Here is a 55,433-nt window from a genome sequence, read left to right as displayed (position 1 = left end):
AATAGCGCGTGCAATGTTCGAGACGTAGTCGCGGCTGACCGCGCTTGGCAGGTACAAGGCGAAACTGTCGGCCTGCATCGCGGCCAGCATGGAGTTGTTCAGCCCCGCGCGAACCGGACCCTCGAGCGAGTCGAGTGCATTCGTCATACGCTGTCCACACGCCTTCAGGACGGCTTCGCTCGCAAGCGCACCAAGTCGCTCGGAAGCCCGCGTGAAATTATCGAGATCAAGGACGATGAGCGCGGCGGGCGTTTCGTATTTTGCGCGGGGCAGGGTCTTGGTTATGTGTTCTTCCAGCGCAATCAGGTTTGGCATACTCGTGCGCGGATCTTCGTAGGCCGTGCGTCGAAGCGCATCATTGTCGCGCCGCAACTTGCCGACCGATCGGATGACAACCGACCGCAACCGGCGGAGCTCGACAAACGAAACATTGGACAAGCGCGCCGACGGATCAACCTGCGCCACTTCAAGATATCGTGTGAAATCAACCAGGACGTTCTGGAATTCCCGTGCAAAAAACCAGGCTGTAATGGCGGCCACGACCGATGAAGACAGCAGCAACAGCATGATCGCCCAGATCGGCAAAGACATGTCTGTCCATGCTTTACCTTCGATGAGCGCACCATAGGCCTGCTCAATCGTCCATACGCCGACAAAAATGATAATCGTTGCGACCGCTGCGCACCACGCGGCAAACCGGGGAATGGTCATCCGGCCCAGAAGTCTCGAGATGAAACTCTGTTTGTCCACGCTTAGATATTCCTCACCACTCGCCACCTATGTGTGCGGTAACTATGTTTTCCGGAATATGTTTAGGAATCAGTGAACAAAACGCGCTAGCTGTAAGACATTCAAACCACTATATGGGCCTAGATGACCAATAATCGTACCGCCACCGTTACCCGTACCACCAAGGAAACCGATATCTCGGTAACCGTTGATCTGGATGGCACTGGAAAGTCCGCCATCGAAACCGGGATCGGCTTTTTCGATCATATGCTGGAGAGCTTCTCCAAGCATTCGGCTATCGACCTGACTGTGCGGTGCAAGGGCGATCTTCATATCGACATGCACCACAGCGTTGAAGATACAGGGATTGTTATCGGACAGGCGATCATGAAGGCGCTTGGCGACTTTGCAGGAATCACGCGATTTGGCCACGCCTATGTGCCGATGGATGAGACGCTGTCCCGCGCCGCGCTGGACCTATGCAAGCGGCCTTACCTGATCTGGAAAGTGGATTTCAGTCGCGACAAGATCGGTGAAATGGACACCGAACTCTTCAAGGAGTTCTTTCATGCCCTGGCCGGAAATGGTGGCATGTGCCTGCACATAGAGAACCTCTATGGCGAGAACTGCCACCACATCGCCGAGTCCTGCTTCAAGGCCACCGCCCGGGCGCTTCGCGCGGCAATTGCGGTCGACCCGAAACTGGGCGGCAAGCCGGCGAGCACCAAGGGTAGCCTCTAAGGGGTCTTATTTCCGATAATCAAGCGGCGGCTCACGGTCACCGAGCAGCGACTTGTACTCGTAATCCGGACCCCGGGCCGCGTCGAATTCCTCGCGGGCTTCAACACGCAGGCCTTTATTGGTGAACAGCTCCACTGCCGCCAGCGTCAGCGTCTCCGCGGCGACCTGTGTGCCCTTATGACCAATCGACGTGCCACTGGCCGCAACTGCCTGCCAGGAATGCGCCGATGTGCCCGGCACCCAAGTCGCTGTGCGCAGGCCGACCGTCGGGACCGCGTAGGAGACATCGCCCACATCGGTGGAGCCGTACCCCATGGAGACTTCGAAATCCTGCACTTCAGCGGCTGAGGCGATATCGCGTGCCGGGTTGTCAAAGGTCGAGGCGATGGTCTCGGCAAATTCGCGCTCAGCTGGCGTGTAGTCCACCCCGCCAACCAGCCGGAGTTTCTCGTCCATCATGCGGGCCAGTTTCTCATTCACGAGCAGCGGATTGTTGCCGTGAATGATTTCCCATTCCACGTCGGTGCCCGTGCCCAGCGCGGCGCCCCGGGCCGCGTCTTCGAGGCGGGTCCAGATGGCTTCAACGCCCTTCGGTGAAGGGTGGCGGACATAGTAGAAGACTTCGGCAAAGTCCGGCACGACATTGGGGGCAGAGCCACCGGACGTGATGACATAGTGCATGCGCGCATCCTGGGGGATGTGCTCGTGCATCATGTTGGCCATCATGTTCATCGCCTCGACCCCATCAAGCGCGGAACGCCCCCGCTCCGGCGCGCCAGCGGCGTGAGCGGAAATCCCGGAGAAGCGGAATTTCGCCGACCGGTTGGCAAGCGACGTGTTGGCTGCCGCTGAGTTCCGGTCGCCAGGATGCCAGTGCATGGCAATGTCGACATCGTTGAAGAGGCCCGCGCGGACCATGTAGACCTTGCCAGAGCCCCCCTCTTCTGCGGGCGTCCCATAAACGCGGATGCGACCCGGCGTGCCGGTGTCTTCCAGCCAGTGGCGGATCGCGACCGCCGCAGAGACAGAGCCCGCGCCGAACAGGTTGTGGCCACAGGCGTGGCCTGCGCCCTTGCCGTCGACTTCTTCGCGATCCGGTGAGGCCGCCTGGTTGATACCCGGCAGGGCGTCCATTTCCGCGAGCAGGGCGATGACCGGGCCATCAGAGCCGTACTCGGCCATGAAGGCGGTGGGGATGCCAGCGACGCCGGGCGTGACCGTGAAGCCTTCATCCGCGAGCGTCTGCTGGAGCAGGGCGGAGGATTTCTCTTCCTGATACCCGACCTCGGCCCATTCCCAGAGCTTGCTCGACAATTCGCTGGTCAGCTCCGCCTGATTGCGCGCCTCTTCCAGCGCAGCAGACTCGGCTGCATCGGGCCAGGCGGGGGTGGCGGCGCAGGCCATGAGCAGGCAGGCGGACAGGGCGGGCAGGATGGATCGCATGGGCAGGCTCCGTGTGAGGTCGTTTCCTGTCGAGATTGCGGCACCTTGCCCCTGGGCGCAAGGGAGGCTTGCCCCTTCCCTCACGGGCGCGGCGAGGCTAAGAGCGCGGCCATGAGCCTTGTTGCCCTTATCGACTACGGATCCGGAAACCTGCACTCGGCCGGCCGCGCCCTGCGCGAAGCCGCGCGCCTGTCCGGCAGCGGGCATGAGATCCGCATCACGAACCGCGCCGAAGACATCCTCGCCGCCGAGCGGGTTGTGTTGCCGGGCGTGGGGCACTTTGCCGATTGCGCAGCGGGCCTGCGGGCGCAGGCGGGCGTGGTCAAGGCGCTGGAAGCCGCCTGCCTGAATGGCAACACCCCCTTCCTCGGCATCTGTGTGGGCATGCAGCTGCTGGCCGAGACCGGCCGTGAAGACGGCGCGACGCCGGGGCTCGAATGGATCGGCGGCGAGGTTTCCCGCATCCAGCCGGGCGAGGGCCTTCGTGTGCCGCATATGGGCTGGAACGGGCTCAGCTTTTCCGGCGCGCCGCACGCCGTCCTGGCGGGGCTCGGGGCTGAGCCGCATGTCTATTTCACCCATTCCTACGCGTTTACCGTGACAGACCCCGCCGATATTGCCGCCACGGCGAGCTATGGCGCGCAGGCGATCACCGCAGCAGTGGCGCGGGACAATCTGTTCGGCACGCAGTTCCACCCCGAGAAATCGCAAGGCGTGGGCCTGCGCGTTCTTTCCAATTTCCTGACATGGACCCCATGACCCGGCTCACCCTGAGCAAAGTCGAAGGGCGAGCCGCTCCCAGCCCGCGCGCTCCTTCGACTTCGCTCAGGATGAGCGCTAAGGAGACAATATGAGCTTTACCCTCTATCCCGCCATCGACCTGAAAGACGGCCAGTGCGTGCGCCTGCTGCGCGGTGAGATGGACCAGGCGACCGTGTTTTCCGACAGTCCGGCGGACCAGGCACGCGCCTTCCGCGAGGCGGGGTTCACGCATCTTCACGTCGTGGACCTGAACGGCGCCTTTGAGGGCAAGGCGGTCAACCGCGACGCGGTCGAGGCGATCCTGAAAGCCACCGATGCGCCGGTCCAGCTCGGCGGCGGCATCCGCACCCGCGCGCAGATTGATGCCTGGCTGGAAGCCGGCATTTCGCGCGTCATTCTCGGCACGGCCGCGCTGCGCGACCCGGAACTGGTCAAGGAAGCCGCCCGCGCCCTGCCGGGGCAGGTCGTGGTCGGCATCGATGCGAAGCACGGCATGGTCGCGGTCGAGGGCTGGGCCGAGACCAGCGACATGAAGGCAACCGAACTTGCGAAAGCCTTTGAAGGCTGCGGCGTCGCCGCCATCGTCGCGACCGATATTGGCCGCGACGGCCTGAAGACCGGCGTCAATGTTCCGTTCACGGCAGAACTTGCCAATACGGTCAGCATTCCGATCATCGCCTCCGGCGGCGTCGCCAGCGTGGAAGACATCCGCGCCCTGATCGTGGCAGATGCGCCGATTGCGGGGAGCATTCTGGGCCGGGCGCTTTATGATGGGGATATTGTGGCGGGAGAGGTTTTGGCGCTTTAAATGCGATCAATGAGGCAGTCTGTCTGCTCTTATTGTCTCTGCTAGTTCATTTATTCGTACAACTTTAGTCTCTGAATTATTGTATTTGAGTGCCTTTTCCAAATTTTCCCATTCGGTCAAATTGTCTGTAAGCGAATGGGTGTTTCGAAGCCTGCTAATAAATGTTGGGTAATCTAGCCGGCTCCATCTTGAAGATTGAATCAGGCTTGCCAAGCGATTGGATGCACTCATCAGCTCGCTCGTTTCGTTCGTTTCGCCAAGTTCTTTGCCGGCTGCTGCTGCAAGCGAGGTTCGCTTCACAAGGTCAGCGTTTTTTGACACCTCGGCTGATATCGCAGGATCGTCAATGGAAGCCAAAATGTCATCTAACTCTGTGAAATCAAGGTTTCTTAAATCGTTCAATTGCCGATCATATTTCTTGAATGCCGCTGCTCTAGCTTCACGTTTTTCTATCGCTTCGACCCGCTTGGCTTCGTCAGTTAGAATTTGAAACTTGTGGAGAGCCTCTCTGCGCCGATGATTCTGATTGCTAGCAAAGAAAATGATTGCAATCCAAGTGACAGCAAACGCTGTTGCAAACTGGGAATTCAACGCATCCCAAGCTGCGGATTTGGTTCCTTCCAATCCAACATGGCCAATTTCGTTAGGAAGTAAGGCGATCCAAGTAATCGTGATCGCTCCAAATACTCCCAAAGGGTAATCAGTTAGGACGCGTCGAATCCGGAATCCGCGATCTAGTGATCCCAGCGGCATGTCCTTGATCGCTTTCTCGTTATCGGCTTCAGCGGGTTGATTTATTTTCTTTGATCTTGTGGGCCCCATTTTAAGTAGTGACTTCTTCACCTCCACCACCATCGTATTTAGGTCATTGAGGGCCTGGCTATCATTCTCACGGATCAGCTTTTGATAAGATCGCGCGCGTTCCGAGCCATCTTCTAGAATTTGCGCTCTTTCAGACTCTCTCCTTCCAATTCCAATCGCAGACCACCCAAGTGAAATTAAACCGATTAACCACCACCACTTTTCAAAGAAAACGAATGTTTTTCGAACTATCCTAGAATTCATCCAACTCGTGTTTGTTTCTTCCTCGCTCCCTTTGTCGCCTGTTGCCTGGACTTTGACTGTTACGGGGCGGTCCTCTGCTTCGTCTATGCAAGCCAAAGGATTTGGGCCTGCTTCAGCTTCAGAAACGATCACAGGAATTACGTCTATTCCACTCACTGGAAGGTGCTTTCGCGCAACTTCGCAAATGTCAGGGCCACAATCAGGTGTTTGAATACCATCACTGATTAGGAAAATGTCTGCAGGCCGATCTCCTGCATTCAAAATTGCAGACTCCAAGGCAGCCCCCAAAGGGGTGAAGTCATTCTCGTAACGACGCGGTGAAGTGTCCAATTCTTCTCTTGTAATCGGCGTTGATATCCTTACCGGATGCCAACAAAGGTCTCGGTTTTTCGCGCGAAAATATGTCTTCGAAAATAGTCCATGAGAACTGGACTCTGACCGCTCTGCGATGAGCGCCGTAATCAAATTTTCTGCTCGCGCACCTTTGCTGATGGTTGGAGCACTTCCGGGCAATTCCTCCGCCATCGACCCACTGGCATCGATCAGAAAGTAAGTCAGAACTTCGGAATCGGGGCCTTCTTCGGCCGCCATGACGGGCAGAATCATGAGAGCCAAGAAGAGCGCAGCAAATGATCTGCGCATGGGTCACCTCAATTCAAATGACGCAACAGGAAATGTTGCCAATACGTTCTATTCTAGATCTTCCGATTCGTCGAATCGTTAAAGTAGAATCTTCTGCACCCAAAGCCGGACTGGCTTTCACCATCCGGGTATCTCGTAGTCGGCTCGAAGAGCCGTCGGCGCGGCAGGCGCCGTGGCGCTCCGCCTTGGATTTGGAATGGCTACGGAATGGAGCGTTACCGCCCGCCGCGCCGGACAGGAATTTCGGCGAGCACCCTCATGGGGGCCCATGGTCCCGGGTCTTCGTTACCGGTGCCGCGCGAACGATTCCACCGTGCTTTTGACACGTATGGCCCATCCGGGGAGGTCTTACTCCCGTGCAGCCGGACGAGGCGGTTTCCCAACCTGCTTTCGCAGGCTCACCCTGGCCTGACCTGCCTAGGGCCGTGCGAGACCGTATGCCTCCCGCCCAGCCCATCCTGTCCCTGCAACCCACAACCAGAACGGTACCTGATCCGGCTCCCGTGAGAGCAGAGGCTTAGTATGCGGCGGGAAGTTCTCAGACGGATAGGGAGAGGCGCGCGCCTCACACACCGTATCCTCGGCGCATGCCGGGGTCTCCTGCCGAAGCCAGACGGACGAGACTCCGGCATGCGCCGGAGAGGCGGTGAGTGGAGGCCGAAATGTGGGAACGCTTCAGCGCTTGGAAAGGCAGCCTAGGCCGCGAACATTTCCGGGTCGCTGTCGGGGTGGTCAAAGCTCATTGCGCGATTCTTGCCGAAGCGTTTGGCGGCGTAGAGCCCCTTGTCGGCGCGCGAGAGCAGGGTCGAGATTTCGCGGCTGTCATGGTCCTTGCAATAGCCGAGGCTGATCGTGACGGTCAGCTCACCTATCGGAGTCTGGATCGGTTCGGCGGCCACATCCCGCACCAGCCGACCGAGCGCGCGATAGGCCACGACCTCGCTGGAGAACATGCCCGCAATGGAAAACTCTTCCCCGCCCAGACGGGCGACAAGGCAATCCTCTGGCACTTTTGCGTTCAGCCTGACCGCGATCTCTCGCAGGACATGGTCGCCCACATCATGGCCGTGGGAATCATTCACGCGCTTGAAATTGTCGATGTCGGCAATGGCACAGAAGAAGGGCCGCCCGACGAAATGTGCGCGGGTCTGGAGCTGGCGCGCGGCCTCGAAAAAGGCGCGGCGATTGGGCAGGCCGGTCAACTCGTCCTTGTGCGCGATCTTGTAATTCTGTTCTGCCAGGCGATAGATCCTGAGCCGGGTGCGCAGCATGATGAAGCTGAGCGTGGGGCAAATGATCAAAGGCAGGATCGTGGCAAATGCCATCGCCGCCGGACCGCTGATCGAGCCATAGGCCTGGATCCAGAGATAGACGGGCGTGACAACGCACATCAAGACCAGAAGTGTGACCAGCACGCCGAGCCGTATGGCCCAGGCAATATTTCTATAAGGCATCCGCAACAGCGCCCCTCCCACACGAGACCTTTCGCAGAACGCTGTTAAGATTGCCGCTCACTGGGCGCGTAAATTGCGCCGGTCCCGTTAAGACCCTGCTAAGCAACAGGATGGGGGCGGACAAAAAGGACCGGCCCTGTTGGGGGGCCGGTCTGTTGTCGTTATTACAGGGGGGCTCAGCGCACCGCGCGCCGTGGCTTGTTGGCCACGCTGGTGACGTGTTCGGACACCGCCGGGATGAGGCGCGGGCCATTATGGGAGCGGCGGCCCATGAAGTTCAGGGCCGCGCGTTTGGCGACTTGCCCAGCGCCAGCCGTGAGGGCGGCGGTTGCGGCGGCGATGGCGGCTTGTTTCCAAAGTTTCATGGGCGAGCTCCTTGTGCGTTATGGGATTACCCTATCAATGCGCGCGACCGCCTGCCGGTTCCGCGATGTCACCTAGCGACGGCCCAGCACGGGCGGCATCATGCGGCGTGTGCGCAGGGCATGGGCGATGTCCGAGAGCGCGGGCGCATCGGGGGCGCGATCAAACTCGCTATCGCCGAGACGCGCATGGCGCAGGCCCTGACGCAGGAAGGTTTCTTTCGGGTGCGTTGCGGCCGCGTCGGCGGCCCGGCGCATGGTTTTGGAAAGATTCATATCGTGTCTCCCTTGCTTTGTGGTGCGAGGGCGGGCGGAGGCCCGCCATGAAGGAAGTATAGCACAGGAGGCGCAGCGACTTGAGTGAAACCCTTGTCAGGATGGCATGCATGAAAAAGGGCCGCATAGGCTGCGGCCCCTGTTTCATCTGTCGGTCTGGCCTATCAGTGCGCGGTGACCGGATCGCCATGGGGGCTGGAGACGCCCTTGTGCTGGCGGAACTGGCCGGATGTGTCTGCGCCGTTCGTGGCTTGCGTGTTGCTTTCATCCTGGCGGCGCTCGCGGAGGAATTTGCGGCCGTATTTCTGGCCGGCAAAGGCGGCCCCTGCAGCGCTCAGGACTCCAGCAGCGATCATCAATTGGTTGCGGCGTTTCATAGGTGGGTCTCCTGTGGTTCGCGTTATTCATGCGCGGCAGAATTGCCATCGCATTCCCCCAATCAATGCGTGGCCCCGGCCCCCTGTTCCGTTACATACCTGCAAGGCGCTTCCCTTCCGGGCGCGTGGACGCTAAAGCCCACCTCATGAGCCTGAAGACCCGCATCATTCCCTGTCTCGACGTGAAGGACGGCCGCACCGTCAAGGGCGTCAATTTCGTTGACCTGAAAGACGCGGGCGACCCCGTGGCGCTGGCGAAAGCCTATGATGCGCAGGGGGCGGACGAGCTGTGCTTTCTCGACATTTCCGCCACGCATGAGGGCCGGGGCACGCTGATGGACATTGTTTCGGCAACAGCGGAGCAATGTTTCATGCCGCTGACCGTGGGCGGCGGGGTGCGCAGCGCGGAAGACCTGGTGGCGCTGTTGCGCGCGGGTGCCGACAAGGTGGCGATCAATTCCGCCGCCGTGGCTGACCCCGGCGTAATTGCGCGATGCGCAGCAAAAGCCGGGTCGCAAGCGGTGGTCGTGGCGATCGATGCGCGCGCCGTGGGCGACCATTGGGAAATCTTTACCCATGGCGGACGGAAAGAGACCGGCATTGACGCGGTGGCCTTTGCCAGGGAAGCCGAGGCGCGCGGGGCCGGGGAAATCCTGCTGACCAGCATGGATCGGGACGGCACCAAATCCGGATACGACCTGCCCCTGTTGAAAGCAATCACCGGCGCGGTGAACATTCCCGTCATCGCCAGTGGCGGGGCAGGCAAGGTGGAAGACCTCGCCCCCGCCGTGATCGAGGGCGGGGCGACGGCGGTGTTGGCTGCCTCGATCTTCCATTTCGGCGAAGCGACGATTGCCGAGGCCCGCGCCGCACTGGCTGCAGCCGGAGCGCCTGTCCGCCCCCTCTGACGAAATCGTCACAAAGCCTTCAATTGAGATATGGCCGCATTGGCGTAGGCTGGCCTCCTTATACAAACAGGAGGGAGCGATCATGAAAGGCCATTGTCTATGCGGCGCGGTGACGATCACGGTGCCGGACATCAACGAGGTGGCAGTTTGCCATTGCGCGACGTGCCGACGCTGGGGCGGCGGGCCGCTGTTCACGGTCGACCATGACGGCAAGCTGGAGATCGAGGGCGAGGACCATATCGCCGATTACCAGTCCTCGGACTGGGCCGAGCGGGCCTTCTGCAAGACCTGTGGCAGCCATCTCTACTACCACCTCAAATTCCACGACCATTTCGCCCTGTCGGCCGGCCTGTTTCAGGAGGCCGACCTGTCAAAGCTGTCGCAGCAGATCTTCATCGACGAGAAAGCCGCCTATTATGATCTGGCCAATGACACGCCGATGCTGACGGGCGAAGAAGCCTTTGCCGCGTTTGAGGCCGCAAATGGCGAGAGCGACTAGTCGGTAAAGGCCGGCTTGCGCTTTTGCATCTCGGCGAACACCGCTTCCATCTGGTTCGGTGTACGGATGATCTTGTCCTGCTCGACCGATTCCGCCATCAGGAGTTCCGCGTCGGTGGCATCCTGCATGGAATTGAAGATGCGTTTGGAGGCCTTGATCGCGTCCGGGTTCTTCAGCGCGATTTGCTTGGCGAGCGCCATCGCATCATCCAGCGGATTGTCGGAGACATGGGTGGCAAAACCCATTTCCTGCGCTTCGGTGCCGTTGAAGATGCGGTTGGTATAGGTCAGTTCGCGCAGCACATCGTCACGGACATTGCCGCGCCAGAGCGGGAAACCCGCCATGTCGGGCACGAGACCCCATTTCAGTTCCATGATGGCGCAACGTGTGTCTGGATGGACAAAGCGAATATCGGCGCCGGAGAGAATCTGGAAGCCGCCCCCAAAGGCCACACCATGCGCAGCGGCGATGACCGGCGCCGGAATCTCACGCCAGCCCCAGGCGACATATTGCGCGCGATTGGCGATGCCGTGCGTGCGGTCGGACAAGGTGTTCTTGCTGCCGGTGACGCTCTTGGACTCGTCGCTGCCGGAATCGCTGCCGAGGCTGGACAGGTCCAGCCCGGCGCAGAAGGCGCGGCCTTCACCTGAGACGACCACGGCGCGCAGGCCCTTTGTCTCTTTCAGCTGGACAATCGCCTCATTGATGCCGTCAAACATGGCGGGGTCGAGGGCGTTCATCTTGTCAATGCGGATGAAGCGAACGTCGGCGATGCCGTCGTCCAGCATGGTAATGGAGACCCGGTCTTTCATGACATTCTTCCTGATCTGGTGGCGTTTCCTGAGGTTAAAGTGCGCCAGTAAGGCCTCGCGTCAAGCGCCCGCGCTTCCTCACGTCGCGTAAGTGCGCTAAGCCAAGGCCATGACAGATCTCGGCTCCCCTGACCGCCTGGCTGCGGCCCTCGCCCATCTCGGCACCACGATCGACGCACGCGCCAAGGAAGGCGACGCATCCAGTTCGTGGACCGCAAAACTGCTGGCCAAGGGGCCGGAAGCCTGCGCGGAGAAAGTGCATGAGGAAGGCATGGAGCTGGCCCAGGCCGTGCGCCGCGAGAGCGATGCGCATGTGGCAAGCGAGGCGGCCGACGTGCTCTATCATGCCTTTGTCGCACTGCGCTCGCGGGGGGTGAGCCTCGATGCGGTGGCCGCCGCGCTGGAGAAACGGCAAGGCATCAGTGGGATTGACGAGAAGGCCGGGCGAAAAGGTTAGAGCTACCTACGGTCGGCTGTCGTATTCCCCAGAGTCCGCCATGCGCTGCAGCTCGCTCGCCATCGCATTGCAAAGGTCAGTGATGCTGACCCGCGCGGACTCCCTTACCCGCTTCTGAATCATGCTGACTGGAGAACAAAATATCTTCAGGTCAGGTATGGCCAGGACTGTTTCCTCTCCGAACTCGTCCTTCACCCGCACCCATTCAAGCGGAACCTTCTGGGCCAACAGTTCCCCGAATGCCAGTCCCGCCGCGATGATGCCTTCACCATATTCCGGATACTGGCTCGAGAGCGTGTCGTAGAGGTCTTGTACATGCGCAGCGGTAAGAGGCGGGGCAGCGTCCGCCAGTCTCGACGCAAGAGAAAGGCCACTTTCCAATGCCGCGCGTTCTTCTGAAGTGAGACCCCTGAATTCCTGACTCATATCACCCGCTCCATATAGATCACTTCCTTCTCACTTGGCACGAAGATGTTCTCGCCGATTTCTTCGAAGCCGAAGCGTTTGTGGAAGTGGAGGGAGCCGGGGCTGGGCGAGAGGCGCGCCTGCTCTGCACCTCTAGACCTCTTTCGGCGCTTTCAGGCGGCGTTTGGTTTGGTGGGTATCGGCTTTGTCGCCCGTGGGTTTTTCGCCGCGCATATAGTGGCGCTGCCAGCGTTCCTTCATGGCGTTTTCTTCGCCTGTCTTCAGGCGCTTGTTGAAGTCTGACCGGCTTTCGGTCCAGGCATTATATTCCTTCACCAATTCCGTGTTCGAGCGCAGCAGCTTCCGCTCCGGTTCGATCTCTTCCAGCTTCTTGTGCTCCATCAGCGTGATGAAGGCGAAGGGCTCGTCCTTTTCGAAGATCACTTCGCCGGGGCGCGTCATCTGCCAGTTCATTGTGAACGGGAAGGGCAGCCAGTCGGTCTCGACCAGGCCCGTCAGCGGATAGATGCCATCCTTCGGCCAGTTTGGCGGGCCCGTGACCCAGACGCCCCAGCCGGGCGGCGTGCGGAACAGGTGGCCGGTATGGAAGGTGACGATGCCGCGCATGAAATGCGCATCGGCAAAGCTGGAAATTGCGTTCGGATCGCCGCGCGTCAGGATCTGAATGTCTTCATTGCGCGTGCCGCCATTCCATTTGATCTTGATGTCCATCGGGCAGAGCAATTCCCAGCCGGTGGAATTGGCCATGGTCAGCGGCAGGCAGCGATAGGGATGGCGATCTGTGAAGGCGTCCATCCAGTCGCGATTGGAGCGCGCAGGCACCATTTGTGGCGCGACGTCGTAGATCTTGTAGCAATCGAGATGCATGAAGCGGTATCCAGAGCAGTGCTTGACGGGAGGCTAAAGTCTTGGCCCAAAGGACGCCATGACCGCAACCCCTGATGATCTCTTTGCCTATCTGGATGAATTGGGCGTCGCCCACACAACACATTGGCATGATGCCGTGTTTACGGTGGATGAGGGGCGGGAGCTGAAAGCCTCCATGCCCGGCGGACACACCAAGAACCTGTTCCTGACCGACAAGGATGGCGCGATCATCCTGATCGCGGCGGAGGCACATTCAGAGCTCAAGCTGAACCGGCTTCATCGCCTGATCGGCACGCGGCGGCTGTCGTTTGGTTCACCCGATCTGATGGAGGAAGTGCTGGGCGTGACACCGGGATCGGTGACGGCATTTGCCCTGATGAATGATACAGGCGGGCGCGTGCGTTTCCTGGTCGATGCCGCGCTGCTGGATCACGATCCGGTGAATTTCCACCCGCTGACCAATACCGGGACCACGGCGATTGCGCGGGATGATCTGGAGCGGTTTGCCCGCGCGACGGGGCATGGGTTTGAAGTGGTGGACTTTACCCAATTGCTGGACGAAGTCTGAAAAAGGGCAGATCTGAAAAGGGAGGGGCCGCCCATGACAGGCGACCCCGGGGATTGACCTTTGGAACAGTCAGGAAGTCGACTATTCAAACGTATATTTGAACCGTACACCGATCGAACGCGGCGCGCCGACATGGGTGTAGTAGGTCCGTTGATAGACCGGGCCGCCCGCATCATCAGACAGAACCTGATTGTAGAGATTCGTGCCGACGACGCCGGTCTCGTAGAACTCGTCAAAGAGGTTGTTGACGAAGAAGGTCGCCTGCCAGTCGCCCGTGTCATATACGGCAGAGACATTGGCCAGCCCGAAGGAATCGAGCGTCAAACCATCGCCGAGGCCACCCGTGCGGCTGAGCACATCGCCCTGCCATGTGTAGCCGGCATTGAAGGCAACTTCCGCGCCATTTTCGAGCGGCATGACATAGGTTCCGAAGACTGCGAACTGATCTTCCGGAGAGCCGGGCAGGCGGTCACCGTCACTGCCGTCCAGCAAGACCGATCCGAAGCCCGGAGGCGAGATCGTGCCGACAAGGCCCGGTGCATCCGCGGTGAGCGTTGCCTCGGAATGACTATAGCTGCCGCGTACGGAGAGGTTCTCTTTGACTGCCCAGGCGCCATTGACCTCAAAGCCTTTGGACTCCGCGCCTTCGGCATTGACCGTGATCGGAATGGAGGCGTTGATCGTGGCAGAACTCAGCTGCGGATCGGTCCATTCGATATAGTAGACTGCGCCGTTCAGGGTGACCCGCCCATCCATCAGGGTCGACTTGAAGCCAAGCTCGTAATTGGTGGTCGTGTCAGGACCGAATTGCGATTCGTCCCGCGTGGAAACGTCGCCAGCGCCCGGTCCGAATTGCTGTCCCGGCAGAAGTGCACATGCGCCTTGCTGGTTGTTGGTCGGATCATAGGCCGGGCAAACGCCAATACCGTTCGAGTTACCAATCCGGTAGCCTTCGCTGACGGTGAAGTAACCGAGAACATCATCCGTCACCTGATAAGAGGTGTTGAACTTGAACAGGGTACCATCATCGGACTGGCTGGTCCGCTCTGTGCCATTCGGGCTGCCGGCGGCGAAGTCAGACTTCAGGCTGTCTTCCATGTCGCTGATGCCAACGGGCTGGAGATAGTTCGGACCGCTATCGAAGAGCGGGAAATCGACATCGCTGAACGATTCCAGATCATACTCATAATAGCGCCCCCCGACCGTGACGGTCCAGCGATCGGTGATGTCAAATCCAACCTCCCCAAACAGCGCTGCTTCTTCCAGTGAAGAATAGAACTGGGAATAGTATTCCAGGTCATCCGGGCGGTCGAAGCCGACATAGTCCGCATATCCCGGCGTGTACTCCTGGGAATAGGAGGTCACATCGGAATTGTTGTAGAACGCACCAACGATCCAGTTGAACCGGCTGTCAGTCGTCGAAACGAGACGGACTTCCTGGTTGAATGTGTTCTCGCGACCCTTCTCATGCGTGAAGGAGGTGAAGGTCGGGAACAGTTCATAGCTGTATTCGAGCGAGATCAGGAGGTCGGTCTGGTCGCGCTGGCCATTGTCGTCGAACCGGGAATAGCCGGTGGCGGAGGTCAGCTCCGCAAAGCCGAGATCGGCTGTCAGCTCAAGCGCCAGCAACTGGTTGGTAATCTCGTTCGGTTCTTCGACACGTTTGGCCAGTTCGTATTTCCCGGTCTGGAGCGTGTTGCGCCAGCTGGAGCCCTGGCGGCCATCGATTTCGGACTTCTGGTAATAATAGGTCGCCGTCCCATCGAGCCACTCAGTTGGTTCCCAGCGCGCAGCGAGGCGGCCGGAAACGGTCCGCTCGCCATTCGCATCCGTGACGCCGCGCAAATTGGACGCAACATCAGTCGGGTCAGAAAAGTCCGGGTCCGGATCTGATACACCGATTTCCTGCACGATGTATGGATAGTCGATGAAACCGGAATCGTCTTCGTAGTCGACCGAGCCACGGATCGCAAAGTTTGGCGCAAACGTCTTGTTGAAGGTCAAGCCGGTTTCATAGCTGAGCGATGCTGCTTCGGAATATTTTGAGAATTCCGACCGCACTTCCAGTAGGTCGCCATCAAAATCCGGCTTGTTCGGGATGTAACGGATTGCGCCGCCAAGCGTACCGGCGCCGTAAAGTGTGCCTTGTGGCCCAAGCAGGACTTCCACGCGCTGAAGGTCATTCAGCTTGAGATCCACAAAAAGCGGAATCTCGCCGAGATAGGTGGCAACCGTGCCGCCGCCATCATTGTTGCCGTCACCGGAGCCGAGGCCATCTGCATTCAGACCACGAACAATAACGGGGTTGCCCTGACGGCCACCGCGATCAACGACGTTGATACCCGGTACATAAGCCAGCACATCTGCCAGTTCGTCAAAGCCTTGCTCTTCGATCTGCTCGCCGCCAAGGGCCGCGATGTTCAGCGGGATATCCTGAACGCTTTCGGCGCGGCGGGTGGCGGTGACCGTAATGGTCTGGGCGCGCAATTCGCTGTCGCTGGACGGTTCTTCCTGGGCGCTGGCACCCATGGCAAGGCCTGTCGCAAGCACGACAAGACTGGTCTGCCGTAGTAGACTGGATTTAGACATTTGTAGAAACTCCTATAGTTCCTACCTCACCTCCAACATTAGGAAGCAGGGAAGAATTTGGCACAAGCGACCGTCCCACACGGCAGCACATTTATGTCCTTGGCGTAATATTTTTGGCACAGAATTGCGCCTATACGGCTCAGTTGTAGAATGAAGGAACAATGCACTGATCAAAAATTGGGCATCTTCGCCAAATATTGGGCTACTGGACCGGGCGGCGAGCCATCTGGAAAAGAAGGCTTACAGGCATGCGCATGCCGACTGCATGGAGGCGCTGAAACGCGACCCCGGCGAGCCGCGCGCGTATTATCTACTGGGCATCCTGACCGCGGATCACGCCAATCATGCCAAGGCCATAGACCTGTTTGATCGTGCGCTGACACTCAGCCCACAACACCCTGAAGTGCTCGCCCAAAAAGCGCGCAGTGAAATGGCACTTCTCAGGCGCGAATCGGCTGTACGGTCTGCGGATGCCGCCGCCGCGCTTGCGCCAGACGACGCCTTGACGCTCGACACGCTGGGGGTCGTCTACAGCCGCGCCGGACTGCATGACCGTTCTCTGGAATTCTACAAGCGGGCCACGGCGACCGCCCCAGATGTCTCTGCCTACCATTACAATCTCGGAGCGGCGCTTCAGTTTGTCGGACACATGGACGAAGCGCGGGAAGCCTATCGCAGATGCTTAATACTGGATCCGGGCGAGACCCGCGCTCTGGCCGCAATCGTCCAGATCACGAAGCAGACCGAGGCCGACAACCAGATTGCCGAATTGAAAGCTGTGTTTCCCTCGGTCGCCCATAAAGCCGATGACGCGCTCCGCGTCGGCCATGCCCTCGCCAAGGCCTATGAAGATTTGAACCAACCAGCCGAAGCGATGGGCTGGCTGGCCAAAGCCAAATCAGCCAAATGGGCCGCTGTGCAGCACGATGCGGCGTTTGATGACGCCATTTTCGACGCGGCGAAAGCGACGACACACCTGCCAATGATGGGTGGCCATACCAGCGCGCAACCCATTTTCATTGTCGGCATGCCCCGGACGGGAACCACCCTGGTCGACCGGATCTTGTCGAGCCATAGCGAGGTGACTTCGGCCGGAGAACTCGCCGATTTCGGGATCAGCCTGAAACACCTGTCAGGCACCCAATCGAAATACGTGCTGGATGTCGAAACGCTGGCGGCAGCCGGGCAGGTAGACCAGAACGAGCTTGGCCGGATGTACATGCAACGCGTTGAATCCACGCTCGGCCTGACTGGGCGGTTCATTGACAAGCTGCCACTGAATGCGATTTACGCCCCCATCATTTTGGCGGCCCTGCCGGAAGCGCGGATCATCTGCCTCAGGCGGCATCCGGCGGACACAGTGCTCAGCAATTACAGGCAATTGTTTGCGACGCAGTTTCCCTATTACGACTACGCCCTGAACCTGGAAACCACGGCGCACTATTATGTCGGCTTTGACCGCATGATCCGGCATTACAGCGAGACGCTTCCGGCAGGCCGGTTCACACAGGTTCATTATGAAGACGTGGTGGGCGACATCGAGGCCCAGACACGGAGATTGCTCGAGTTCTGCGGCCTGTCATTTGAGGCCCAATGCCTGGACTTTCACCAGAATGCCGCGCCGGTTGCGACCGCCAGTTCCGCGCAGGTGCGCGAGCCGCTCTATACCCGGGCGCTGGCCCGATGGAAGCGGTACGAGGCGCAGCTCACCCCGGCACTCGATATATTGGAAGCGGCTGGCTGCATCGATGCCGCAGAGCGGGATATCCCCTAGGGCAATGCTGGCCATTCCGGCCCGACGCATTAGTGTCTTCCCGATAAGAGGGAGTCACCGCCATGAAACACCGCCGCCTTGGCAAGAGCGCCATTTACGTATCCGACATCTGCATGGGCACGATGACTTTCGGCGCCCAAACGGACGAAGCCGAAGCCCACAAGATCCTTGATGCCTGTTTCGAAGCCGGGATCAATTTCTATGACACCGCCGAGAACTACCCGGTGCCGCCAAAGCTTGAATGGGCTGGGCGGACCGAAGAAATCTTTGGCCGCTGGATGAAGACCAAAGACCGCGACCGCCTGATCGTGGCTACGAAAGTGTGCGGGCCGTCGCATGGATGGATCAAGGGATCGCAGCGCGGCGAGATGACGGCGCTGGACCGGCACAATATCCGCCGCGCCATCGATGCCAGCCTGACCCGGTTGCAAACCGACTATGTCGATCTCTACCAGACCCATTGGCCAGATCATGGCACGAACTTCGACGAGACGATGGAGACCCTTGATGATCTCGTTCGCGAGGGAAAAGTGCGCATCGTCGGCTGTAGCAATGAAGATGCCTGGGGCCTGATGAAGAGTATCGAGACCTCCAACCGGCTCGGTACGGTGCGCTATCACACGATTCAGAACAATTTCAGCCTGAACAATCGCCGCTTTGAAGATGCATTGGCCAAAGTGTGTCGCCGCGAAGGTGTCAGCCTTATCCCTTATTCGCCGTTGGCAGGGGGCGTCTTGTCCGGCAAGTATCAGGATGGTGCCCTGCCCGAAGGCGCGCGTTTCTCAGCCTATTTGCAACATGGCGGGCGTCAGACCTTAATGGCCGGGCGGTTCGTCAACGAAAAGTCACTGGAATCCACGCGGCGCTTCATGGACATCGCGAAGGATGCGGGCATGTCGCCCGTGACGCTGGCCACAGCATGGTCGAAACAACATGATTTCGTCGCCTCCACCATTGTCGGCGTGTCGAAATTCGATCAGTTGGCCGACATTCTCGCAGCCGCAGACCTGGAACTCTCCGCAGACGTGATGAAGGCGTGCGATGCCGTCACCAAAGACCAGATGTATCCAATGGGCTAGGGCCCGCAAATGAAATGAGCCCCCACCCGCTTCTGCGTCGGATGGAGGCTCGTCCTTTGTTTCCCACCAAAGCTCGTGGGATCTATTCGGGGCTTGGCCGCGCGCTTGCGAGAACTTCGCGCTTGCCGGCATGGTTCGGCGCAGAGATCGCGCCTTCTTCTTCGAGGCGATCGATTACGCCTGCAGCCTTGTTGTAGCCAATCTTGAGGCGGCGCTGAAGATAGGAGGTCGAGGCGCGCTGGTCGCGGACGACGATGGCAAGCGCCTGGGAATAGAGATCGTCGTCTTCGTCGCCGGTGCTCGTCCCGAGCATGGCATCCATGACGGCAGACCCCGTTGAGCCATCTTCGGGCGCTTCGAGCACATCCATGACATAGTCGGGCTCGCCTTGTTCCTTGAGCCAGTCAACGACCGAGCCGACTTCCTCATCTGACACGAACGGGCCATGAAGGCGCTGGGATTTCTTGCCGGGGGCCTGATAGAGCAGGTCGCCCATACCGAGCAGCTGTTCGGCGCCTTGTTCGCCCAGGATCGTCCGTGAGTCGATCTTGGTCGTGACCATATAGGAAATCCGTGTCGGGAAGTTCGCTTTGATCGTACCCGTAATAACGTCTACGGATGGTCTCTGTGTTGCCGTGATCAAGTGAATACCAGCCGCACGGGCCATCTGGGCGAGGCGCTGGACACAGCCTTCAATTTCCTTGCCTGCGACCATCATCAGGTCAGCCATCTCGTCGATGACAACAACAATATTCGGAATATGATCCGTTGGCAGAGATTCGGTTTCGTAGATTGGCTTGCCGCGCTCATCGAATCCGGTCTGGACCTTGCGGACAAGTTCGTCGCCATTGGCACGGTACTTGGCGGCCTTGTCATTGAAGCCAGCGAGGTTACGGACGCCCGCTTTTGACATCAGCTCATAGCGGCCTTCCATCTCGCGGACGGTCCACTGCAGGGCGTTCACGGCCTTCTTCGGATCCGTCACAACCGGCGCCAGCAAGTGTGGAATGCCCTCATAGATCGACAGTTCGAGCATTTTCGGATCGATCATGATGAAACGGCACTGTTCCGGCGAGTGACGATAGAGCAGGGACAGGATCATTGCGTTGACGCCGACCGACTTACCCGAACCCGTCGTACCCGCAATCAGCAAGTGAGGCATCTTGGAAAGGTCGACCACGGTTGGCACACCGCCAATGTCTTCGCCGAGCGCCATTGGCAGGCTGGCCCGTGTGCCGACATAGGCTTCGGCCTGAAGCAGCGTGCGCAGGTAAACCGTGTCGCGGTCTTCGTTTGGCAGCTCGATGCCAATCGCATTCTTGCCGGGAACCACCGCGACACGGGCAGAGATCGCGCTCATCGAGCGGGCAATGTCGTCCGCCAGGGAAATCACACGGGAAGATTTGACGCCCGGAGCTGGTTCCATTTCGAACAGTGTAATGACCGGGCCGGGACGCACTTCCTTGATGCGGCCGCGTACACCGAATTCCTTCAGAACATCGGTCAGGCGCGCAGCCTTCTCGAGCAGTGCATCTTCGTCCACCGTATCGCCGCGCTCTTCCGGCATCTGGAGCAAGTCGATCGAGGGCAGGCGCGTGGACTTGCGGCGGCGGTCCGATTTCGTCACACGGGGTTGGCTTGGCAGTTTCGGCTTGGAGACGGGTACGGACAGGCGACGCGTTTGAATTGGCGCGATCCCGTCATCTTCGTCTTCATACAGGTCTTCATCATCAAGTGACGTCTCGTCTTCCTCATCATAGACTTCGTCTTCGTCATCATAGTCGACATCATAGGAGTCTGCGTCGACATATTCGTCGTCGCCCTTGATGACGCGTGCGCGTCCCGTATCGCGATCTGCGTCCAGCTCTTCGTCATCCAGATCGCGCGGCTTCGGCTTGAGGAAGGACACAACCGAAACCAAGAACCCACCAATGCCGGTGGCCTGACGTGCGGCATGGCGTCCGGACTTGGTCGCGGCCTGATGAAGAAGGTGTGCGTCGCGGCGTCGGAAACCCAGTGCCGACAGGGCGGCCCAAGCGGAGGCCGCGCCCAGGACGGCGCCCGCCCATGTGTTCGGAGATGGCAGCAGCAGCGCGCGGAACGGCATGGAGGCATAATAGAAGAGCGCATCACCCACGACGCCGCCAAGACCCGCCGACAATGGCCAGCTTTCCGGCACAGGCCAGGCGGCAAAGAAGGCGGCCGACAGTGGAACGAAAGCGAGGCCCGTCATCCAGCGGCGCACGCGCGGCACGCCGATCAGCACGGTGCGCATGGCGCCGCCGATCATCATGGCAAGACCCGCTGCCCAGGCAGACCAGCCAAGCATTTGACGGGACAAGTCCGCGAAGATGGCACCAGGGCCACTGAACAGATTCTGGACTTCTGCATCTGTGGCGGCGTTCCAGCTCGGATCGCTTGGCATGTAGGACCCTACGCTACCACATATGAAGACGCCTATTCCGAATGCCGCTGCCCCTGTGAGAATCCGCCAGACCGGGTCGCTGACGCTCGGGATATCGTCTTCGGTATAAACATAGTCTGTCATGAGGTGGGGCTGCTCCACTTGTGTCGCGGGAGCCCTCACTTTGACCCAATACGCTTAACGCCCGGCAAATGCCGGTAAAACTTCTGCAGGAAGGCTGTTAATCTTTTGGACCTCGCGAAAACGGGCTCAAAACGAGCAAACCGTCGCGATTTGATCTGAATCAGCCAGGCTGATCCCGTATCCGCACGCGTATGTATTCTCCGTAATATAAGGAACCAGAGCCTCCACGGCCTCATTGATTGCGTGAGACCAACACCAAAGGAGAGCTCGATATGAAACGCACACTGATTATCCCCGCAACCATCGCCCTGTTAACGGGTATGGCCGCAACCGCGCAGGAACCTAACACAACCGACATGGACGTTAACGCCTCCGCCGAAATGGAAGAAAGTTCTGATGTTCAAAACATTGACGAGCTGTCGATTGACGAATTGAACGCACTTCAACTGAAGGTTCTGAAAGATCCGGCGGCATCCGACGCCACCAGCGATGTCCTCTTCACTGTCCAATCCGATATGGATGTACCTGAAGAGACTTCTGCTGAATCCGACGACACAATGGTGATGGCACAGGCTGACACGACCACGAACGCGGAAATGGAGGCTGAGCAGACGACCGGTGCCACAGAAACATATGATCCCGCTATTACCAATCCGGAACAGACAGACCCGGCAGGCGACACGAAATCCTATGAGTGGGACGAGACGCAATCTGCTGACGTGACGACTGATGGCTCCGCTGAAGCAAATATGGACGCTTCGGTAACCGCAGAGACTGATATGGAAGTAGAGCCCGAAATCGGTATGGGCGGCCCGGACTATGCGTCAGAGACCGAGGCCATGGCTGATCTCGCCATGAAGGGCACGATTTCCGATATCGCCTCGGAAGATCCTCGCTTCACAACCCTGGTCGCTCTTGTAGAGCAGGCTGGCCTGACCGGTGAACTGGATAGCGACACCAAATACACAGTGTTTGCGCCGACCAATGCGGCTTTTGAAAAGCTCGACCCCGAGCTGGTTTCAAAGCTGAAATCCGGTGAAGCAAATGACAAACTGACCGCAATCCTCAAAGCACACGTGGTCGAAGGCGAAACCCTGAGCAGCGATATCGCCAATGGCGAAATGAATGTCGCTACGCTGGCTGGCTCTGACGTCGCCGTCACGAAGACGGACGACAGCGTGATGATCGACAATGCCACGGTTGTGGCGGCTGATATCCAGGCTTCCAACGGTGTTATCCACGCCGTCGATACAGTGATCATGCCGGATGATGAGTCCTAAGGACTGATCCTGCCCCGCAAAGACCAATAAAAAGCCCCGACAGATTGCTCTGCCGGGGCTTTTCGTTGGGTACTCTTATGAACCTAGTTCGCGAATTCCGGATAGGCTTCGAGGCCGATTTCTGCCTTGTCGAGGCCCATCTCTTCTTCCTCGGCCGTCGGACGCACGCCGATGGTGAGTTTCAGGATGTACCAGACAATCGAAGAGGCGATCATCACGAAGACACCGGTCAGAACCACACCAACCAGCTGGCCAAGATAGCTTGGGTCACCCGCTTCATTCGGCGCGATGGCGTTCGTGTAGGAGAATGGAACGATCATTGTGCCCCAGATGCCGCAAACGAGGTGAGCCGGAATAGCGCCGACCACATCATCGATTTTCAGCTTGTCGAGCAGTGGCACGAAGATCACGACCAGGACGCCGCCCACACCACCGATCAGGACCGAAGCCAGCATGCTTGGTGCAAGCGGTTCTGCCGTGATGGACACGAGGCCACCGATAGCACCGTTGAACACCATGGTCGCGTCGACCTTGCCCTTGTAGAGGATGGCAGTCGTGAACATCGCCGCCATCACGCCGCCCGCTGCTGCGAGGTTTGTGTTCGCAAAGATCTGCGAAACGGAGTTGATGTCTGCGGCCGTACCGGCTGCCAGTTGGGACGCACCGTTGAAGCCAAACCAACCGAACCACAGGATGAATGTACCCAGTGCGGCGAGCGGGATGTTGTTGCCCGGCATCGGATTGACCTGCTTGCCGAAATACTTGCCGATGCGAGGCCCGATGATGATGGCACCTGCGAGCGCTGCCCAGCCACCGGTCGAGTGGACCAGCGTAGAACCAGCGAAGTCAGAGAAGCCCCATGCGGAATCGAGGTAGCCTGCACCCCATTCCCAGGACACGACGACCGGATAGATGAAAGCAGTAAGAATTGCGGTGAAGATCAGGAAAGGCCATAGCTTCACGCGCTCTGCCACTGTACCGGATACGATGGACGCAGCTGTTGCGACAAACACCATCTGGAAGAACCAGTCGGAGGCCGGGGCATAGCCTGCGTCGCTTTCGACGCTCAGATCGCCACCATCCCAAGGTCCGGGTGTGGTGCCGAGCAGGCCGCCAATCGATTCAGCCGGATAGGCCATGTTGTAGCCGACGACCCAGAACATGAGACCGGCAATGGAATAGAGTGCGACGTTCTTGGTGGACTGCATGGCGGCGTTCTTGGAACGCACAAGCCCTGCTTCGAGCATGCAGAAACCTGCTGCCATCAGCATCACGATGATACCGCCGATCAGAAACAGGTAGCTGTTGTCGACATAGGCGCTGGCGCTTCCCGCTACGCCCTCTTCCAGCGCGGCAAGCCGCGCCTCGATGTCGGCATCCTGAGCGTAGGCGGCTGCCCCCGCCAATAGTGCGGCTGGCAGCAGCGCTGCTCCGCGTATGGTATTTTTTAGTAGTTGGCCCATCTGGCCCCTCCTTCGTCACGAGACTGCAGAGCTCGGGACCCCCCGTGCTCTCCCAGAACCGATATGATTGTGAGCTTGAGGGAATGTCGCACCACCATGGGGGCAGACCGGTTTTTCAGGTAAGGCATGGTCAAAGCATGGGCAGTGATGCGGCGAATCGCCTAAATCTCCATCATTGCTGGACGATTGGCAGGAGGGCACTTAGCTAAAGACCATGACCAAAACAGCTGCTCAGTCTGACCGCGTGTATGACCTTGCCATTGTGGGGGCCGGACCGGTCGGCACCACACTGGCCATTCTGGCCGCGCAACGGGGCTTTTCTGTAATACTTGTTGACGCTCGGGACCCGAATGCTCCGGTACGCAAGGACACCCGGACCTTTGCCATCGTACGCGGCAGCTGGCGGCTGCTGGACGCGGCAGGTGTGACCAACGCAATGCGCGGATCAACCGAGCCTTTGAACGGACTGGAAGCGATCGACGGCGGAACCCACTGGTTCGGCGTGCCCGGAGTGCTGTTTGGCAATGACGACCTGCCGGATGATCCCGATGGCCAGCCCCTTGGACAGATGGTTCCGGCCGCTGACCTTCAGGCCGCCTTGGACGATGCCTGCGAGAAGGCGGGTGAAATAGAGTGGGTGCAGGGCAAGCTGTTCGAGTCGATGGAGATCGGTCCCGCGGGTGCCAGCCTGACTCTCTCTGATGGGCGCAAAATCCACGCCCGGCTGGTTGCCGCATGTGACGGGATGAAATCATCCGTGCGAAGCGCCGTCGGGATCCAGACCGAAGGGCATGATTACAATCAGTCCGTCTTCGCCGCCAATGTGAAGCTGGACCGCCCTCATGGAGGCATTGCGCGCCAGCTGTTCACACCGGAAGGACCTTTTGCGACCCTGCCGATGCCGGACAATCGGGCGAATCTTGCCTGGTACATGAAACGCGGCGCGGCCGAAGCCATCGCGGCCATGTCTGTCGAGGACATCAATGCCGAACTGAATGCGCGCTTTGCAGATTTTGCGGGCCCCATGGAGATCGACGGACCGTATTCGGCCTATCCACTCGTCATGCAGCTGGCAACGCGCATGGTTGGCCCGCGTACAGCGCTCGTGGGCGATGCCGCGCACCGGATCAATCCGCTCGCCGGGCAGGGACTGAATCTCGGCTTCAAGGATGTCGGCGCGCTGATTGATGTTATGTGCGACGCTCGCGACGTCGGCCTTGATCCGGGATCGGATGTCAGCCTAGAGCGCTACGAAAAATGGCGCCGGTTTGATGCGACCGCAGTGGCGATGTTCATGGATGGAATCGACCGGGCCTTTACCAATGACAGTAATCTGCTGAAGCCTCTGCGGGGCTTGGCCCTGACACTGGCGCAACGGGTGACTCCACTCAGGCGAGCCATGGCCCGCCAGGCCAGCGCGGACCAGGATCACCTGCCAAGCCTGATGCGTTAGGTTGGCACGGCCAGTTCCCGCAGGAATTTCCACGTATACAGCCCGGAATCATGTCCGTCAGAGAATCGGATGCGCACGGCATAGCGCCCGACCGGTTCGGCGCCGAGCACGGAGATATCGTCCGGCACCGGCGGCTGGGGAGGGCGTGGACCGCTGCCATGACCGCGGACCTCCGCTGACGGGCTTTCCTCGCGCAGGCGTTTGTAGCCGATGACTCCGGATACGCCGTCGTCGAATTCGATAAATAATTCCTGTGCGGATTTCCGGAAAGCCAGACGAGCAGGCCAGGATGGATCGCTCATGCGCCGGGCTCATCGTGAGGAGCGGTTTCGTCCAGATCGCGCGCCTCATCCGCCAGCATGATCGGAATGCCATTGCGGATCGGATAGGCCAGCCGCGCCTTTGGCGAGACCAGCTCGTCGGCGGCGCGGTCATAGCTCAACGGCTGGCGGCTGACCGGGCAAATCAGGATTTCCAGCAAGCGAGGATCAACCCCGGACGGGCCCTTGCGCGGCGCGCCAATTTCTTTCCCGGTATCTTCAGACATGAACGCCCCTATTGCAGCGTGCCGCCATCCTGGCCGGACACATCCATTTCCAGAAGGGTGATGAGCGTTTCCGCGCGATCTTTCAAGGTGGGCGCCTCAACGAGCGCCTGCTTCTCCATCACGGAGAATGGACATCCCGAGCAAAGCGCATTCACCAGGGTTTCGAGCGGAGCTTCTTCCACCGCCGACCAGTCCGTCGCCATGTCGTGTGTCTCGGTATAGTCGTGCAACGCACCGACGAGACGCTTGCGGTCCGGCAAGCGCGCCGGCGGGACATCTTTCAGGTCTTCGGCATAGGGCGTCCAATCGGGCGTCACCTGCCGATAGGGCGTCATCACCGAAAGCTCTTTGGAGACATCAAACCGCGCAATTCCCGACAGCGTGATCAGATAGCGACCATCCCCTGTTTCAGACCAGGCCGTAATACGTCCCGCGCACCCGGTTTGCGCAATATCCGGCTTGGCTCGTGTGCCCCCGATAGTCTGGACCATGCCGATCATGCGGTCGCCCTGAATGACATCATCAATCATGTTGAGGTAACGCGGTTCGAAAATGTTCAGCGGCAACTGCCAGCGCGGAAACAGGAGCGCGCCGGGCAGGGGGAAGATCGCCAGCTGTTCCGGCAGTTCGGAAATACGCGTGAAGCTCGGCTGGGTCATCGGATTGCGTCTCTTTCTGGATCGGCCTGAAAAGAGATGTGGAGCGAATGCTCCCTCAGGCAAACATCAGCGATGCAAGACGACGGCGACCGCTGACGGTTGCCGGGTCTGTCGCCCCTGCCGCCTCAAACATCTGTAGCAGCTTTTCCTTGGCCTTGCCTTCGCTCCAGTCGAGCTTGTGTCCGAGAATGATCAGCAGATGATCAATCGCATCCCCGAACCGGCCAGCCGCGCCATACTTCTCTGCCAACTCAAACCGCGTGTCATGATCATCGGGATTGGCAAGGACGGCTGAAAGCGCCGCTTCGAATTCGTCTGGTTCAGCCGCCGAATCGCCCATCATTTCAATGGCGGTGCGGACGCCTTTGACGGCGCTGTCATTCTGCTTGTCCTCGGGGATCATATCGAGCGTCGCTGTGGCGCGTTCCTTGTCGCCATTGGCGAGGTAACAGCGAGCGAGCCCGGCGATCGCTGTGACGTTTTCTGGCTCCTGCTGAATGACAGCCGCATAGATCTGCGCCGCTGTGCCAATATCGCCTGCCTGGCTAGCCGCTTCAGCCTGTTCCAATGCCTCGGCAATCATCTTGCCGGCATCGGTTCCGCTCAGCAGCTTCTCGACGAACGCATTGATCTGGCTTTCCGGCAGTGCGCCCATGAAGGCATCGACCGGGCGGCCCTTGTCGAACGCATATACGGCCGGAATGGAACGCACGCCAAGCTGCCCGGCATAGGCCGGGTTTTCATCAATATTGATCTTGACCAGCTTGACCTGGCCATTGCGGGACTCGACCGCCTTTTCGATGATCGGCCCAAGCGTCCGGCACGGTCCGCACCACGGCGCCCAGAAATCCACGATTACGGGCTGTTGCTCGGACGCCTCCACAACATCGGCCATGAAATCCTGGTCGGTTGTATCTTTGGTATGAAGCGAAGCCATTTCAGTCATGTGAGCGTGTTCCTTGAATATCTGCAGGGAACATGGGCTGGAGACCCGCTTTTCGCAAGGCGCGGTCCTGACACCAAACGGGCTGTGCGCGTTCATCTGGCAGTCAATCTGGACATGCGATTGGGTGAAGCTGAATGCGGTGCAACGAAAAGCGACGAAAATACCTTTTTCGCGCCCTGTTTCTGCAAGCCTGTCGCGCTTAAGTGTAGGTCCATTGGTCAACGAATTGAGGAGACCGCACAATGTTGAATTTCCTGGCAAGCCTTGGCGCAATCACCGCGATCGCCACGTCCCCCTTCGCAATGGGCCTGCAGATCACCGATGCCGCAGCCCCTGCTCCGCAAGTCGCTCAGCCTGCTGGCCTGACAGACAAACAACGCGCCGACCTGCTGGAACGCGCCTCGGCCGCGCTGGCCGCTGTGGAGACCGCAAGCGGTACGTTTGAACAACTTGCGCCTGACTATACTGAATCAACTGGACGGTTCGCCCTTTCGCGACCTGGCAAGGTGCGGTTTGAATATGACGCCCCAAGCCCGCTTCTCGTCGTAAGCGATGGAACAACTGTGGCGCTTCAGGATTCCGAACTGGAAACCACGGATCGCGTCCCCCTCGGCACGACCCCGCTCGCCCTGTTGCTGGATGACGACATCGATTTTGCCACCGAAGCCGACGTGCTCGACGTGCAAAACCGCAATGGTCGGGTCGAAATCACACTTCGGGACAAGTCCGGTGAAATGGACGGCACGCTGACCCTGCTGTTGATGGAAAGTGATATGTCGCTGACCGGATGGCGCACGATGGATAGCGGCGGAAACCTCACCTCCGTACAACTGACGAATGTGGAATCGGGCAAACGATTGAACCCACGCCTATTCGTAATGAAGGATTTTGACGAGAATTGAGGTCGAACTTGACCGCTGGCGCCGGAAAACTGGACCCCAGACGACACAGCCAAGCATATAACACAATTTTCACTTGAATTTAATTGTGAGAGTGACATCTTTGCAACTGTGGACGACGCAGCTACCCCGCGCAGCAATTGACCCCCCGCTGCGACCAGATGCGTTGTCACCGTCGGAGCCTTCCCCTCCCGGCGAGACGTGCAAAGCAAGCGTCTGACGCGTCCGAGCTTCCCCGCGCTCGGGCGCGTTGACGTTTCTGGAAACACTGTTACGCAGCCTGAATGTCAAATTCACTCAAGATCGTCAGCTGGAACATCAATTCGGTCCGCCTGCGCGCCCCCAATGTGGAAGCCTTCGTCGCCGCTGAGCAGCCGGACGTAATCTGTCTGCAGGAAACCAAATGCCAGGACGGGGAATTTCCTGAAAAGGCTTTTCGGGAAATGGGTCTGCCACATCTGGTCCTGAACGGTCAGAAAGGCGGTCATCACGGCGTGGCCATTGCTTCGCGCCTGCCGATCGAACGTATCGAGGCCCCAGATCTGTGCCGCCACGGGCATTCCCGTGTGATCGCAGCAAAAGTGGCAGGCGTCGAAATCCACAATATCTACCTGCCGGCTGGCGGCGACGAACCGAATGCAGACACGAACGACAAGTTCGCGCACAAGCTGGATTTCCTTGAGCGGCTTGGACCTGGCTATAAGAAGCAGACCACAACACCGCGCGTTCTGGTCGGCGATCTCAATGTCGCGCCGCACGAGAATGACGTCTGGTCACACAAGCAAATGTTGAAGATCATCTCGCACACGCCGGGCGAGACAGAACGCCTGGAAGATTCGCGCAGTCAGGCGAGGTTCGCTGACATCGGCCGACTGGCCGTTGATGACCATCAGAAACTGTATTCCTGGTGGAGCTATCGCGCGAAAGACTGGGCCAAGAGCAATCGGGGCCGCAGGCTGGATCATATCTGGATGAACCCGGCTGCCCTGCCAGACACGCAGCTGGACACATACCGCGTCCATCTTGCCTGGCGCGGCGGCTGGAAACCCTCAGATCACGCGCCCATCAGCGTTGAGATGAAAGTCTAGGGCTGAAGGCGGTATCCGCCAGCATCAGTCAGCAACAGGCGTGCGTGTGCCGGATCAGGCTCGACCTTCTGACGCAGGCGGTAGATATGGGTTTCCAGCGTGTGCGTGGTGACCGTCGCATTGTAGCCCCAGACTTCTGACAATAACTCATCCCGTGCGACCGGCTTGCCCTGTGCGCGGTAGAGATATTTCAGGATGTTGGTTTCTTTCTCCGTCAGGCGCACCTTTCGGCCATCTTCCGTGACAAGCAATTTCATGGATGGGCGGAACTCGTAAGGCCCGACCTGGAAGGTCGCGTCTTCAGACTGTTCGAAACTGCGCAGGTGCGCACGTACCCGCGCCAGCAGAACAGAGAATTTGAAGGGCTTGGTGACATAGTCATTCGCGCCGGATTCGAGGCCGAGAATCGTATCTGCATCGCCATCCTGTCCCGTCAGCATGATGATCGGTGCACGCACGCCCTTTTGGCGCATTTGCTTGCAGGCTTCGCGGCCATCCATGTCCGGCATATCGACATCGAGCAGGATCAGGTCGATTCGTTCGGCTAGCGCGTGAGTGATGCCCTCGTTCGCATTGGCGGCCTGCAATGTGGTGAAGCCATCGTGCAAGTCGAATTGCTCGGCGAGCGCTTCGCGCAGGTCCTGGTCATCGTCAACCAGCAGGATCGTCTTGTTACCTGTCACGGGCGTCTCCTAATTTCGGTCGTCGCTGTGTATTGCGGCTGCTGTCAAATGCCATATGACTTTGCCTAACGCGCAATCACAAGTGTGGGAGCAGTCCGTGAGCATGAAATTCACCGCAACGCAAACCGGCAAGTTTTCCGGGCCGGGCTTTACGGCCCGGTGCGTCCTGGGCAAAGGCGGCGTGGTGAAGGCATCGCAAAAGCGCGAAGGCGACGGAGCCTCTCCGGCGGGCACATGGCCGGTGCGGAATGTCTTCTTCAGGCCGGACCGTCTGGACCCGCCCGTCACCAGCCTCCCCCGGGTGCCGTTGAAACCTTATGATGGGTGGTGCGATGCGCCGGATCACCGCCTCTACAACCGGCCTGTATCCCTGCCATTTTCGGCAAGCCATGAAAAATTATGGCGCGACGATCATGTCTATGATGTGATTGTCGAACTTGGCTACAATGATGATCCGGTGACGCCGGGCCTTGGCAGCGCGATCTTCATGCATCTGGCCCGGCCGAATTTCGAGCCGACCGAAGGCTGTATTGCGCTCGAGCAGAACGACTTGCTCACCTTGCTGGAACTGATGGTGCCGGGCGCCGAGATCGAAATCTCTTTCTAGGCTGAAGAGTCACGCGGGCCAAACAGGGCAGACCCAACCCGCACATGCGTCGCTCCAAAGCGCGTAGCGATGTCATAATCTGCACTCATGCCCATGGAGAGCTGGGGGAGTTCGAGACGCTTGGCGATCTTGGCCAGCAGGGCAAAGTGGGGACCAGCCGGCTCATCAACCGGGGGGATGCACATCAGACCAGTCACATCCAGTCCTTGCTCCCGCGCCACGCGGAGCAGCGCTTCGACGTCTCTTGGGGCAACCCCGGCCTTCTGCGGCTCTTCGCCGGTATTCACCTGGATCAGATAAGTCCGTTTCAAACCAGACTTCTGTTCGGCCTTGGCAAGTTCGCGGCAAAGCTTTGGTCGGTCGAGCGTCTCGATGACATGAAACAGGTTTACCGCGTCTTCGGACTTGTTCGATTGCAAGGGGCCAATCAGCCGCAATTCCAGATCCGGATAATCCGCGCGGCGCGTTTCCCAATGCTGGAATGCTTCCTGTACGCGGTTTTCTCCGAAGACGCGGTGCCCTGCCGCGAGGATCTCTTCCAGTGCCGCATCGGATTGGGTTTTCGTCACAGCCACAAGCGTGGGCGGTGTTTCAGCAATAGCAGCAAGATCGCCGAGGATCTCGGCGCGGCGCTTGGCAATTCCGGGGAAGTCCGTATCAGTCATCTTGATGGCGCAGAAACCCCAAGACGAGCCGAGACGCAAGCTGATCTCTGCGGCGAGACGCTCGCGGCGGCATTTGCCATCCTGGTTGCCACCCGCCCTTTTCCTGACCGATCCGCAACGGACACCGGACCCGGTTTCAGTTGCAGAAAACCTTCCCGCAGGCTGGGGCATTCTTTACCGTCACTTCGGGGCACGGCACAGTGTATGGCAGGCGCGCCAACTTGCTGACATCGCAAACAAGCGCGGACTTGCCTTGCTGGTTTCGGCCGATCCCGACCTGGCAATTGAAGTTGGCGCAGCGGGCGTGCATTGGCCGTATGCCCGGCGACACGAGGCCCGCAAATGGCGCGACCGGTTCGATCTGATGAGCATAAGCGCTCATGGCCGTGCCGAATTGCAAAAGATTGATGCACGCGTGTTCGATGCGGCACTGGTGTCTACAGTGTTCCCATCCAATAGCCCCTCCGCCGCGGCGCCCATGGGGCCACACACGTTACGCTGCCTGTCGCGGCAAAGCGCGCTACCAATCTACGGGTTGGGCGGAATCAATTCGCGCAATGCCGCCAGCATAAGCGATGCAGCAGGCCTGGCAGCGATTGAAGGAATAAGGGACCCGTTCAGATCCTAGAATTTGAAGGCAGACTTCAGCCGGATACCCGCTTCGACTTCGCGAGACTCCCATGTGGACGTGTCATTCAACTCGTCCGTGCCAACACTGACCTCACCGCCAACCGAGAATCGCGGGGTAATCTTGAAGGTCGCACCCGCCTGCATTTCCTCACGCGGTAGCGGAGAAAGGTCTGTACGGGAGACCTTGTCGAGGTTCAGCTGCCAACGGGCATTGCCGCCAAACTGCATTGAGAATTCGCGGTCAGGTTGGGCCTGCCAGACAGATTCGGTGCTAGCGGGTTTGGCCTGAGCGAATTGACGATACCATTCGGACTGCGCGGCCGAGGTTTCAGATATACTAGGCGTTGCCATTTCCATGGCGGGTGCAGACACGTCATCTTGCGCCGCGGCTGGCAAAGCCAGCGCGGTTAGCGCGATCACGAAAGTTGCAAAGCCCAGCTTCATCGAATTTACCTCTGCTCCCAGAAATAGTCGGAGGGGCAGGTAAAGAGAAGATTAAGAATCTGAAAGACCCGCTATTCTAGTCCGATAGTGTGATTTCTATCACAATCCCCTCAGGGGAATTTTTACCCGCCGAAACGCCAAAAGCGTTAGTTGGCGACAGGTTCAGGCCTTTGTCCGCATATCCAAGGGTGAATCTTGCATGTTTTGTGACATTTCGCGAGACGCCCAATTTCCATGCATCTCGCTCCAAGCCTGTCAGATCATCTTCCGCGAATCCGTATTCGGCCCCTATCAGGTAATCGCCCACCGACTTGGTCAGGCCCACAGTCCACGCTTCATAGTCACCCCCCGTCTTGATGCCATTGTCGGAGACGAGCCACGTTGCACCGATAGATATCGTGTCAAATTCCGCCTTTGTCCCCACTGACCAGGTCGTGACACGGTCATACAAATCCGATGCGTAGGGCGGCGTCTCAATCTCTGCGGTACTTGCTGCAAGGGCACCGCTCAGCCTTACGCCCGCGCTGCGCAAAAGGCGCGAGGCATTGATGGACCCTTCAACCGCATTGGTGATTGTTAGGGGTGCAGCGCCAGGCAGATTACGGTCAGCATCCCGGTCGAGGCCGCGGACATCCGCCTTGGGCGTGATGCTGACACCCGCGCGCACTCCCACCAGGCGAGGTGTCGCGTAAGAAAGCTTCACCGACGGCCCCGTCAGGTCATGCCGTGTCGTAACCATGTCCAACCCTGTTGGGTCCAACACCTGACGACCGCTGGCAAGCGTATCAAAAACGGAGGGTGCGCCTTCCTGAAAACGCGCCGCAACGCCCAGGTCCCGCCCCAACCGGAGCTGCCCATAGCCACCTTCGACATATATGTAAGCCGTTTCAATTTCGGCTCGGGTTTCGGTGTCATTTGGCGGAACGCCGACTGCCAGCCCAGTGAACGCGCCCTGCAACCCCAGACCGCTCCCCTCCATACCGACCGGTACACCGCTGAATCCGGCCCGTTGGGAGTGGTCCTTCTGAAGTTCAGCCCGACCGGCAGCGCCGATTTCAAGGCCGCTATCCAGGATTCGATTGGTCGATACGCCAGCCCAGGTACGCGCCAGAATTTGCTCGTCAGCCTCCGGCATCATTACCAGACTGGCACCCAGATCGGTTTCGGTTTCCCACGGATTCCAGTCGTCCTCCCATTGCGCATGCGCGGCGGGGCCGGCAAGCGCCAAAGCGAGAACGGAGATTTGGGCGAATTTCATACCGGTCCTCCATGGGGGCGACACGCAGATCAGCACTGGCGAGCCCGTAAACCCCTTGTTATACAAACCGCCGTCAACAAGGTCTTGCACTCAGGAACTTTCTTCATGGTCAAATATGTTTTCTCTGCGGCGATTGCCGGCATGCTGATGGTTTCAGGCTGCCAGTCCAAATCGGGCGGCAACGCCGAAGCCCGCGTGATCCAGCAAAATATCGGCAGCGTGAATCCATATCTCTGGCGCGCCTCGCTCGACACGTTCGATGATCTTCCGGTGGCAACGGCCGACCCTATCGGTGGCCTGATCACGTATGACTGGAAGGCATATGCCGCCGCGCCAAACGAACGCGTCAAAGTCACGGTCTACATCCTTGATACGCGTTTGCGTGCAGATGGCGTGAAAGTTTCCGTGTTCCGTCAGGAAAAGAGTGAGGCCGGCGAGTGGACCGATGCTGTCGTTGATCCGGAAACCGCACTCCAGCTTGAGAACAAGATCCTGGATCGGGCACGACTGCTGAAGAACTCCCAGCTGGGCTAAGCTCCGGCTGAACCAATAATCCGGAAAGGTCAGGGGCATGGCGACCCGTTACGATCCGCAAATCGCGGAACAGAAATGGCGTGCAGCTTGGGAAAAGGCCGCACTCTTTCACGCAAAATCTCCAGCCGAGGCGGGCGATGCGCCCAAGGCCTATGTGCTGGAGATGTTCCCATACCCATCCGGGCGGCTGCATATGGGCCATGTGCGCAATTATGCGATGGGCGATGTTGTTGCCCGCCACAAGCGCGCCAAGGGCTACAATGTGCTCCATCCAATGGGATGGGACGCGTTCGGAATGCCTGCCGAGAACGCCGCCATGGAGCGCAATGTTCATCCGGGCGATTGGACCTATCAGAACATCGCCTCGATGAAGGCCCAGTTCTCGAAGCTCGGCCTGTCGCTCGACTGGAGCCGGGAATTCGCGACCTGCGACCCGGAATATTACGGCGCCCAGCAGGGTCTGTTCCTGAAATTCCTGGAAAAGGGCCTCGTCTATCGCAAGGCCTCGAAAGTGAATTGGGACCCGGTCGACAATACGGTGCTGGCCAATGAACAGGTCATCGACGGGCGCGGATGGCGCTCGGGCGCGCTGGTGGAACAGCGCGAGCTCACGCAATGGTTCTTCCGCATTACCGACTATGCCGAAGACCTGCTGACCGAAGTGCAAAAGCTGGAGCGCTGGCCTGAAAAGGTGCGCACCATGCAGGCGAACTGGATCGGCCGGTCGGAAGGGCTCCAGATGCGGTTCGAATTCGATGGCACCGCGCCATCCGGATTTGGCGAAGGCATCGAGATCTTCACGACCCGTCCGGACACGCTATTCGGCGCGAGCTTCATCGCCCTGTCACCAGATCACCCGCTGACCGTCCAAATGGCGGAGCAATCGGATGAGCTGAAAGCGTTCCGCGCAAGATGCGCACAGATCGGCACCAGCCAAGAAGCCATCGAAAAGGCCGAAAAGCTTGGCTTCGATACCGGCCTGACCGTCAAACACCCTTTCGACGACACGAAGGCCCTGCCCGTATGGGTCGCGAACTTCGTGCTGATGGGGTACGGCACCGGCGCGATTTTTGGCTGCCCGGCGCATGACCAGCGCGATATCGATTTTGCCCGGAAATACGGCCTGAGCGTCACGCCCGTTGTGCTGCCGGCCGACGCTGACGCTGCCACGTTCGATGTTGAAAACGAGGCCTATACCGGCCCCGGCAGCATCTTCAATTCCGGCTTCCTTGACGGGATGGCGATTGATGACGCCAAGCGCGCCGCCATTGAAAAAATCGAATCCATGGGGCTCGGTGAAGGCAAGGTGAACTATCGCCTTCGTGACTGGGGCGTCTCGCGCCAGCGCTACTGGGGCTGCCCGATCCCGGTCATCCATTGTGAAAACTGTGGCATCGTGCCGGTGCCGGAAGCTGATCTGCCGGTGAAACTGCCGGACGAGGTTTCCTTCGACCAGCCCGGCAATCCGCTGGAGCGCCACCCAAGCTGGAAACATGTCGATTGCCCGAAATGCGGCAAGGCCGCCCGCCGCGAGACAGACACGCTGGACACGTTCGTCGACAGCTCCTGGTACTATTCCCGCTTTGCCAGCACAAACGATCTAGAAGAGCGCGCCTATTGGATGCCGGTCGACCAATATGTTGGCGGCGTCGAGCATGCGGTGCTTCACCTGCTCTATGCGCGCTTCATCGCCAAGGCGATGCGCGATGTCGGCCTGCTGGACTTGCCGAATGGCGAGCCGTTTGCCGGTCTTTTCACGCAAGGCATGGTGACGCACGAGACCTACAAGTCTGCGGCCGGAAAGTGGCTGGAGCCGAATGAAGTCACTCGCGATGGCGATACCTGGATCGAGACCGCCACCGGCGCGATTGCGACGGCAGGTCCGATCGAGAAAATGTCGAAGTCCAAGAAGAATACGGTCGACCCGGATGCCATCATCAGCCAGTTCGGCGCGGATGTCGCGCGCTGGTTCGTCCTGTCAGATTCCCCGCCGGAACGAGATGTCGAGTGGACCCAGTCCGGCGTTGAAGGCGCGTCGCGGTTTGCCCAGCGCCTGTGGAGCGTGTTCGATGCCCTGCCAGAGGATACCAGCACTGCCGCTGGCGAGGATGCCGACTCCACAGCGCTGCGGAAAGCGAATCACAAGGCCGTCGCAGCCATCGACAAGGCAATCGAGGAATTCCGGTTCAACTCTGCCGTAGCCACCATCCATGAATGGGTCACCACTTTGAAAAAGGCTGAATCGGCTGGCGACACCGTGTTGGGCGCGCGTATTGAAGGCGCCTCCATGCTGGCCCGCTGTGTGACACCGTTCATACCGCACCTGGCCGAGGCCTGTTGGGAACGACTGGGCCAACCTGCCTTCGTATCCTCAGCGCCCTGGCCCGTGGCGGACCCCGCCCTGCTGGCGGAAGATGAGGTCACAATGGCGGTTCAAGTGAATGGGAAGCGCCGCGCGGAAATCACCGTGCCGAAGAGCATGGACAAGGATTCCGTCGAAGCCGTTGCGAAAGCCCATGCGGATGTAGCCAGCTTCATTGAGGGCAAGTCCGTGAAGAAAACCATTGTCGTGCCCGGCCGCATCGTGAATATCGTGGTGGCATGAAACAGTTCTTCGCTCTTGTCGCCTTCGCCCTCATAGCCGGGTGCGGATTCAAACCGGTCTATGCGACGGGCGCGGGCGCCACTTATGGCGGCGCCATCACGGTCGAACCCATCGATGGCCGATCGGGATACATCTTGCGCCGGGCCTTGCAGGAAGAGTTGGCGATCGGATTGCCAAACGTGACAGAGGCTGCCTCGCTCCAGATTACGGTGAAAGAAAATCTGACTCGGTTGGCATTCCAGCAAGACGGCGCAGCGGCGAGATCAAATGTTACCTTGTCGGGCCGTTACGCTTTGTCTCAAGGCCAAGAACGGTTGACCGGCTACGCTGTTGGCGAAGTCAGTTTTGCGGTACCGAGCAGCACTTATGGAGACATAGCAGCCCAAAAGAGCGCCTCGGAGAGAGCGGCCGGCATCTTGGCGAAGAATATCGTGGACGACCTGCGGCGCAAATTGTCGGTTGAATAATGTTGTTCAAGGGCAAACAGGCGAGTGATTTTGCCCGCAAGCCCAAACCATCCGTTTGGGCTGTGCTGGCCTTCGGTGAAGATTCCGGCCTCGCCTCCGATGCCGCGATTTCCCTGATCAAAGCCTGGACGCCGAAAGGCGCCAATATGGATGTCACCACACTGGATGATGACTCCATAAAGAAGGACCCATCACTCCTGTTCGACGGACTCGAAGCGGTATCCCTCTTGGGAGACCCTCGCGTCATCCGCGTTCGGACAAGCGGCGACAAGATTGCCGCCCTGTTGATAGAGGCCATTCAGAAAGGTGAATCGCAGGAGGGCTATTATTCCGCCCGCCTGATAATCGAAGCTGGTAGCCTGCAGAAGCGCTCGAAATTGCGCGCCGCCGCAGAAACCGCCCAACTGACCGCCTGCCTGCAACTGTTCGCCGACGAAGCGGGCGATATTGAGAAACGGGTTCAGGATGCGCTGAAGTCCGAAAGTGTCCAGATCACACCCGAGGCGCTCGCACTGTTTGTGGGCGACCTGCCGGGCCATCGCAATCTGGCCAACTCGGAGATCGAGAAGCTCGCCCTCTATGCACGCGGTCTGGGCCGACCGCTTGATGTGGATGATATCCGGTCCTTGTCCGCTACCGATGTGGATCACAATCTTTCAGCCGCCATTCGCGCAGCGCTCGATGGCAAACCGGCGCTCGTCCATACCACACTCGACCGACTGGCTGTTGCGGGCACGAGTGGGATTTCCATCCTGCGTTCACTTCAGTTCGAAACCATGCGCATGCTGGACGCTCAGTCTCGGCTTGCATCCGGCCAATCGAATCCCGGCATGAAACTCCGGCCGCCCGTTTGGCAAAGCGAATGGGGCCTGTTCAGCGCGCGCCTCAGGAAGTGGCCGACCAAGCGGCTGATGCGGGTGATGGAACGGATCTATGAAGCAGAACAACAAGCCAAGTCCGGGTCAGGCAGTGCGGACCCAGTAATCCGTGTACTGATGAATGAAATCGCCCGCGCCGCCGAAATAGCAAGCTGACGTTCAGAGAATGTTGCGCTTGGCAGTCAGACGTCTGCAGACATCGTCAAGTTGTTCCAGGTCGCGATACTTGATGCGAAGCTCGCCGCCATTCTTGCCGTGGCGGATGTCTACATCCAGTCCGATGGACCGGGAGAGATCCGCCTCGAGGGCTTCGGTGTCGACATCCTTTTCCTCTGACTTGAGTCGGGCGGATTTGGTTTCAACGGGCGTGTCTTCGCGAGCAGCCTTGGCATGCGCTTCGACCTCGCGAACCGTCAGGCCTTTCTCAACAGCAAGCTCCACCAGCGCTTCCGGATCGGGCGCACCCAGCGCCGCGCGCGCGTGTCCCGCCGTGACCTTGCCATCACGAACATACTCTCGAGCGCCTGCTGGCAATTGCAGCAAGCGCAGGGTGTTTGTGATGTGAACCCGACTTTTGCCGACGCTTGTGGCAAGACTGTCCTGAGTTCGACCGAAGCGCTTCATCAGCGCCTCATAGGCTTCAGCTTCTTCAATTGGGTTGAGGTCTGCGCGCTGAACATTCTCGATGATGCCGATCTCGAGTAGTTCCAACTCGTCGGTATCCCGTACAATAGCGGGAATACTGGTCAGACCGGCCAGCTTGGCGGCGCGCCACCGACGCTCCCCCGCTATGATCTGATACTCGTTCTTTTCCTTGGGATCCGGACGGACCAGAATAGGCTGGAGAACGCCTTTGGATTTCAGGGATTCCGCGAGTTCCTGAAGGGCGGCCTCGTCGAAGGTCCGACGAGGCTGTTTCGGATTTCGGCGAATCTTGTCGATCGCGATTTCGTTGGAGCTGCCCTTACTCCCACCTGCAGTGCGTGCTTCAGGCGGAGAGACAGCCTCCACTTCCCCAATCAGGGAAGACAGGCCGCGTCCAAGACGGGAAGGTTTGCTCTTGGTATCGTCGCTCATATGGGTCAGGCCGCGCGGGCTTTCTCTCTTTGAAGGACTTCGGATGCGAGACGGATATAGGCCTCGCTACCTGGACAGCGATAGTCATACAACAAGGCCGGCTTGCCGAAAGATGGCGCTTCGGAAAGGCGTACATTCCGCGGTATGACCGTATTGTAGACCTTGGCGCCAAAGAAGGCTCGCACTTCGTCGGCGACCTGGTCGGACAGATTGTTTCGCCGGTCATACATGGTCAGGACGACGCCCTGGATTTCGAGATTGGGATTGAGGCCAGAGCGCACAACTTCCACCGTGCGGAGCAGTTGGCTAAGGCCTTCCAGCGCCAGGAACTCACACTGTAGCGGAACCAGAAGTGCATCGGCGGCCGTCATCGCGTTCAAAGTAAGCGACGACAGCGATGGCGGGCAATCAATCAGAATATAGTCATACTGGACCAGTCCGCCCTGGACAGACCGCTGAACATAATCATGCAGCGCGTCGCGCAATTTGTAGGACCGGTGAGAGTCATTGGCCAGTTCGGTTTCTACACCAGAGAGGTTTTCATCGCCCGGAACAATGTCAAGACGCGGCACAATCGTTGACAGAACCGCTTCTTCCAGCGGGATCCGGTCCACGACAACATCATAGGATGTCTGATGCCGATCCTGGCGCTCAATACCCAGCCCTGTGGAGGCGTTGCCCTGCGCATCGAAATCGACAATCAGGACGCGCCGGCCCACAGCCGCCAACGCCGTGCCGAGATTTATGGACGTCGTTGTCTTCCCGACCCCGCCCTTTTGGTTCACGACTGCAAAGATTCTAGGTTTACCGCTGACCACGCTTGAGCTCCCTCACGATCAAAATCACGCCTGACCCACCAGTGCGACTTGGAATCGCCTCATAGGCGAAGTTCCATCTTTGTTGGGCGTCCGTCAATTCTTCTTTCCAGCGTTCGCCCTTTAGAAAAACCCCTGTTGCACCGTTTTCCATCCAGGGAGCGGCGTAGTCGAGCAGTTTTGGAAGGGGCGCAAACGCCCGCGCAGTGATAATATCCGCGGTGGAATTCGGCGCAGCCTCAATCCGTCCCTGATAAACGGACGCATTGAGACCAGCATCGCCGATAGCGGCGCGGAGAAAGGCGCATTTCTTCCCGACGCTTTCCATCATGGTCACATGACTGTGTGGTCGGGCCGCAGAAATGATCAATCCGGGAAATCCCGCACCCGAACCGAGATCGACGATCCGCGTTGATTCCGGAATAAACGGCAGAATCTGGTAGGAATCAGCCACATGCCGACCCCATATCTGCGGCCACTCACGCGGTCCAATCAGATTGGAGCGTTGCCGCCACGCGTCGAGAGTTAAGATCACGGCGTCCAATCTTTCCAATGTTTCACGTGAAACATCGAATTCGGCCAGAAAGGCCGCGCGATCTTCGGAATTCATCATGAGTGTTAACCAGCTTTCTTCCGGCGCTTAACATATCCCAAAAGGGCCGTTAGAGCGCCGGGCGTCACGCCTTCAATACGACCGGCCTGTCCCAACGTAGAAGGACGGACCGATTCCAGTTTCTGGCGAACCTCATTCGAGAGACCGCCAATTCCCGAATAATCGAGATCTGCCGGGATCATCAGATCTTCGTCGCGACGCAAAGCGGCGACATCTTCTGCCTGGCGTTCCAAATAGGAAGAGTAAAGAGCTTCAATCTCGACCTGCGTCCCGATCTCCTCGGAGATGTCTGATACTTCCGGCCAAACGGCGGACAGTGCGTTGAGATCGATATCCTTGTAGGAGAGATATTCCCATGCCGTCCTGACGCGGCCATCCTGATTGACCGCCCATCCGGCTTGAGCCGCTTTTGCGGGCGACAAGGTCAGTGTCTTCAGAAGTTGGCGGGCAGATTCAAGCGCTCGGTGTTTCACGTGAAACACGTCTGCCCGGTCTGACCCGACGCATCCGGCGGCAATACCCTTTTCGGTAAGACGCTGGTCGGCATTATCGGCGCGTAGTGCCAACCGATATTCGGCGCGCGATGTAAACATCCGATAGGGTTCCGTCACGCCGCGCGTCACGAGGTCATCGATGAGGACGCCAATATATGCCTCCGCGCGATCAAGTATAATCGGATCTTTTCCGCCCGTGGCGCGTGCCGCATTCAAGCCCGCAACGAGACCTTGCGCGCCGGCTTCTTCATATCCGGTTGTGCCATTGATCTGCCCGGCGAGATACAGGCCTGGAAGCGCATGCACCTCAAGTGCGGACGAGAGCGCACGTGGATCGACGTAATCGTATTCGATTGCATAGGCATGTTGGATAATCTTGGCATTCTCGAGCCCGGGAATGGTACGGAGAAAACGCTCCTGAATATCCTCTGGAAGCGATGTCGAAATGCCATTTGGATAAACAGTGTGATCGTCGAGACCTTCCGGTTCCAGGAATATCTGATGACTATCCTTGTCGGCGAACCGGTGAACCTTGTCCTCGATAGACGGGCAATAACGCGGACCTCGGCCAGCAATCGCGCCGGAATAGACGGCCGATTGCTCGATATTCTCGGCAATGATCGCGTGGGTTTCCGGCGTCGTCCATGTAATGCCGCATTTGACCTGCGGCACCGTAATCTCATCGGTCAGATACGAAAACGGAATCGGCTGCTCATCGGCGGGCTGCATTTCAAGACGATCCCAGGCGATCGTCCGGCCATCCAGCCGTGCCGGCGTACCCGTCTTCAAACGCCCCATCGGGAGACCAAGCCCATAGAGCCGGTCCGACAGGCCAATCGCAGGGGCCTCGCCGACACGACCGGCAGGGATACGTTTCGCACCTATATGGATGATGCCTTTCAGGAAGGTGCCTGTGGTGATCACGACAGAAGCCGCACGATAGATCTCGCCCTTCAGACCAATCACGCCCGCGACGTGATTGTTCTCCACGATCAGGTCTTCGGCGCCATCCTCAATGATGGTCAGGTTTGGATAGTCCGCGAGTTCCGCCTGCATGGCGTCGCGGTAAAGCTTTCGGTCGATCTGGGAGCGGGGGCCCCAGACAGCCGGACCCTTGGACCGGTTGAGCATTCGGAACTGGATACCGGCCTTGTCTGCCAGCCGTCCCATGAGGCCGTCCAGCGCATCGATCTCTCTCACGAGGTGACCCTTGCCGAGGCCGCCAATTGCCGGATTACAGCTCATCTCTCCGATGGTTGCGCGCTTGTGTGTGACCAGAGCGGTGCGTGCGCCCGTCCGCGCCGCGGCCGCGGCCGCTTCGCAGCCGGCATGACCGCCGCCTACCACTATCACATCAAACTGTTTCATCTCGCTCATGGCGCAACTTCGGATCCGGATTTCAGAAAGGCGCTATATAGCGGCTCGTTGCCTCAAACCCTAGGGGTCATTTGCCGATGCAGAACTGGGAGAACACCGCACCGAGCACATCTTCTACGCCAACCGAGCCCACGACCGCTCCAAGATGCCGGATAGCCAGGCGCACGTCTTCCGCTGCGAGTTCCGGACCGGTGCCAAGCTCCAGCGCATCCCGCGCAGCAATGAGGCAAGCGAGTCCATCGACCAATTGGGCGCGATGCCGGGCGCGTGTTATGACCGGCGCTTCAACAGATGCAGCCTTGTTGGAAATGAAGTCCGCCAGTGCGGCTTCGAGTTCGGGCACGCCATCACCATCTTTCGCGGAAATCTTGTAGTCGTATTCTGGGAGCCCGGCGGCCAGCTCGGTATCAGCCTTGTTTACCACGACTATATCTGTCGTTTGGCGGAACAACGAGTTCAACACACCCAGCTCAGGCGCGCCCCCGTCAACCATAAACAGGCGCAAGTCGGCCTCAGCAGCCACGCGTTCTGCCCGCCGAACGCCCTCGGCTTCAATCTCATCTTGGGTCTCACGCAAACCGGCCGTGTCGGATAGCCAGACTACCTGTCCGCCCATCACGCGCCGTACCTCAATCACATCGCGGGTTGTGCCTGGGGTTGATGTCACAATCGCCGCGTCGCGTCCGGCAAGGCGGTTGAGCAGGGTCGACTTTCCCGCATTCGGCGCGCCGATAATGGCGATGCGAAATCCATCCCGGATCTTCTCTCCGATCCCCCGGTCGCCAAGCGCTTCCTCGATTTCGTGAATCAATCGGGTCAGCTTCCGGATGACCGGTGCCGTGGTTTCCTCGGGTGCATCTTCTTCGTCCGGAAAGTCCACAACCACTTCAATCAAGGCAAGTATGCCCGTCAGGTCAGCCCGCCATTGGTCGTACTGCTCGGTCAGACCGCCCGTCAGTTGCCGAAGAGCCTGGGCTTTCTGTGCATTGGTCTCTGCTTCGATAATGTCAGCGACGCCTTCGGCCTCGGTCAAATCGATCTTGCCCGCTTCAAAGGCGCGTCGCGTGAACTCACCCGGCTCAGCCAAGCGCACTCCAGGCTCACTCGTCAGTGTACTGATTGCATGGGTTATGACGGCTGGACCGCCATGCAGGTAAAGCTCCAGCGTATCTTCACCGGTATAGGAATGCGGCCCGGGCATGAAGACGACGAGTCCCTCATCAATGAGATTTCCATCCTCGTCGCGAAATTTCGTCAGAGTGGCATGACGGGGTTCCGGCAGGCCGCAATCGAGCAGGGCACCTGCCAGTTTCCAGATCCGGTCTCCTGATAACCGGATAATACAGATAGCTGCTGGGGGCTGGCCCGAGGCGAGGGCGCAGATCGTGTCGCGCTCGCTCATGGCCAGGCTCGCTCCGCTAGTTCTTCATGGCTTCGAAGAACTCATCATTGTTCTTCGTCTGGCGCAATTTATCCAGAAGGAAGTCAATTGCATCATTCGTGCCCATTGGGCCAAGGATGCGACGCAGAATGTAGATCTTGGACAGCTGGGCAGCTGGCGTGATCAGTTCTTCTTTTCGCGTGCCAGATTTCATGATGTCGATGGCCGGGAAGGTCCGCTTGTCGGCGATCTTGCGATCCAGCACGACTTCGGAGTTACCCGTACCTTTGAATTCCTCGAAGATGACTTCATCCATGCGGCTACCGGTATCGATCAGGGCAGTGGCAACAATGGTCAGCGAGCCACCATTCTCGACATTCCGCGCCGCACCGAAGAAACGTTTGGGGCGCTGCAACGCGTTGGCATCCACACCACCGGTCAACACTTTACCAGAGCTTGGAACGGTCGTGTTGTAAGCACGGCCAAGACGCGTGATCGAATCGAGCAGGATGACGACGTCACGCTTGTGCTCAACGAGGCGCTTGGCTTTTTCGATTACCATTTCGGCGACTTGGACGTGACGTGTGGACGGCTCATCAAATGTCGAAGCCACGACTTCGCCCTTCACCGTACGTCGCATGTCAGTAACTTCTTCGGGACGCTCATCGATCAACAGGACGATCAAATAGCATTCAGGATGGTTTTCCTCGATGGCGGAGGCGATGTTCTGGAGCAACACCGTCTTACCGGTCCGCGGAGGCGCAACGATCAGCGCGCGCTGACCCTTACCGATGGGTGCGACAATGTCGATGACACGTCCTGAACGATCCTTGCGAGTTGGATCCTGGCTTTCCATGCGCAGACGCTCTTCGGGATAAAGCGGTGTGAGGTTGTCGAAGTGAACCTTCTTGTTGGCCTTGTCCGGTTCCTCGAAATTGATGCGCGAAACATCCGTCAGCGCGAAGTAGCGTTCATTGTCCTGCGGCGCGACGATCGGCCCTTCGACAGTATCACCAGTCCGGATGTTACCCTTCTTCAGAACTTCCGGACTGACATAGATATCGTCTGGTCCGGGCAAATAGTTGGATTCCGGTGAGCGCAGGAAGCCGAAGCCATCAGTCAGAACTTCCAGCACGCCCTGGCCCGTGATTTCTACTTCGCTATCCGCCAATTCCTTGAGGATTGCGAACAGCATGTCCTGTGTCCGCATGGACGAGGCATTCTCGACCTCCAGTTCTTCAGCATAGGAGAGCAATTCCTCTGGCGATTTTGCCTTGAGATCGCTGAGTTTTACACTGGTGATGTCGTCGAGCATGGAAGAGGCCATGGATGAATTCCGGATGAGGGGCCGCCGTCATGTGTGTCGGCAACCGGATTTTGGTAAATTGGGAGTTCTTCGCCCGCGCAAGGACTGCGCAGCGGTTTTGCCGCTTATGGGGCCAGAATGGTCAAATCGTCAAGGGGTTGGGCACGGGGCCTGCCTAAAACGGCCTGACGATCACCATGATAACGACGCCGATCATCAGCAGGAAGGGCACTTCATTCAACATCCGTAGGCGCTTGGCGGGAATCCCGTCGCCTCCTCGGTCAATCTTCCTTCCGACACCGATGAAATAACCGTGCAGACCGGACAGGATCAGCACGAGCAGGAGCTTTACATGCATCCAAGGCATGCTCAGCAAGCCTTGATTCATAACAAGCATGGCAACGCCAAGCACCCAAACGAGGATAAGGCTGGGATTCAGGATGATCATGCGCAACTTGTTCGATGCTTCTTTCATCGTCTCGAAAAGAGGCTCGCCCGGCTGGCTGGAAAGTTGATGAATTTTGTAGCGGGGATAAACGAGCAAGCCGCCCATCAGCGCAATCACGAACACAACATGCGCTGCCTTCACCCAGAGATACAGCATCAGGCGATGTCCTTGCGAACGGGATTGGCGCGTTGGCCGACTTTCGGATGGGCTGTGCGGTTCGGGCAATTCTTCCAGTCGCCAGGGCAAAGCCGGGAGTCTGCGCATGATCGGATCGGCAAGTCTTGTCCCATTGTCTTCAGCACTTCATCGCGCAGCATGGAGATAAACTCCTCATGCACGCCCAGCGCTTCCACGCGGGTATAGCTCGCGGCGCCGTGCTCTTCAGCCACAAGTCGGTACTCTTCGCCAAGTTCCACCAGTGTCTCGATATGCTCGGAGACAAAGGCAATGGGTGCAATCAGGATGTTCTTGCCTTCCTTGGCCGCTTTTTCGATTTCATCCTCGGTCGGCGGGCCAATCCATTTCAGCGGTCCGACGCGCGACTGGTAGCATGGCACAATCTCCCAGTCGGTCGGCACCCGCCCGGCGATCATCTCTGCCATGGCCTCGCACTGCCACTGGTAGGGATCTCCATCCTTCACGATTTTTTCCGGCAAACCGTGCGCTGACAGGAGAAGACGAACATTGCCGGGTTCACCCGCAGCTTTGTGTGCCTTCATGATCTGGTCGACATGCGAGGAGATCAGGCCTTCGGCGAAGGGATAGCAGCAGATTGTCTTGGCAATACCCTTGTAAGCCTTGTTCCAGGCCGTGAGGGACGAGCCTGTCGTCGTTGTGGAAAACTGCGGATAGAGCGGCAACAAGATGACTTCGTCTGCGCCCCAGGCTTTTACATCAGTCGCGGCTTCTTCGGTGAAAGGGTGCCAATAGCGCATCGCAATAAAACACCTGACCTCATCCTCAGGCAATTTTTCCTGCAGCGATGCCGTAAGCGCATCCGCCTGTTTTTGAGTCTCAGGCAAAAGCGGTGACCCACCGCCAGCATCCATCATGGCGTAATTCTTGATCACTGATGGCGCACGGGTCGTGGAGATCAGCCGAGCGAGAAACCAGCGAATGGGCAACGGCGCACCAATAATGGCTGGATCTCGGAACAGGTTTTTCAAAAAGGGTTTCACGGTCTTGTCCGAATCCGGTCCTCCCAGATTGAACAGAACTACGGCGATCTTTCGGCTCATGATTTCCTAGCCCTTCCGAATGATTTCCAGCACGCGCTCAACATGCGCGATCGGGGTTTCCGGCCGGATTCCGTGTCCAAGGTTGAAGACATGCGGCCGACCTTCATAGGCAGAGATAAGCTCGCGCACCCGATCGTCGAGTCGCTGACCCCCTTCAATCAGCAGGAGTGGGTCAAGATGTCCCTGTACCGGAAATCCGGCGGGCAGGGCGGCGTTCACAAAGGCTGGCACTGCTGCCGTATCGAGACCGACGGCCGTGATACCCGTCTCCTGAACGTATTCCGGCAGCATGGCAGACGCGCCGCGCGGAAATCCGATGATGGGAACCGTGACACCCATTTCCCTCAGCCGTGCGACCAGTTTCTTCGTTGGCGCGATAATGACTTCTCGGAAGATATTATTGGGCAGACCCTCGGCCCAGCTGTCGAACAACATCAATGCATCCGCGCCGGCTTCCACCTGCGCGGCCATATAGTGCGCTGTTGCTTCGCTGATGAGATCCAACACGTTCGCCAATTCGTCTGGCTTGCCATGTGCCCATCGCCAGGCGAGCGACTTGTCTGTCTTGCCGCGACCTTCGATAGCGTAGAGCCCGACCGTCCAGGGTGATCCGGCAAAACCAATCAAGGCTGTATCGTCGGGCAAGGCAGATTTCACACGAGCAACCGTCTCATAAACCGGAGACAATCGATCAGCCGCTTTCTGGGGTGTGACTTTTGCTAAATCAGCTGCTGTATCGATTTGCTGAACAATAGGTCCAACACCTTTTTCGAACCGCACACTCAGACCCACCGTGTCGAGGATCAGCAAAATGTCTGCAAACAGTATGGCGGCATCCATGCCATAACGACGTACTGGCTGAAGCGTCGCTTCCGCTGCCATTGAAGGCGTGTAGCAGAAATCGAGAAAGTTCTTCGCGCGCGCCCTCAGCTCGAGATACTCAGGAAGGTGACGACCAGCCTGTCGCATCATCCATACCGGAGGCGGGGCGACCACCTGTCCCTCAAGTACCTGAATCAGCTTAGGCTTGGTGTTCATGCCTCAGGCCCCCTTCCATCCCAAAATCAAACAAAGCCCGTCAGGGCGCTTATAACTATTAGACCGTGTAATTCGTGGAGAAAGGCCACACACAGGAATTGTCCAGCTAAATCCACAGGCGAGTCACAGGGTGTCGCACCCCGGTAAGGTTTCGTTAATTGTCGATTTTACCGAGGTTAACGATGGGTTAACACCCCAGTTGGAGTCACAGGTGCGAACGAAAGGGGATTCTGCCGGAGTCGAATTCGCTGGCTGTGACTCGATTGTGAATCCATTTGGGGAAGATCCTCTATCCACAGAGGACTCACAGGTCTTGTGTGTTTTGCCAACCTCGGCAACACAGGGGCGATGAACAAGCCACTCGCCCGCCTAAGCATATACTTCAATGTTCACCTGGTCTCTGACAGTACCGGTGAAACCCTGAATGCCATCCAGCGCGCTGCGTGTGCGCAGTTCAAGAATGTTCAGCCCCTTGAGCACAATTATTATTTGGTCCGCTCAGAACGCCAGTTAGAGCGCGTGATGAGGGAGATCGAAGCTGCACCGGGTGTGGTCTGGTACACGATCTCCGACGAGACACTGCGATCAAAACTCGAAGCCTTCTGCCGCGAAAAGGGCGTATCCACTTTGCCCGTACTGGATGCCTCCGTTGCCATGCTGGGCCGACATCTCGGTGTGTCGGCGAATCGGATCGTCGCGGGACAGCACGCATTGGATGATGACTATTTCGAGCGGATGGAAGCGATCAATTTCACGCTCGCGCATGATGATGGCCAGAATGTCGATGGGCTACGGAATGCTGATGTGATCCTGCTTGGTGTCAGTCGTACGTCCAAGACGCCGACCAGTGTCTATCTTGCGAACCGCAAGGTAAAGGCTGGTAATATTCCGCTGGTTCCCGGTGTTCCGCTTCCAGGATTCGTGGAAGAACTTGGTCCGAAAGGCCCACTGATCGTCGGCCTGAAAATCAGCGCTGAGCGGCTCGTCCAGATTCGGCGCCAGAGATTGATTTCCCTGCAGGAAGACGAACACACAATCTATGCGGATGAAGCGGCCGTGCGTGATGAGGTGACCCAAGCCAACCGCCTGTTCCAGCGCAACAAGTGGAAGACAATCGATGTGTCCCGCCGGTCTGTCGAGGAAACTGCTGCCGCTATCCTGAACCTTCTGAATGAGCGGAACGCCCAACCATGAGCCAGCGCATCATTCTAGCATCCGGCAGTCAAAGTCGGCGAGCCGTGCTGACCGCTGCCGGCATCGAGGCAGACACGATCAAGCCGAATGTGGACGAAGACGCAGCCAAAGCCTCTTTCCGCGCGAGCGACATGAAAGTGCGCGATCAGGCGATGCAACTTGCCGAACTGAAATCGGTGAAGATTTCGATGCGCGAACCGGGCCTGGTGATCGGTTGTGACCAGATGCTTTCACTCGATGGAGAGGCGTTCGACAAGCCGGTTGACCTTGCCGATGCTCGAAATCATTTGGTGAAGCTGTCCGGCAAGACGCACACATTGGAAACGGCGATTGTTATCAGCGAAGAAGGGAAACCCGTCTGGCGTCATCTGGCGAGGCCGAAATTGACTGTTCGCCCACTGAGTGGTGCCTTCATCGACACCTATGTTGAAACGGTCGGAGAACCGCTCTTGTCGACGGTTGGTGCCTACCAGCTTGAAGGGCTTGGCGCGCAATTGTTCACACGGATCGAAGGTGATTACTTCTCAATCCTGGGATTACCTCTTCTCCCGTTGCTGGACTATTTGCGGACACGTGGAGTGTTGTTGTCATGACCAAACTCTATGGGGTCGTCGGCGACCCAGTCAGTCATTCCCTGTCACCTGTGATTCATAATGCGTGGATACGCGAGCACGGTATCGATGCGACCTATGAGGCGATGCATATTCCGAAGGGTGAGTTTACGGATGGCCTGTCGTCTCTGGAAGAACGGATGGCGATGGGTCTGAACGTGACCTCTCCTCACAAGGAAGATGCCATAGCGCGGGCAGAAGGCACAAGCGATGTTGCGCGCCGCATTGGAGCAGCGAACACTCTGGTTCGGCTGAAGTCTGGTGGCTGGCTAGCGGAGAACACCGATGCCCCTGGTTTTACTGAATCCCTCGCCCAGGCGAACATTGAAATAGCTGATCAGAATGTCTGCCTGCTGGGAGCAGGGGGGGCCGCTCGAGCGGTTGCGCTGGCATTGTCCGACATGCGGGCAACCTTGACGATCTGTAATCGAACGCGATCCCGCGCAGAGGATCTTGTGAAACATTTGAACATTGATGCTGATATCCGAGACTTGGAGCATGCCGAAGCAGAGATGGGCAAGGCAGATCTGGTGATCAACACGCTGAGTCTTGGCCAGACGGGCCAGTCTCTTGACCTACCGGAAGGTAAGCTTCGGACGTTTTACGATATTTCTTATGGCAAGCCTGCCAAGGCGATATTGGCGCAGGCGGATACGGCCGGGTGGAAGCCAATGGATGGGCTGAGCATGCTGGTCGCGCAAGCGGCATTCAGTTTCGAACTCTGGTTCGGAGTTCTGCCGGATATGGAGTCTGCGATGGCTCGCTGTCGTAAACTGGTGGAGGCAACCACATGATCGTCCTTGGGCTGACAGGGTCTATCGGCATGGGTAAGTCTGCAACAGCGGATTTGTTTCGTGAGGAGGGTGTTCCGGTCTACGATGCCGACGCGGCTGTTCACGCACTTTATGCCAAGGGTGGGGCTGCCGTTGCACCGGTCGAGGCGGCTTTTCCGGGGGTGATGGTCGACGGTGCGATCGACCGGATGGCTTTGCGCACGCATGTGCTGGATGATGCCGAGGCGATGCGGAAGCTTGAGGCCATTGTGCACCCCCTTGCTGGTGATGCCCAGAAGCAATTTCGGGACAAGGCGCGCGAGGATGGCGCACGTTTCGTCGTGCTGGATATTCCTCTTCTGTATGAGGCTGGCGGCTATGCGTATTGCGACTATGTTGCGGTGGTGACCGCGCCTGCGGACGTCCAGCGCGAACGGGTATTGTCGCGACCGGGCATGACGGAGGAAACATTCGAGTCCATTCTGGCACGTCAGATGCCCGATGCAGAAAAGCGTGCAAAGGCGGATTTCATCATCTCCACAGCGCATGGTTTCGAATTTGCTGCCGATTGTGTTCGCGCCATAGTATCACTGATGAATCGTTTGGTTGAAGAGGCAAATTCATGAGTGAAGACATTCGCGAACTGGCATTCGATACTGAGACGACCGGCTTGCACCACCTTGAAGGGGACAGGGTGATCGAGATCGGGGCAGTCGAGATGATCAATCACATCCCGACAGGTCGCACGTTCCGGACCCTGATCAATCCAAAACGTTCTGTATCGGAGGATACGGTGCGCATTACAGGCATCACGGATGACGATCTGAGAGATGCCCCATTCTTTGAGCATCCGTCGGTTGTAGACGCGTTCCTTGAATTCTTGGGCGACGCCACGCTAGTGGCGCACAATGCCGGATTTGACCGGAACTTCCTGAACATGGAACTGGAAAAATGCGGACGTCCACCAATCCCTGAACCTCGCTGGATCGATACGGCGCAGATGGCCAGGAAGAAGTATCCGGGCGCGCCGGCAAATCTGGATGCGCTATGTCGCCGGTTTGAAATCTCGCTGGAAAGCCGGACCTTTCATGGCGCGCTGCTGGATAGCCAATTGCTGGCCAGTGTCTACCTGGAGCTGCTTGGCGGGCGGGCGCATGCCTTCACGTTCGAGAGCGAAGAAGAGCTCACCCGCGGTGAGCGCAAACGTGCCGCCCGGCAACGGCCAGTGCCACTGGAATCTTTGATTTCCGACGACGAGCGCGCCGCCCATTCTGCCTTTGTCGACAGTCTGGGCGAAGACTCAATCTGGAAAAAGTTTGGCTGATCAGGCCTGGCCGGTCGGCGCAGCAGGCGGCGTCTGACCGCCTTCGGCTGCGGCCCGCTGGTATTGCGACTGGTAGAGTTGCACAAAGTCGACCGGATCGATCAGGAGCGGTGGGAAACCACCTTCGCGGGTGATTTCAGCAATGATCCGGCGCGCGAATGGGAAGAGCAGGCGTGGGCACTCGATCAGCAGCATCGGTTCCATCTGTCCCTGTTGGGCGTTCTGGATCTGGAAGAGGCCGGCATAATCGAGTTCGCAAATGAACAGGACAGCCTGTTCAGCGGTCGCCTTGGCAGAGAGCTTCAGCGAGACTTCGTAAAGGCCATTGCCGTCGGCGTGCGGGGTCGCGCCGACATCAATGCCGAGGTCTATATTCGGCTGGGCTTGCACCGGGCCGACGCCGGGATTCTCGAATGACAGGTCCTTGATATACTGTCCAAGAACGCGCATGGCGGGCGCCTGAGGCGGCGTGCCCTGCGGTTGGGGGTTTTGCGGTGCGCTGGCATCTGTCATGCTGATCCTCCCTGAATCTGAAGCCGCGCGCCTAGCATGTGGCCCCCTAAGGCGCAACGTATCACTGGCATCATTGGGCTGTTCGCCCTATTTATGGTGTTACGCAATCCATCGGAGGAAGTTACGCGTCCATGTTTGATCCTGTGATCCAAGTTGTGATCCTTGCGGCCATCGCGCTGTTTGTCCTGTTCCGCCTCTATACGGTGCTCGGACGCGGTGAGGACAATTCTCCTGTGCAACGCACTCAGCCGGCCAAGCCACGCCAGGTTGATCCTGGCGCAAATGACTTGCCATTGCCCAATGCCGACAATGACCGTCCGATCTTTACCGGCCCGGCAGCAGGCGGGTTGGAAGACATCTACAATGCTGACAACAGCTTCAATGAGGCAACGTTCATGCGTGGCGCGAAGGCGGCCTACACGATGATCGTGACCGCTTTTGCGGCAGGTGACCGAGATACGCTGCGGCCTCTGCTGGATGATGACGTCTATGAGGCCTGGGACCACGCGATTGCGGAACGCGAAACGACCGGCGCCTCGGCGTTTGACCTCCTGCGCATTCGTCGAGCTGAAATCGAGAGCGCCGAGATGGACGGAAATATGGCGCGCATCTGGGTGCGCTATGAAGCCGAACTGGGCGATGGTGAGACGACCCGCACGGCGCGTGAGCTGTGGGCTTACATGCATGATGTGACCGCAAACGATCCCAATTGGATCCTCGATGATGTCGAAGAAGCCAAATAGGCAGTCTTCCACCACAAAGCGCGCATCCGGGGCGTGACAGCCCGCCCGAAAGCATTCCATAAATGGCGCCATGCTTCGCCGTATCCTTCTGTTTGCCAGCGCGCTTGTTCTGGCCTCGTGCCAGTCTGCGCCGCCACCGCCGGCTCCGTCGCCCAAGCCGTCGCCGACCCGGCCTGTGGATGTTGGCCCGTTGCCGCCAGCTGCGATTGAGCGTCCGGCGAGCTTCCGGGAGTTGCCGAACTGGGATGTGGCACCCATCGAATTGCCGCTGAGTGCGTTCAAACGGTCGTGCGTGAAGCTGCAGGACCGGTCGGCCGGGGACTTCATGGCCAATGTCGCCCCCTGGGCCGGATACGTTGCCGAGTGGCTGCCTGCCTGTGATGCGGTGAATGATGCGCAGGATGATGAGAGTGCAAGGCGCATCCTGGAATCCCTGTTTACCCCGGTCGAAATTTCCGATCCGTCCGGCAAGAGCCGCTTCACGGGCTATTTCGAGCCGCTTTACGAGGCGCGCTACACGCCGACGCCGCCCTTTACCGAGCCTGTGCCCGCGCTGCCCGCCGATCTCGTGCCGAATGGCGCAAGTCCAAAACAGCGCCTGCGCAATGGCGCGCTGAGACCGTATCCTTCCCGCGCTGAAATCACGACGTCGGGCGTCAGCGCGATTGCCTATGCCCACCCGGCCGATGTGTTCTTCCTGCAGATCCAGGGTTCGGGCCGGTTGCAGTTCCCTGACGGGCGTACCGTGCGCGCAGCCTATGCGGCGCATAATGGCCACCCGTTCCGGTCGACAGCCAACTGGCTGATGGAAACCGGCCGGATCACGGCGGGCGAGGCCAGCATGCAGGGCATACGTGCCTGGATGGACCGGGCCGGGCCGGTTGAGACACGTATGGCGATGAACCAGAATCCGCGCTTCGTGTTCTTCCGCGCCCTGCCGGAAGGGGATGCGGCGCTCGGACCGGAAGGGGCGCAAGCCGTGCCGCTGACGCCTTTGTCGTCGATGGCTGTGGATACCGATATCCATCCGCTGGGCGTGCCGATGTATGTGCAGACAACCGCGCCGGGCCTTGGCGGAGACTGGGCAGGCATGCTGGTTGCGCAGGATACGGGCGGCGCGATCAAGGGTGCAGTGCGCGGCGACCTCTATTTCGGCACGGGCCCGGAGGCGGGCGAGCGCGCCGGCACGATGAATGCGCCGGGCCGGTTGTGGGTGTTCCTGCCCAAAGGCGTGGCAGCGCGAATCCACACGTCTGACATGGCAACGCTTGGGTTCCATGCGGGCGCGCCGTAAGAGTGCGGTCATGACGAAACGCCGCCTGTCCCCGGAAGAATCCCGTGCATGGTCGCGCGTGGCCAGCACGATCAAGCCGATCGGCCCGGCAAAAGACAATCTTGAAGAGTTCGAGCGCGCGCTGGAAGCCGGCGAGCCGGTATCGCCAAACCGCGCCCGCAAGTCTTCCGCTGCCGGATTGATCGCTGCGGCGGGCCGGGCCCCCGAGAACCCCAAGGTCACGGCGCGGGCCGCCGACCGAAAAGGCGAGAAACGCGTCAAACGCGGGCGGCTGGAACTTGCCGGAAAGATCGACCTGCACGGCCATACTCAGGCGTCTGCCGAAGCGATGCTGGGAAGTTTCCTGCAGCGCAGCCGGGCCGAGGGCGCACGCTGTGTGTTGGTGATTACAGGTAAAGGGCGCGGGGGCGAGGGGGTTCTGCGTCGGAATTTCCTGGATTGGGTTCAGGGACCGTCGGCCAGTCATCTTGTGTCGGGCTATTCAGAGGCGCATGCGCGTCATGGGGGCTCGGGGGCGTTTTACTTGTTTCTCCGGCGGGCCGGCGTGCCCGGAACTCCTCGGACAGGGCGTTGAGCCTCCGCATGGTTTCCGCCTCTTGCGCTGCCAGCACTTCAGGGCTGAGGGCGTGCATGATCTGTATGGGGCCATAGAGATTGTCCAAAGGACGTTGTTCGAAGGCATCCACGTCAGCGTGCAGATAGTCCCGGTTTTTCGTGATGCGCCGCAGATACTTCACGATGGTCCGGTGACTTTGCAAATTATAGGTCGGCTGGAATTTCCGACGGAACGTGTTGCGGTGGCGGGCTTTACGTCTTGGCATCGACAGGTCTCCTCCGAGTGGATTCTCGTTTCAGCACTCCAAGCCGGCCTGGCGCGCGCCATCCGGGTATCTCGTAGTCGG

At 58.9% G+C, this 55,433-nt stretch carries 59 protein-coding genes (1 of these 59 running past the window's edge); 28 read left to right on the top strand and 31 right to left on the bottom strand.

From position 1 onward, the window contains the following. A protein-coding gene (locus B2344_RS10315) for a putative bifunctional diguanylate cyclase/phosphodiesterase (protein WP_206991752.1) crosses the window boundary here: on the bottom strand, positions 1 to 750 show its start. It extends 1,002 nt beyond the left edge of the window; the window shows 750 of its 1,752 coding nt (coding positions 1-750); it begins with the start codon at positions 748 to 750; its stop codon lies beyond the left edge, outside the window. Positions 751 to 873: 123 nt separating this feature from the next. Here B2344_RS10315 and hisB point away from each other — a divergent pair, with 123 nt between their 5' ends. Next, positions 874 to 1,470: an imidazoleglycerol-phosphate dehydratase HisB gene (gene hisB / locus B2344_RS10310; protein WP_290483042.1), complete on the top strand. Its 597-nt coding sequence runs from the start codon at positions 874 to 876 to the stop codon at positions 1,468 to 1,470. 6 nt (positions 1,471 to 1,476) lie between these two features. Here the strand turns inward: hisB and B2344_RS10305 are convergent, their stop codons facing one another. After that, a complete protein-coding gene (locus tag B2344_RS10305) occupies positions 1,477 to 2,913 on the bottom strand; it encodes an amidohydrolase (protein ID WP_290480292.1) in 1,437 nt (478 codons plus the stop codon). 111 nt (positions 2,914 to 3,024) lie between these two features. Here B2344_RS10305 and hisH point away from each other — a divergent pair, with 111 nt between their 5' ends. Together hisH and hisA are read left to right on the top strand one after the other, a co-directional pair. Beyond that, positions 3,025 to 3,672 carry an imidazole glycerol phosphate synthase subunit HisH gene (hisH, locus tag B2344_RS10300; protein ID WP_290485170.1) on the top strand — a complete coding sequence of 216 codons (648 nt, stop codon included), beginning with the start codon at positions 3,025 to 3,027 and terminating at the stop codon, positions 3,670 to 3,672. A 91-nt stretch (positions 3,673 to 3,763) separates the two neighbouring features. Continuing rightward, on the top strand, positions 3,764 to 4,483 hold the full coding sequence (gene hisA, locus B2344_RS10295) for a 1-(5-phosphoribosyl)-5-[(5-phosphoribosylamino)methylideneamino]imidazole-4-carboxamide isomerase (protein ID WP_290485169.1): 720 nt from the start codon (positions 3,764 to 3,766) through the stop codon (positions 4,481 to 4,483). Positions 4,484 to 4,489: 6 nt separating this feature from the next. Here the strand turns inward: hisA and B2344_RS10290 are convergent, their stop codons facing one another. The 5 genes from B2344_RS10290 to B2344_RS10270 all read right to left on the bottom strand — a co-directional run bounded on the left by B2344_RS10290 (position 4,490) and on the right by B2344_RS10270 (position 8,659). Beyond that, positions 4,490 to 6,190, bottom strand: a complete 1,701-nt coding sequence (locus B2344_RS10290; RefSeq protein ID WP_290485168.1) for a hypothetical protein — start codon at positions 6,188 to 6,190, stop codon at positions 4,490 to 4,492. Between the two features lie 695 nt (positions 6,191 to 6,885). Next, a complete protein-coding gene (locus B2344_RS10285) occupies positions 6,886 to 7,644 on the bottom strand; it encodes a GGDEF domain-containing protein (protein ID WP_290485167.1) in 759 nt (252 codons plus the stop codon). Positions 7,645 to 7,820: 176 nt separating this feature from the next. Then, positions 7,821 to 8,009, bottom strand: a complete 189-nt coding sequence (locus tag B2344_RS10280) for a hypothetical protein (protein ID WP_034813151.1) — start codon at positions 8,007 to 8,009, stop codon at positions 7,821 to 7,823. Positions 8,010 to 8,081: 72 nt separating this feature from the next. Next, on the bottom strand, positions 8,082 to 8,282 hold the full coding sequence (locus tag B2344_RS10275) for a hypothetical protein (RefSeq protein ID WP_290482568.1): 201 nt from the start codon (positions 8,280 to 8,282) through the stop codon (positions 8,082 to 8,084). 164 nt (positions 8,283 to 8,446) lie between these two features. Continuing rightward, on the bottom strand, positions 8,447 to 8,659 hold the full coding sequence (locus B2344_RS10270) for a hypothetical protein (RefSeq protein WP_290482569.1): 213 nt from the start codon (positions 8,657 to 8,659) through the stop codon (positions 8,447 to 8,449). A 146-nt stretch (positions 8,660 to 8,805) separates the two neighbouring features. Here B2344_RS10270 and hisF point away from each other — a divergent pair, with 146 nt between their 5' ends. Together hisF and B2344_RS10260 are read left to right on the top strand one after the other, a co-directional pair. Next, positions 8,806 to 9,567 carry an imidazole glycerol phosphate synthase subunit HisF gene (gene hisF, locus B2344_RS10265; RefSeq protein ID WP_290485183.1) on the top strand — a complete coding sequence of 254 codons (762 nt, stop codon included), beginning with the start codon at positions 8,806 to 8,808 and terminating at the stop codon, positions 9,565 to 9,567. Between the two features lie 82 nt (positions 9,568 to 9,649). Then, a complete protein-coding gene (locus tag B2344_RS10260) occupies positions 9,650 to 10,066 on the top strand; it encodes a GFA family protein (RefSeq protein WP_206991743.1) in 417 nt (138 codons plus the stop codon). Here the strand turns inward: B2344_RS10260 and B2344_RS10255 are convergent. After that, positions 10,063 to 10,878, bottom strand: a complete 816-nt coding sequence (locus B2344_RS10255; protein ID WP_290485166.1) for a crotonase/enoyl-CoA hydratase family protein — start codon at positions 10,876 to 10,878, stop codon at positions 10,063 to 10,065. The genes B2344_RS10260 and B2344_RS10255 overlap by 4 nt on opposite strands. 109 nt (positions 10,879 to 10,987) lie before the next feature. Here B2344_RS10255 and hisE point away from each other — a divergent pair, with 109 nt between their 5' ends. Continuing rightward, positions 10,988 to 11,335, top strand: coding sequence for a phosphoribosyl-ATP diphosphatase (gene hisE, locus B2344_RS10250; protein WP_290485165.1), 348 nt, complete (start codon positions 10,988 to 10,990; stop codon positions 11,333 to 11,335). A gap of 6 nt (positions 11,336 to 11,341) precedes the next feature. On the opposite strand, the gene B2344_RS10245 is transcribed toward hisE, so the two are convergent. Together B2344_RS10245 and B2344_RS10240 are read right to left on the bottom strand one after the other, a co-directional pair. Then, positions 11,342 to 11,761: a DUF3806 domain-containing protein gene (locus B2344_RS10245; RefSeq protein WP_290482572.1), complete on the bottom strand. Its 420-nt coding sequence runs from the start codon at positions 11,759 to 11,761 to the stop codon at positions 11,342 to 11,344. A 132-nt stretch (positions 11,762 to 11,893) separates the two neighbouring features. Beyond that, complete coding sequence (locus B2344_RS10240) at positions 11,894 to 12,628, bottom strand: DUF6065 family protein (protein WP_290480282.1); 735 nt, start codon at positions 12,626 to 12,628, stop codon at positions 11,894 to 11,896. A gap of 58 nt (positions 12,629 to 12,686) precedes the next feature. Here B2344_RS10240 and B2344_RS10235 point away from each other — a divergent pair, with 58 nt between their 5' ends. Beyond that, positions 12,687 to 13,196 (top strand): prolyl-tRNA synthetase associated domain-containing protein, encoded by a 510-nt coding sequence (locus B2344_RS10235; RefSeq protein WP_290485164.1) that lies wholly within the window; start codon positions 12,687 to 12,689, stop codon positions 13,194 to 13,196. Between the two features lie 81 nt (positions 13,197 to 13,277). Here the strand turns inward: B2344_RS10235 and B2344_RS10230 are convergent, their stop codons facing one another. Beyond that, positions 13,278 to 15,785, bottom strand: a complete 2,508-nt coding sequence (locus tag B2344_RS10230) for a TonB-dependent receptor (protein WP_290482574.1) — start codon at positions 15,783 to 15,785, stop codon at positions 13,278 to 13,280. Between the two features lie 265 nt (positions 15,786 to 16,050). Between B2344_RS10230 and B2344_RS10225 the strand changes: the two genes are divergently transcribed. Then, the gene (locus B2344_RS10225) at positions 16,051 to 17,559 is read left to right on the top strand and encodes a tetratricopeptide repeat-containing sulfotransferase family protein (RefSeq protein WP_414651735.1); all 1,509 of its coding nucleotides are present in this window, start codon (positions 16,051 to 16,053) and stop codon (positions 17,557 to 17,559) included. 62 nt (positions 17,560 to 17,621) lie between these two features. After that, positions 17,622 to 18,638: an aldo/keto reductase gene (locus B2344_RS10220; protein ID WP_290485163.1), complete on the top strand. Its 1,017-nt coding sequence runs from the start codon at positions 17,622 to 17,624 to the stop codon at positions 18,636 to 18,638. An 82-nt stretch (positions 18,639 to 18,720) separates the two neighbouring features. Here B2344_RS10220 and B2344_RS10215 read toward each other — a convergent pair whose 3' ends face one another. Continuing rightward, positions 18,721 to 21,186 (bottom strand): DNA translocase FtsK, encoded by a 2,466-nt coding sequence (locus B2344_RS10215; protein WP_290485162.1) that lies wholly within the window; start codon positions 21,184 to 21,186, stop codon positions 18,721 to 18,723. A 272-nt stretch (positions 21,187 to 21,458) separates the two neighbouring features. Here B2344_RS10215 and B2344_RS10210 point away from each other — a divergent pair, with 272 nt between their 5' ends. Beyond that, positions 21,459 to 22,466 (top strand): fasciclin domain-containing protein, encoded by a 1,008-nt coding sequence (locus B2344_RS10210; protein ID WP_290480277.1) that lies wholly within the window; start codon positions 21,459 to 21,461, stop codon positions 22,464 to 22,466. A gap of 83 nt (positions 22,467 to 22,549) precedes the next feature. Here B2344_RS10210 and B2344_RS10205 read toward each other — a convergent pair whose 3' ends face one another. Beyond that, entirely contained in the window at positions 22,550 to 23,929 is a 1,380-nt protein-coding gene (locus tag B2344_RS10205; RefSeq protein ID WP_290480276.1) for an ammonium transporter, read from the bottom strand. 214 nt (positions 23,930 to 24,143) lie between these two features. Here B2344_RS10205 and B2344_RS10200 point away from each other — a divergent pair, with 214 nt between their 5' ends. Then, positions 24,144 to 25,382 carry an FAD-dependent monooxygenase gene (locus B2344_RS10200; protein ID WP_290485161.1) on the top strand — a complete coding sequence of 413 codons (1,239 nt, stop codon included), beginning with the start codon at positions 24,144 to 24,146 and terminating at the stop codon, positions 25,380 to 25,382. Here B2344_RS10200 and B2344_RS10195 read toward each other — a convergent pair. Genes B2344_RS10195 through trxA form a run of 4 tightly spaced genes read right to left on the bottom strand, consistent with a single transcriptional unit; the run spans position 25,379 to position 27,534 of the window. Continuing rightward, a complete protein-coding gene (locus B2344_RS10195; protein ID WP_034813095.1) occupies positions 25,379 to 25,684 on the bottom strand; it encodes a gamma-butyrobetaine hydroxylase-like domain-containing protein in 306 nt (101 codons plus the stop codon). The genes B2344_RS10200 and B2344_RS10195 overlap by 4 nt on opposite strands. Beyond that, complete coding sequence (locus B2344_RS10190) at positions 25,681 to 25,929, bottom strand: Trm112 family protein (RefSeq protein WP_206991730.1); 249 nt, start codon at positions 25,927 to 25,929, stop codon at positions 25,681 to 25,683. The genes B2344_RS10195 and B2344_RS10190 overlap by 4 nt, the downstream gene beginning before the upstream one ends. A gap of 8 nt (positions 25,930 to 25,937) precedes the next feature. After that, a complete protein-coding gene (locus tag B2344_RS10185; protein ID WP_290480273.1) occupies positions 25,938 to 26,588 on the bottom strand; it encodes an LON peptidase substrate-binding domain-containing protein in 651 nt (216 codons plus the stop codon). Positions 26,589 to 26,643: 55 nt separating this feature from the next. Continuing rightward, complete coding sequence (gene trxA, locus B2344_RS10180) at positions 26,644 to 27,534, bottom strand: thioredoxin (RefSeq protein WP_034813090.1); 891 nt, start codon at positions 27,532 to 27,534, stop codon at positions 26,644 to 26,646. A 242-nt stretch (positions 27,535 to 27,776) separates the two neighbouring features. Between trxA and B2344_RS10175 the strand changes: the two genes are divergently transcribed. Continuing rightward, a complete protein-coding gene (locus B2344_RS10175) occupies positions 27,777 to 28,436 on the top strand; it encodes a LolA family protein (RefSeq protein ID WP_242517428.1) in 660 nt (219 codons plus the stop codon). Between the two features lie 281 nt (positions 28,437 to 28,717). Next, positions 28,718 to 29,521, top strand: coding sequence for an exodeoxyribonuclease III (locus B2344_RS10170; RefSeq protein ID WP_206991728.1), 804 nt, complete (start codon positions 28,718 to 28,720; stop codon positions 29,519 to 29,521). Here B2344_RS10170 and B2344_RS10165 read toward each other — a convergent pair. Beyond that, positions 29,518 to 30,204: a response regulator transcription factor gene (locus B2344_RS10165; RefSeq protein WP_290485160.1), complete on the bottom strand. Its 687-nt coding sequence runs from the start codon at positions 30,202 to 30,204 to the stop codon at positions 29,518 to 29,520. The genes B2344_RS10170 and B2344_RS10165 overlap by 4 nt on opposite strands. Before the next feature lie 103 nt (positions 30,205 to 30,307). Here B2344_RS10165 and B2344_RS10160 point away from each other — a divergent pair, with 103 nt between their 5' ends. Beyond that, positions 30,308 to 30,811 (top strand): L,D-transpeptidase family protein, encoded by a 504-nt coding sequence (locus B2344_RS10160; protein WP_290485181.1) that lies wholly within the window; start codon positions 30,308 to 30,310, stop codon positions 30,809 to 30,811. Here the strand turns inward: B2344_RS10160 and B2344_RS10155 are convergent. Further along, positions 30,808 to 31,476, bottom strand: a complete 669-nt coding sequence (locus B2344_RS10155) for a YggS family pyridoxal phosphate-dependent enzyme (RefSeq protein ID WP_290485159.1) — start codon at positions 31,474 to 31,476, stop codon at positions 30,808 to 30,810. The genes B2344_RS10160 and B2344_RS10155 overlap by 4 nt on opposite strands. A 4-nt stretch (positions 31,477 to 31,480) precedes the next feature. On the opposite strand from B2344_RS10155, the gene B2344_RS10150 reads away from it, so the two are divergent. Next, entirely contained in the window at positions 31,481 to 32,104 is a 624-nt protein-coding gene (locus B2344_RS10150; RefSeq protein WP_206991724.1) for a thiamine phosphate synthase, read from the top strand. Here B2344_RS10150 and B2344_RS10145 read toward each other — a convergent pair. Together B2344_RS10145 and B2344_RS10140 are read right to left on the bottom strand one after the other, a co-directional pair. Further along, the gene (locus B2344_RS10145) at positions 32,101 to 32,550 is read right to left on the bottom strand and encodes an NtrZ family periplasmic regulatory protein (protein WP_206991723.1); all 450 of its coding nucleotides are present in this window, start codon (positions 32,548 to 32,550) and stop codon (positions 32,101 to 32,103) included. The two genes, B2344_RS10150 and B2344_RS10145, sit on opposite strands and share 4 nt — an antisense overlap. A 76-nt stretch (positions 32,551 to 32,626) precedes the next feature. After that, entirely contained in the window at positions 32,627 to 33,808 is a 1,182-nt protein-coding gene (locus tag B2344_RS10140) for a porin (RefSeq protein ID WP_290485158.1), read from the bottom strand. 105 nt (positions 33,809 to 33,913) lie between these two features. Here B2344_RS10140 and B2344_RS10135 point away from each other — a divergent pair, with 105 nt between their 5' ends. Genes B2344_RS10135 through holA form a run of 4 tightly spaced genes read left to right on the top strand, consistent with a single transcriptional unit; the run spans position 33,914 to position 38,448 of the window. Next, positions 33,914 to 34,342, top strand: coding sequence for a DUF3576 domain-containing protein (locus B2344_RS10135; protein WP_034813069.1), 429 nt, complete (start codon positions 33,914 to 33,916; stop codon positions 34,340 to 34,342). A gap of 37 nt (positions 34,343 to 34,379) precedes the next feature. Next, positions 34,380 to 36,947: a leucine--tRNA ligase gene (leuS, locus tag B2344_RS10130; protein WP_290485157.1), complete on the top strand. Its 2,568-nt coding sequence runs from the start codon at positions 34,380 to 34,382 to the stop codon at positions 36,945 to 36,947. Beyond that, positions 36,944 to 37,414 carry an LPS assembly lipoprotein LptE gene (gene lptE, locus B2344_RS10125; protein ID WP_206991720.1) on the top strand — a complete coding sequence of 157 codons (471 nt, stop codon included), beginning with the start codon at positions 36,944 to 36,946 and terminating at the stop codon, positions 37,412 to 37,414. The genes leuS and lptE overlap by 4 nt, the downstream gene beginning before the upstream one ends. Beyond that, positions 37,414 to 38,448: a DNA polymerase III subunit delta gene (gene holA, locus B2344_RS10120; protein WP_290480265.1), complete on the top strand. Its 1,035-nt coding sequence runs from the start codon at positions 37,414 to 37,416 to the stop codon at positions 38,446 to 38,448. Before lptE ends, holA begins: the two co-directional genes overlap by 1 nt. A 3-nt stretch (positions 38,449 to 38,451) precedes the next feature. Here holA and B2344_RS10115 read toward each other — a convergent pair whose 3' ends face one another. From B2344_RS10115 to hemE, 9 genes are all read right to left on the bottom strand, one after another. Further along, positions 38,452 to 39,369 (bottom strand): ParB/RepB/Spo0J family partition protein, encoded by a 918-nt coding sequence (locus B2344_RS10115; protein ID WP_290482581.1) that lies wholly within the window; start codon positions 39,367 to 39,369, stop codon positions 38,452 to 38,454. A gap of 5 nt (positions 39,370 to 39,374) precedes the next feature. Beyond that, complete coding sequence (locus B2344_RS10110) at positions 39,375 to 40,187, bottom strand: ParA family protein (RefSeq protein ID WP_034813061.1); 813 nt, start codon at positions 40,185 to 40,187, stop codon at positions 39,375 to 39,377. Continuing rightward, positions 40,174 to 40,797: a 16S rRNA (guanine(527)-N(7))-methyltransferase RsmG gene (rsmG, locus tag B2344_RS10105; RefSeq protein ID WP_290482582.1), complete on the bottom strand. Its 624-nt coding sequence runs from the start codon at positions 40,795 to 40,797 to the stop codon at positions 40,174 to 40,176. Before rsmG ends, B2344_RS10110 begins: the two co-directional genes overlap by 14 nt. A gap of 5 nt (positions 40,798 to 40,802) precedes the next feature. Beyond that, positions 40,803 to 42,668 (bottom strand): tRNA uridine-5-carboxymethylaminomethyl(34) synthesis enzyme MnmG, encoded by a 1,866-nt coding sequence (gene mnmG, locus B2344_RS10100; RefSeq protein WP_290485156.1) that lies wholly within the window; start codon positions 42,666 to 42,668, stop codon positions 40,803 to 40,805. 67 nt (positions 42,669 to 42,735) lie between these two features. Next, on the bottom strand, positions 42,736 to 44,070 hold the full coding sequence (mnmE, locus tag B2344_RS10095) for a tRNA uridine-5-carboxymethylaminomethyl(34) synthesis GTPase MnmE (RefSeq protein WP_290485155.1): 1,335 nt from the start codon (positions 44,068 to 44,070) through the stop codon (positions 42,736 to 42,738). 16 nt (positions 44,071 to 44,086) lie between these two features. Beyond that, positions 44,087 to 45,376 carry a transcription termination factor Rho gene (gene rho, locus B2344_RS10090; protein WP_369794153.1) on the bottom strand — a complete coding sequence of 430 codons (1,290 nt, stop codon included), beginning with the start codon at positions 45,374 to 45,376 and terminating at the stop codon, positions 44,087 to 44,089. 154 nt (positions 45,377 to 45,530) lie between these two features. Further along, positions 45,531 to 45,959 (bottom strand): CopD family protein, encoded by a 429-nt coding sequence (locus B2344_RS10085; RefSeq protein WP_290485154.1) that lies wholly within the window; start codon positions 45,957 to 45,959, stop codon positions 45,531 to 45,533. After that, positions 45,959 to 47,041, bottom strand: a complete 1,083-nt coding sequence (hemH, locus tag B2344_RS10080) for a ferrochelatase (RefSeq protein WP_290485153.1) — start codon at positions 47,039 to 47,041, stop codon at positions 45,959 to 45,961. Before hemH ends, B2344_RS10085 begins: the two co-directional genes overlap by 1 nt. A 6-nt stretch (positions 47,042 to 47,047) precedes the next feature. Continuing rightward, a complete protein-coding gene (gene hemE / locus B2344_RS10075; RefSeq protein ID WP_290485152.1) occupies positions 47,048 to 48,079 on the bottom strand; it encodes a uroporphyrinogen decarboxylase in 1,032 nt (343 codons plus the stop codon). Positions 48,080 to 48,427: 348 nt separating this feature from the next. Between hemE and B2344_RS10070 the strand changes: the two genes are divergently transcribed. Genes B2344_RS10070 through dnaQ form a run of 5 tightly spaced genes read left to right on the top strand, consistent with a single transcriptional unit; the run spans position 48,428 to position 51,981 of the window. Next, positions 48,428 to 49,273, top strand: coding sequence for a pyruvate, water dikinase regulatory protein (locus B2344_RS10070; RefSeq protein ID WP_034813100.1), 846 nt, complete (start codon positions 48,428 to 48,430; stop codon positions 49,271 to 49,273). Next, positions 49,270 to 49,866, top strand: a complete 597-nt coding sequence (locus B2344_RS10065; protein WP_290485151.1) for a Maf family protein — start codon at positions 49,270 to 49,272, stop codon at positions 49,864 to 49,866. Before B2344_RS10070 ends, B2344_RS10065 begins: the two co-directional genes overlap by 4 nt. Continuing rightward, complete coding sequence (gene aroE / locus B2344_RS10060; protein ID WP_290485150.1) at positions 49,863 to 50,678, top strand: shikimate dehydrogenase; 816 nt, start codon at positions 49,863 to 49,865, stop codon at positions 50,676 to 50,678. The genes B2344_RS10065 and aroE overlap by 4 nt, the downstream gene beginning before the upstream one ends. Beyond that, positions 50,675 to 51,283: a dephospho-CoA kinase gene (coaE, locus tag B2344_RS10055; RefSeq protein ID WP_290482588.1), complete on the top strand. Its 609-nt coding sequence runs from the start codon at positions 50,675 to 50,677 to the stop codon at positions 51,281 to 51,283. Before aroE ends, coaE begins: the two co-directional genes overlap by 4 nt. Next, complete coding sequence (gene dnaQ / locus B2344_RS10050) at positions 51,280 to 51,981, top strand: DNA polymerase III subunit epsilon (protein WP_290485149.1); 702 nt, start codon at positions 51,280 to 51,282, stop codon at positions 51,979 to 51,981. The genes coaE and dnaQ overlap by 4 nt, the downstream gene beginning before the upstream one ends. On the opposite strand, the gene secB is transcribed toward dnaQ, so the two are convergent. Beyond that, positions 51,982 to 52,494 (bottom strand): protein-export chaperone SecB, encoded by a 513-nt coding sequence (secB, locus tag B2344_RS10045; protein ID WP_290480257.1) that lies wholly within the window; start codon positions 52,492 to 52,494, stop codon positions 51,982 to 51,984. A gap of 131 nt (positions 52,495 to 52,625) precedes the next feature. On the opposite strand from secB, the gene B2344_RS10040 reads away from it, so the two are divergent. The 4 genes from B2344_RS10040 to B2344_RS10025 all read left to right on the top strand — a co-directional run. Further along, entirely contained in the window at positions 52,626 to 53,237 is a 612-nt protein-coding gene (locus B2344_RS10040) for a Tim44/TimA family putative adaptor protein (protein WP_290485148.1), read from the top strand. 70 nt (positions 53,238 to 53,307) lie between these two features. Continuing rightward, positions 53,308 to 54,531, top strand: coding sequence for a murein transglycosylase A (locus tag B2344_RS10035; RefSeq protein ID WP_290480255.1), 1,224 nt, complete (start codon positions 53,308 to 53,310; stop codon positions 54,529 to 54,531). A 10-nt stretch (positions 54,532 to 54,541) separates the two neighbouring features. Further along, on the top strand, positions 54,542 to 55,105 hold the full coding sequence (locus tag B2344_RS10030) for a Smr/MutS family protein (RefSeq protein ID WP_206991703.1): 564 nt from the start codon (positions 54,542 to 54,544) through the stop codon (positions 55,103 to 55,105). Positions 55,106 to 55,157: 52 nt separating this feature from the next. After that, a partial coding sequence (locus B2344_RS10025; protein WP_290485147.1) for a hypothetical protein occupies positions 55,158 to 55,433 on the top strand: 276 nt, incomplete at its 3' end.

The sequence above is a fragment of the Hyphomonas sp. UBA3195 genome, from assembly GCF_002366485.1.
Lineage (GTDB): Bacteria > Pseudomonadota > Alphaproteobacteria > Caulobacterales > Hyphomonadaceae > Hyphomonas.
The sequence above is the reverse complement of the archived record's forward strand: the minus strand, read 5'-3'. Positions and strand labels throughout refer to the sequence as shown.

Coding starts and splice junctions, on each gene's coding strand:
- B2344_RS10145 (WP_206991723.1), bottom strand. CDS start 32,550: ATGAAGCTGGGCTTTGCAACTTTCGTGATCGCGCTAACCGCGCTGGCT.
- B2344_RS10245 (WP_290482572.1), bottom strand. CDS start 11,761: ATGAGTCAGGAATTCAGGGGTCTCACTTCAGAAGAACGCGCGGCATTG.
- trxA (WP_034813090.1), bottom strand. CDS start 27,534: ATGACTGAAATGGCTTCGCTTCATACCAAAGATACAACCGACCAGGAT.
- hisB (WP_290483042.1), top strand. CDS start 874: ATGACCAATAATCGTACCGCCACCGTTACCCGTACCACCAAGGAAACC.
- B2344_RS10030 (WP_206991703.1), top strand. CDS start 54,542: ATGACGAAACGCCGCCTGTCCCCGGAAGAATCCCGTGCATGGTCGCGC.
- aroE (WP_290485150.1), top strand. CDS start 49,863: ATGACCAAACTCTATGGGGTCGTCGGCGACCCAGTCAGTCATTCCCTG.
- B2344_RS10275 (WP_290482568.1), bottom strand. CDS start 8,282: ATGAATCTTTCCAAAACCATGCGCCGGGCCGCCGACGCGGCCGCAACG.
- B2344_RS10160 (WP_290485181.1), top strand. CDS start 30,308: ATGAAATTCACCGCAACGCAAACCGGCAAGTTTTCCGGGCCGGGCTTT.
- B2344_RS10220 (WP_290485163.1), top strand. CDS start 17,622: ATGAAACACCGCCGCCTTGGCAAGAGCGCCATTTACGTATCCGACATC.
- B2344_RS10290 (WP_290485168.1), bottom strand. CDS start 6,190: ATGCGCAGATCATTTGCTGCGCTCTTCTTGGCTCTCATGATTCTGCCC.
- hisF (WP_290485183.1), top strand. CDS start 8,806: ATGAGCCTGAAGACCCGCATCATTCCCTGTCTCGACGTGAAGGACGGC.
- mnmE (WP_290485155.1), bottom strand. CDS start 44,070: ATGAGCGAGCGCGACACGATCTGCGCCCTCGCCTCGGGCCAGCCCCCA.
- B2344_RS10195 (WP_034813095.1), bottom strand. CDS start 25,684: ATGAGCGATCCATCCTGGCCTGCTCGTCTGGCTTTCCGGAAATCCGCA.
- B2344_RS10255 (WP_290485166.1), bottom strand. CDS start 10,878: ATGAAAGACCGGGTCTCCATTACCATGCTGGACGACGGCATCGCCGAC.
- B2344_RS10285 (WP_290485167.1), bottom strand. CDS start 7,644: ATGCCTTATAGAAATATTGCCTGGGCCATACGGCTCGGCGTGCTGGTC.
- hemE (WP_290485152.1), bottom strand. CDS start 48,079: ATGAACACCAAGCCTAAGCTGATTCAGGTACTTGAGGGACAGGTGGTC.
- B2344_RS10205 (WP_290480276.1), bottom strand. CDS start 23,929: ATGGGCCAACTACTAAAAAATACCATACGCGGAGCAGCGCTGCTGCCA.
- B2344_RS10140 (WP_290485158.1), bottom strand. CDS start 33,808: ATGAAATTCGCCCAAATCTCCGTTCTCGCTTTGGCGCTTGCCGGCCCC.
- B2344_RS10170 (WP_206991728.1), top strand. CDS start 28,718: ATGTCAAATTCACTCAAGATCGTCAGCTGGAACATCAATTCGGTCCGC.
- hisH (WP_290485170.1), top strand. CDS start 3,025: ATGAGCCTTGTTGCCCTTATCGACTACGGATCCGGAAACCTGCACTCG.
- B2344_RS10230 (WP_290482574.1), bottom strand. CDS start 15,785: ATGTCTAAATCCAGTCTACTACGGCAGACCAGTCTTGTCGTGCTTGCG.
- B2344_RS10225 (WP_414651735.1), top strand. CDS start 16,051: ATGGAGGCGCTGAAACGCGACCCCGGCGAGCCGCGCGCGTATTATCTA.
- B2344_RS10035 (WP_290480255.1), top strand. CDS start 53,308: ATGCTTCGCCGTATCCTTCTGTTTGCCAGCGCGCTTGTTCTGGCCTCG.
- B2344_RS10085 (WP_290485154.1), bottom strand. CDS start 45,959: ATGCTGTATCTCTGGGTGAAGGCAGCGCATGTTGTGTTCGTGATTGCG.
- B2344_RS10135 (WP_034813069.1), top strand. CDS start 33,914: ATGGTCAAATATGTTTTCTCTGCGGCGATTGCCGGCATGCTGATGGTT.
- holA (WP_290480265.1), top strand. CDS start 37,414: ATGTTGTTCAAGGGCAAACAGGCGAGTGATTTTGCCCGCAAGCCCAAA.
- B2344_RS10040 (WP_290485148.1), top strand. CDS start 52,626: ATGTTTGATCCTGTGATCCAAGTTGTGATCCTTGCGGCCATCGCGCTG.
- coaE (WP_290482588.1), top strand. CDS start 50,675: ATGATCGTCCTTGGGCTGACAGGGTCTATCGGCATGGGTAAGTCTGCA.
- B2344_RS10210 (WP_290480277.1), top strand. CDS start 21,459: ATGAAACGCACACTGATTATCCCCGCAACCATCGCCCTGTTAACGGGT.
- B2344_RS10270 (WP_290482569.1), bottom strand. CDS start 8,659: ATGAAACGCCGCAACCAATTGATGATCGCTGCTGGAGTCCTGAGCGCT.
- B2344_RS10150 (WP_206991724.1), top strand. CDS start 31,481: ATGGCGCAGAAACCCCAAGACGAGCCGAGACGCAAGCTGATCTCTGCG.
- rsmG (WP_290482582.1), bottom strand. CDS start 40,797: ATGATGAATTCCGAAGATCGCGCGGCCTTTCTGGCCGAATTCGATGTT.
- hisE (WP_290485165.1), top strand. CDS start 10,988: ATGACAGATCTCGGCTCCCCTGACCGCCTGGCTGCGGCCCTCGCCCAT.
- B2344_RS10305 (WP_290480292.1), bottom strand. CDS start 2,913: ATGCGATCCATCCTGCCCGCCCTGTCCGCCTGCCTGCTCATGGCCTGC.
- B2344_RS10280 (WP_034813151.1), bottom strand. CDS start 8,009: ATGAAACTTTGGAAACAAGCCGCCATCGCCGCCGCAACCGCCGCCCTC.
- leuS (WP_290485157.1), top strand. CDS start 34,380: ATGGCGACCCGTTACGATCCGCAAATCGCGGAACAGAAATGGCGTGCA.
- B2344_RS10115 (WP_290482581.1), bottom strand. CDS start 39,369: ATGAGCGACGATACCAAGAGCAAACCTTCCCGTCTTGGACGCGGCCTG.
- B2344_RS10155 (WP_290485159.1), bottom strand. CDS start 31,476: ATGACTGATACGGACTTCCCCGGAATTGCCAAGCGCCGCGCCGAGATC.
- rho (WP_369794153.1), bottom strand. CDS start 45,376: ATGGCCTCTTCCATGCTCGACGACATCACCAGTGTAAAACTCAGCGAT.
- B2344_RS10065 (WP_290485151.1), top strand. CDS start 49,270: ATGAGCCAGCGCATCATTCTAGCATCCGGCAGTCAAAGTCGGCGAGCC.
- B2344_RS10185 (WP_290480273.1), bottom strand. CDS start 26,588: ATGACCCAGCCGAGCTTCACGCGTATTTCCGAACTGCCGGAACAGCTG.
- dnaQ (WP_290485149.1), top strand. CDS start 51,280: ATGAGTGAAGACATTCGCGAACTGGCATTCGATACTGAGACGACCGGC.
- B2344_RS10215 (WP_290485162.1), bottom strand. CDS start 21,186: ATGACAGACTATGTTTATACCGAAGACGATATCCCGAGCGTCAGCGAC.
- mnmG (WP_290485156.1), bottom strand. CDS start 42,668: ATGAGCGAGATGAAACAGTTTGATGTGATAGTGGTAGGCGGCGGTCAT.
- B2344_RS10260 (WP_206991743.1), top strand. CDS start 9,650: ATGAAAGGCCATTGTCTATGCGGCGCGGTGACGATCACGGTGCCGGAC.
- hisA (WP_290485169.1), top strand. CDS start 3,764: ATGAGCTTTACCCTCTATCCCGCCATCGACCTGAAAGACGGCCAGTGC.
- B2344_RS10235 (WP_290485164.1), top strand. CDS start 12,687: ATGACCGCAACCCCTGATGATCTCTTTGCCTATCTGGATGAATTGGGC.
- hemH (WP_290485153.1), bottom strand. CDS start 47,041: ATGAGCCGAAAGATCGCCGTAGTTCTGTTCAATCTGGGAGGACCGGAT.
- lptE (WP_206991720.1), top strand. CDS start 36,944: ATGAAACAGTTCTTCGCTCTTGTCGCCTTCGCCCTCATAGCCGGGTGC.
- B2344_RS10175 (WP_242517428.1), top strand. CDS start 27,777: ATGTTGAATTTCCTGGCAAGCCTTGGCGCAATCACCGCGATCGCCACG.
- B2344_RS10240 (WP_290480282.1), bottom strand. CDS start 12,628: ATGCATCTCGATTGCTACAAGATCTACGACGTCGCGCCACAAATGGTG.
- B2344_RS10200 (WP_290485161.1), top strand. CDS start 24,144: ATGACCAAAACAGCTGCTCAGTCTGACCGCGTGTATGACCTTGCCATT.
- secB (WP_290480257.1), bottom strand. CDS start 52,494: ATGACAGATGCCAGCGCACCGCAAAACCCCCAACCGCAGGGCACGCCG.
- B2344_RS10190 (WP_206991730.1), bottom strand. CDS start 25,929: ATGTCTGAAGATACCGGGAAAGAAATTGGCGCGCCGCGCAAGGGCCCG.
- B2344_RS10070 (WP_034813100.1), top strand. CDS start 48,428: ATGAACAAGCCACTCGCCCGCCTAAGCATATACTTCAATGTTCACCTG.